Consider the following 57,671-nt stretch of genomic DNA (forward strand, 5'->3'; position numbering starts at 1 on the left):
CCCCGGGGCGCGCGACCCTGCCGACGACGTGCACGACCACCGGGGCGACGGCCTCCAGCGGGGGCACCTCCACCGCGGCGAGCGCGGTCGGCTGCCGCTCGCCGTCCGGTGCCCCCGCCTGCCCTGCGCCCGCCTCCGCACCGGTGGCCGAGAGGGCGGTGGCAGAGGTGCCCCTCGGGCCCGGCTGCGCAGCGGGCCACGTGACGCCGGCCCGGGCTCCCACGAGGACGGCCGCCACCGCGGTGAGCAGCACCGCTCCCAGGGCGGCGGAGCGGCGCGGCAGCAGCCGCACCGACGCCGGCAGCCGGTCCGCGACCCGCAGGAGCAGCTCCTCCTGCAGCGGCGGCGGCCCCGCCCGGTGGCGCGCCCGCCCCGCCTCGCCCGGCGGCCCCTGCAGCCGGGGCGGGGCCGGTCGCGCAGGATCCGGCGCATCCGGCCCTCCTGCCGCCTCGCGACGCAGGGCCGCGGCGCGCAGCTGGCGCCGGGCCATCGCCCGCGGGTCCTCCGGCCACCGCGCCGGGGCACCGGCCGCGGACGGCCGTGCCGCGGCGAGGCGACTGCGCGCGTCGGGATCTGCGGGAGGGGCCACGCCAGGACGCTAGGAGCGCCCGCGGCCCGGCCGGCCGCCGGCGGGTCGCCTGTGGACGGACAGCCCCCGGACCGCGCCTGTGGACCCCGTCCGGTGTCCCGCAGGTCACCGGACGGGGCGAGCGGCACGGTCGCCCGGGTGGAACGGGCGCCGTGCCGGACGGTCAGGCGGGGACGATGTTGACCAGCTTCGGCGCCCGCACGACGACCGTGCGCAGGCTGCGGCCCGCGAGCGCGGCCTGCACCCGCTCGCTCGCCAGCGCCAGCTCCCGCAGCTCGTCCTCGCCGATCCCCGGCGGCACCTCAAGGCGGTCGCGGACCTTGCCCTGCACCTGCACCACGCAGGTGACGGTGTCCTCCACCAGCAGGGCCGGGTCCACCGCCGGCCAGCCCGCCCGGGCCACGCACGGCTCGTGCCCGAGCTGGGCCCACATGTCCTCCGCCGTGTACGGCGCGTACAGGCCCAGCAGGATCGCGACCGCCTCCACGGCCTCGCGCACCGCCGGGTCCGCGGGTCCGACCCCGGGGTCGTCGATGGCCTTGCGGGTGGCGTTGACCAGCTCCATCGTCCGGGCCACGGCGACGTTGAAGCGGAAGGACTCCACGAGCTGCTGCGCATCGTGCAGGGTGCGGTGGGTCACCGCCCGCAGGGGAGCGCTGCCCGTGGCCGGGTCGCTGCCCGGCTGGGAGGTGACGTCCCGGGCCAGCCGCCAGGCCCGCGCCAGGAACTTCGCCGACCCGGCCGGGGAGACGTCCGCCCAGTCGATGTCGTCCTCCGGCGGGCCGGCGAACGCCATCGTCAGGCGGATGGCGTCCACGCCGTGCTCGTCGAGCTGCTCGGACAGGCGCACCAGGTTCCCGCGCGACTTGCTCATCGCCGAGCCGCCCATCAGCACCATGCCCTGGTTGAGCAGGCGCGAGAACGGCTCCGTGAAGCTCACCATGCCCAGGTCGAACAGCACCTTGGTGAAGAAGCGGCTGTAGAGCAGGTGCAGGATCGCGTGGGTCACCCCACCGACGTACTGCCCCACCGGCATCCAGCGCTCGACCTCGGCCTGGTCGAACGGCACGTCGTCGCGGTCCGGGGAGCAGAAGCGCAGGAAGTACCAGGAGGAGTCGACGAACGTGTCCATCGTGTCGGTGTCGCGCCTCGCCGCGCCGCCGCAGGACGGGCAGTCGACGTTCACCCAGTCCTCGGCCCCGCCCAGCGGCGAGGAGCCCTTCGGCTTGAGGTCGAGCCCCTCGGCCGGGGGCAGCTCCACCGGCAGCTGCTCGTCCGGGACCCGCACCTCACCGCAGGCGTCGCAGTGCACGATGGGGATCGGGGCGCCCCAGTAGCGCTGGCGGGAGATGAGCCAGTCGCGCAGCCGGTAGTTCGTGGTCGCCGCGCCGGTGCCCTCCTCGGCCAGGCGCTCGGTCATCGCGGCGATCGCCTCCGCCTTGCGCAGGCCGGTGAGGGGGCCGGAGTTCACCAGCACCCCGTCACCCGCGGTCGCCACACCGGACTCCGCCGGATCGGGCAGCGGCTCCCCGTCCTCACCGCGCACGTCGACCACGACCCGCACCGGCAGGTCGTGGGCGCGAGCGAAGTCCAGGTCGCGCTGGTCGTGGGCGGGAACGGCCATGATCGCGCCATGGCCGTAGTCGGCGAGGACGTAGTCCGCCGCCCACACCGGCATCGGCTCGCCGGTGGCGGGGTTGACGGCGTAGCGGTGCAGGAACACGCCCGTCTTGGGGCGGTCGGTGGCGAGGCGGTCGATGTCGCTGGCCGCGCGGACCTGCTCGACGTAGGCGCCGAACTCCTGCCGCACCTGCTCCGGTGCGTCGGCGGCCAGTTCCGCGGCGAGGTCGGAGTCGGCGGCCACCACGAAGAACGTCGCGCCGTAGAGGGTGTCCGGGCGCGTGGTGTAGACGGTCACGGGCTCGTCGCGGCCCTCGATGCGGAAGCGCACGTCGGCGCCGGTGGAGCGCCCGATCCAGTTGCGCTGCATGGACAGGACCTTGTCCGGCCAGGAGCCCTCCAGCTGCGACATGTCGTCGAGCAGCCGGTCGGCGTAGTCGGTGATGCGCAGGTACCACTGCGTCAGCTTCTTCTTCGTGACGGGGGTGTCGCAGCGCTCGCACAGCCCCTGCACGACCTGCTCGTTGGCCAGCACGGTCTGGTCGTTCGGGCACCAGTTCACGAGGCTGGGGCGGCGGTAGGCCAGGCCCTTCTCGTGCATGCGCAGGAACAGCCACTGGTTCCAGCGGTAGTACTGCGGGTCGCAGGTGACCAGCACGCGGTCCCAGTCGAAGGAGCAGGCGTAGCGGCGCATCGAGGCGCGCTGCTGGGCGATGTTGTCGTAGGTCCAGCCGCGCGGGTCCAGGCCGCGCTTGATGGCGGCGTTCTCCGCGGGCAGGCCGAAGGCGTCCCAGCCGATGGGGTGCAGCACGTCGTAGCCGCGCTGCACCCAGTAGCGCGCCACGACGTCGCCGAGGGCGTAGGCCTCGGCGTGACCCATGTGCAGGTCCCCCGAGGGGTACGGGAACATGTCGAGCACGTACTTCTTCGGCCGCTCGTCGCCGGCCGCGCCGCTGCGGAAGGGCGCGAGGGAGTCCCAGACGGGGAGCCAGCGCTCCTGCATGGCGTGGGCGTCGTAGCGCCCCGCCTCCTCCGGAGCCGGCGTGCCGGCGGTGCCGTCGTGCGTCTGCGTCATCTCGTCCTCCCGCGCTGCGGACCGGCTCCGAGCCGGCCCGGTCGTCGAGCGGCGTTCCGCCCCCGGACATGAAGAAACCCCTCGCACGTGGAGGGGTCGCCGCGCCGACGTGGTGGTCAGCGCGGCCCGGGAAGCAGGAGGGTCCGCCGCATCGCGTCAGCTTAGCCGACGTGCTGCGGCGGACCCCGGTCGCGCCGTCCACCCGCGCCCGCCCACCTCCCGGCGCCCGTGCGGGGAGGTGGGCGGGGCTGCGGTCAGTGCGGCTCGATGTCCGCGCGGCGACGGCCCCAGCCGGCCTGCGGGGCGCTGGTGCGCAGCGCCCGGCGCTGCTGCAGCGCCTTCTCCGCCCGGGCGAGGAGGTCGTCGACGTCGCCCTCGTCCCAGGGCGCGAGCACCGCGGCGCCGACGTCGACGGTCTGGCGCTCGGCGATCGCCGTCACGAGCCCACCGGCGGCGCGCTCGGCGTGCCGCTGCTCCGCCAGCCCGGCCCGCATGCGCCGCTCCAGCTCCTGGGCGTGCAGGCCGGTGCCGGGGCCCACCACCAGGAAGCGGCCGGTCTCGTCGGCGCCGACCACGTCGGAGGAGCGGGTGGCGTTGCGCAGGGCCGCGGCGGCCGCGGCGCGCAGGGCCGCCGTGCGCTCGACGCGCTCCGCGACGCCCTGGGCGCCTCCGGGTCCGCCCAGCACGACCGCGGGGGTGACCTCCACGACGCAGCAGTGCACCGCCCCGCCGCTGCGGCGGGCCGACTCCAGCACGTGGCGCGCCACGAGCAGCACGCCCTGGCGGTTGAGCAGGCCGGTGTCCTCGTCGAGGACGGTGGCGTCGCGGGCGGACTCCAGCGCCGCCGCCAGGTCCGCGGCGCACTGCTGCGCGGCCAGGCGCGAGCGCCGGGCGGCGTGCAGCGCCGAGGCCAGCACGGCCACGACGACGCCGAGCACGACCAGCACGAGCGTCTCGACCACCACCGAGCTGTTGAGGGCCGCCACGGCGACCAGGATCGCGCTGCCCCCGAGGGGGGCGACCAGGAGCAGGGAGGGTCGCCGCGACGCCCGGGCGCGACCTGTCACGGCCAGGGGCTCCGCGGTGCCAGGGCGCTCGTCCTGCGGGTCTCGAGGGGTCTCCACCGACCGAGGATCGGGACGTCGGGGCGCTCGCTTGATGCGGCGAGAGGGTGATGTGCGCGTCCAGACACCCGGAGGGCGCAACGGCGAAGGGCGGCCCACCGGAGTGGACCGCCCTTCTGGGGTGGAGCTGAGGGGACTCGAACCCCTGACCCCCTCCATGCCATGGAGGTGCGCTACCAGCTGCGCCACAGCCCCTTGCCGTCGTCCCCGACCGTTCACCGGCCGCTTTCGACGTGGTCGAGCATAGACCACGCGACGTGTGCGGGGCGAACCGCCCCGTCCCCGGCGCGCCCGGTCAGCCCTCGACGCCCTCCCCCGCACCGGGCGGGCCGACGTTGTACTCGGCCAGCGTCCAGCCCTCCCCGCGGCGGGTGAGCACCGCCCAGTGGGCGTTGGCGAAGCCCGAGAAGACCGTCCACGAGTCCAGGGGCAGGCCCAGCAGCCGCAGGAGCGCGCCCTTGAGGGCGGCCCCGTGCGCGGCGACCACGAGGAGGCCCCCGTCGGGCGCCTCCTCGGCGTGCCGGCGGATCGCCTCGGCGGCACGGGCGGCCATCTCGCTGCGCCGCTCCCCACCGCCGATGCGCACGTCGTCGCCGCGGCGCCACGCGATCAGGTCGTCGGGCCAGCGCGCGGAGATCTCCTCGTGCGTCAGTCCCTGCCACTCCCCGGCGTGGACCTCGCGCAGGGCGGGGTCCAGGGTCAGCGGCAGGGCCACGCGCTCGGTGAGGGCGCGGGCGGTGTCGGCGGCGCGGCGCAGGTCCGAGGCCACCACCGCGCTGGGGCGCAGCAGCGCCAGCTCGGCGGCGGAGGCCGCCACCTGCCGGCGCCCGACCGCGTCGAGGTCGACGTCGAGCTGGCCCTGGAAGCGCCGCTCGGCGTTGAAGGAGGTGCGCCCGTGCCGCCAGAGGACGAGCGTGGCTGCGCCCACCGGGATCAGGCGTCGCTGGTGACGCCGTCGGCCACCGGCTCGATGCTCGGCAGCTCGATCGGCGGGCAGTCCTTCCAGAGGCGCTCCAGGGAGTAGTACTCCCGCTCCTCCGAGTGCTGGACGTGGATCACCACGTCGATGAAGTCGAGGAGGACCCACCGGCCCTCGCGCTCGCCCTCCCGGCGCACGGGCTTGGCGCCCAGGCCCAGGAGGCGCTCCTCGACGGCGTCGGCGATGGTGCGGACCTGCCGCTCGTTCGGGGCGGAGGCCAGCAGGAAGGCGTCGGTGATGTACAGCTGCTCCGACACGTCGAGGGCGATGACGTCGGTGGCGAGCTTGTCGGCGGCCGCGGCGGCGGCCTGCACGACCAGCTCGAGGGCACGCTCGGATGCGGGCACGGAACTCCTCGGCACACGGCCCCGCGGGGCCGGACGGTCAGACACGATCGTCGACCAGTCTCCCACGTCCCCGGGGCGGTGGGCCGACCGCGACCGCCGGGGCCGGCTCAGGCGCCGCGCGGGTGGCGCGGGCTGTCGTAGAGGCCGTGCTTGGTGATGTGCTGGACGACCCCGTCGGGCACCAGGTACCAGACGGGCAGCCCCTCCTGGACCCGGCGGCGGCAGTCCGTGGAGGAGATCGCCAGCGCGGGGACCTCCAGCAGGCTCACGCCCTCGGCGGGGAGGCCGTGGTCGCTGAGGGCGTGGCCGGGACGCGTCACGCCGACGAAGTGGGCGAGGTCCCACAGCTGCTCGGCGTCCTTCCACGACAGGATCTGCGCCAGCGCGTCCGCGCCGGTGATGAAGAACAGCTCCGCGTCCGGACGTTCCGCCGCGAGCTCCCGGAGGGTGTCGATCGTGTACGTCGGCCCGGGACGGTCGATGTCGAGGCGGCTCACCGTGAACTGCGGGTTCGAGGCGGTCGCGATGACGGTCATCAGGTAGCGGTGCTCCGCGGGCGCGATGTCCTCGCGCCCCTTCTGCCACGGCCTGCCGGTGGGCACGAAGACGACCTCGTCGAGGTCGTAGCGCGCCGCCACCTCGCTCGCGGCGACGAGGTGGCCGTGGTGGATCGGGTCGAAGGTCCCGCCCATCACCCCCAGGCGCAGCGGGGGCGGGGGTGCGACGACCCCGACGACCCCGACGACCCCAGGGCCGTGGGTCAGTGCCGGGCTCCCATGTTGCGGAAGGCGAAGGTGATCAGCAGCAGGGCCATCAGGATGCAGAGCGCGATGACGCCGTACGCCAGCGCGGGCAGCGCCTCCTGGTGACCGGCGGCCGCGTTGATCGTGCTCGCCCCGTTCTCCTCCGCGTGGAACACGAGCGCCTGGATCGACATGCTGGAACCCCTCGGGTGTGCTTCTCCACCTGCAGCAGACCGCTCCCGGACGGGTGCGGCGACCATCCAGTCTGGCACGCCCCGCCCCGTGGGCACGGACTGGTCCCCCGGGGACCGCGCCGGCGCGCCGCAGCACCGCCGCGCGCTCGCGGACGGCCCCGGGGCTGCTCACCAGGCGGCGATGTTCCCCACCGGCGAGACCGGGACGGGCAGGCGCTCCCGGCGCCGGGCGGCGTGCGTCGCGGGCGCGGCCTGGGAGGCGCGGTGCTCGATGGTGCCCCGGTCGAGGACCTCCAGCCCCACCGGACGCCAGCCCGGCAGGCCCGTGCTCGGCCGGTGCTCCCCCCAGAGGCGCAGCGCCAGCGCCGCGGCGTCGTCGAGCGTCTCCGCCTCGTCCCAGTAGCGCAGCTCCGCCCGGTCGGCGCAGTAGCGGATCGCGGAGATGAAGGGCCGCTCGAGCAGCAGCCGGTCCAGCGCCGCCCGCAGCTCGGACGGCTCCACCGGGTCCCCGGCGACCGTGAGGGTCACCGACCACAGCTGCATGTCGGTCATAGCGGTACCACCTGCGCCACCCGTTCGTCGGTCGCCGTTCTCGCCCCCACGTCTCACGTCCCGCATCCCCGCGCTCAGCGCGGCGCCGCTCCTCCACCGGGGAGGAGCACCAGGTGGTCGCGATGCACGACCTCCCGCTCGTAGCCCGGGCCCCACTCCCCCGCCAGGTCGCGGGTCGTGCGCCCGAGCATCGCCGGCAGCTCCTCCGACGAGTAGTTCACCAGTCCGCGGGCGAGCGCGTGACCGTTTCCGTCCACGAGGTCGACGGGATCACCCGCCCGGAAGTCGCCGTGGACGGCGGTCAGGCCCGCGGGCAGCAGGGACGAGCGCCGATCCAGCACCGCCCGCACCGCGCCCTCGTCCAGCTGCAGGCGCCCGGCCGGTGCCGCGGCGTGAGCCAGCCAGAGCATGCGGGAGCTGCGCCGGCGGCCCCGGCTGCCCGGCGGCACCGGGAACCAGGTGCCGACGTCCGAGCCGGCCAGGGCCTCCGCGGCGAGGGCGGCGGAGGTCACGAGCGTCGGCACGCCCGCCGAGACCGCGATGTGCGCGGCCTGGACCTTGGTGGTCATGCCGCCCGTGCCGACACCGCTGCCCGTGCTGCCGATGCGCACCCCGTCCAGGTCGTCGGGGCCGAGGACCTGCGGGATGCGCCGGGCCCCGGGCCGCTGCGGCGGGGCGTCGTAGAGGGCGTCGACGTCGGAGAGCAGCACGAGGGCGTCCGCCCGGACGAGGTGCGCCACCAGGGCGGCGAGGCGGTCGTTGTCCCCGAAGCGGATCTCGTGGGTGGCGACGGTGTCGTTCTCGTTGACCACCGGCACGACCCCCAGCGCGAGCAGCCGGTCCAGGGTGCGCTGCGCGTTGCCGTAGTGGCTGCGTCGCACCACGTCGTCGGCGGTCAGCAGAACCTGTCCCACGGTCAGCCCCGCGGCCGCGAAGGCCGCGGTGTAGCGGGCGAGCAGCAGCCCCTGCCCGACGCTGGCCGCCGCCTGCTGGCTGGCGAGGTCGCGGGGCCGGCGCTCGAGCCCGAGCGGGGCCAGGCCGGCCGCGATGGCACCGGAGGAGACGAGCACGACCTCACGGCCGGCGGTGCGGCGCTCGGCGAGGACGGCCACCAGGGCCTCCAGCCGGGGGTCGTCGATGCCGCCCTGAGCCGTGGTCAGCGAGGAGGACCCGATCTTCACGACGACCCGGGCGGCGGTGCGGAGGTGCTCCCTGCCCGAGGCGCCGGGCCGGTGGGCGGGCTCGTTCACGGCGCCGGGTCCGCGGCCTCGTCGCCCTCGCGGCCGGCGCCCGCCCCCTCCTCGTCGTCGCCGGGGGTGGCCCAGTGCCCGGCGCGCCGCTCCGCGTCCAGCTCGGCGCGGGCGGCCGCCTTCGACGCCCGGCGCTCGCGCTCGTGCTCGCGCTTGGTCGCACGGGTGGGGCGCAACTGGTCCTCCAGCCGCAGGTCGCTGCCGCGCTGGCCGAGCACCTCGGCGCCGGAGACGAGGGTGGGCTCCCAGTCGAAGACGACCGCGTCGGGGCCGCCGCCGATGACGACCTCGGCGCCGGCGACCGCCCCGGCCTGGAACAGGGCGTCCTCCACACCGGCGCGCGCGAGGCGGTCCGCGAGGTAACCGACGGCCTCGTCGTTGGAGAAGTCCGTCTGGCGGACCCAGCGCTCCGGCTTGCCGCCGCGGACGACGAAGCGCTCGCCGTCCTCGGTCTCCTGGCGGGTGACGGTGAAGCCCTCGTCGTCCACCGCCTTCGGGCGCAGCACGACGCGCGTGGGCTCGGCGGCGGGGGCTGCGGCGCGTGCCTCGGCGACGAGCCCGGCCATCGCGAAGGTGAGCTCGCGCAGACCCGCGTGGGACACCGCGGAGACGAGGAAGACGGGCGCGCCGGTGGCCTCCAGCTCCGGCCGCACGATGTCGGCCATGTCCCGGGCGTCGGGCACGTCGGCCTTGTTGATGACGATGAGCCGGGGCCGGTCCACGAGGGGGACGGCGTCCTCGCCGACGCTGTAGGCCGCCAGTTCGGCCTCGATGACGCGCAGGTCGCTCACCGGGTCCCGCTCGCTCTCCAGCGCCGCGCCGTCGAGGACGTGCACGAGGACGGAGCAACGCTCGACGTGGCGGAGGAACTCCAGGCCGAGGCCGCGACCGCGGCTGGCGCCGGGGATGAGGCCGGGGACGTCGGCGACGGTGAAGCGGACGTCGCCGGCCTCCACGACCCCGAGGTTCGGCACGAGCGTGGTGAAGGGGTAGTCCGCGATCTTGGGGCGGGCCGCGGAGATGGCCGCGATGAGACTGGACTTGCCGGCGCTGGGGTAGCCCACGAGGGCGACGTCGGCGACGGTCTTGAGCTCCAGGACGACGTCGCCCTGCTCACCCGGCTCGCCGAGCAGCGCGAAGCCGGGGGCCTTGCGCCGCGGGGACGCCAGGGCCGCGTTGCCGAGGCCGCCGCGCCCGCCCTCCGCCACGACGAAGCGGGTGCCCACGCCGATCATGTCGGCGAGGACCTCCCCGTCGGTGCTGAGCACGACGGTGCCGTCGGGGACGGGGACCACGAGGTCGGCGCCGTCCGCGCCGTTGCGGTGGCTGCCCATGCCGAAGCGACCGCTGCCGGCCCGCCGGTGAGGACGGTGGTGGTGGTCGAGCAGCGTGGTCGTCTGCGGGTCCACCTCGAGGATGACGCTGCCGCCGCGACCGCCGTTGCCGCCGTCCGGGCCGCCGAGGGGCTTGAACTTCTCGCGGTGGACGGAGGCGCAGCCGTTGCCCCCGTCACCGCCGGCGACGTGCAGGACGACGCGGTCGACGAAGGACGTCATGGGTAACTCCCGAGGCAGGGACGCCCTCGCCGCGGTGGGCGGCTGGGTCGCCGGGTGTGCTGTGCGCGCGGACCGCGCGCCGAGTGCTGGTCGTGCGGGACCGTCGGGGCCCCGTGGACGACGAAGGGGCGGGCCGGTGGTCCGGCCCGCCCCTCCCCGTCATGCGACGGACGTCATGCAGAGGTGGTGCTCACTCGCCCGCGGAGACGATGTTGACGACCTTGCGGCCGCGACGGGTGCCGAACTGCACCGCGCCGGCCACGAGGGCGAACAGGGTGTCGTCGCCGCCGCGTCCCACACCCGCACCGGGGTGGAAGTGGGTGCCGCGCTGGCGGACCAGGATCTCGCCGGCGTTCACCTCCTGACCGCCGAAGCGCTTCACGCCCAGGCGCTGAGCGTTGGAGTCACGACCGTTGCGCGAGGAGCTCGCGCCCTTCTTGTGTGCCATGAGTCTGTCGTCACTCCCCGATGCCGGTGACCTTGATGCGGGTCAGCTTCTGGCGGTGGCCCTGCCGCTTGCGGTAGCCGGTCTTGTTCTTGTACTTGAGGATGGTGATCTTGGGGCCCTTGGCCTCTTCGACCACCTCGGCGCGGACCTTGACGCTGGCCAGGGCCCCGGCGTCGCTGGTCACCGTGGTGCCGTCGACGAGGAGCAGGGGCTGCAGCTCGAGGGTCGCGCCCTTCTCACCGGACACGCGGTCGATGATCAGCATGTCGCCGACCGAGACCTTCTCCTGCCGGCCACCGGCGCGGACGATCGCGTACACAACGAACCCGTTTCTCTCGACGAACCATCTGGTGGTGCTGAGCTCATCTGGTCCAGCCCGCCGACACCAGCAGGGCGGAAGGGCGCGATGTGGACGCGCCAGGGGACAACATTACGGAGGCGGGAGAGGCCGGGTCAAACCGGCCCCTCCCACCACCGGGTCAGTGCACCGGCGGCCGGGGCACGGGGCGCGTGTCGGCGCCCGCGGCGACCGGCACCGCATCCGCCGTGCGCGCCGCCGAGCCCGCGGAACCGCCCCGTCCGCGCCGGCCCGTGGAACCGCTCGTGCCGCCGGCGGCCGGTGCCCCCGCGGCAGGAGGCGTCGACGACCCCGAGCGCTTCTCCACGGGCTCGTCGTGCAGGACCACGCCCCGCCCCGCGCACGCCTCGCAGGTCTCGCTGAAGGCCTCCAGCAGCCCCTGACCGGCCCGCTTGCGGGTCATCTGCACCAGGCCCAGGGAGGTGACCTCCGCCACCTGGTGCTTGGTCCGGTCGCGCCCCAGGCACTCGGTGAGCCTGCGCAGGACGAGGTCCCGGTTCGTCTCGAGCACCATGTCGATGAAGTCGATGACGATGATGCCGCCGACGTCGCGCAGGCGGAGCTGCCGGACGACCTCCTCGGCCGCCTCGAGGTTGTTGCGGGTGACGGTCTCCTCGAGGTTGCCGCCCGAACCGGTGAACTTCCCCGTGTTGACGTCGATGACCGTCATGGCCTCGGTGCGGTCGATGACGAGAGAGCCGCCCGAGGGCAGGTAGACCTTGCGGTCGAGCGCCTTGGCGAGCTGCTCGTCGATGCGGTGGGCGGCGAAGACGTCCTCCTCCTCCTCCCAGACGCGCACGCGGGGCAGCAGGTCCGGGGCGACGGACTGCACGTACTCGCGAACGGTCTGCGAGGCCTGGTCGCCGGAGACGATGAGGGAGCTGAAGTCCTCGTTGAAGACGTCGCGCACGACGCGCACGGTGAGGTCGGGCTCCCCGTGCAGCAGGGCGGGCGCGCTGCCGGAGCTCTTCGCCTGGATCTGCTCCCACCGGGCCTGCAGGCGCTCGACGTCGCCCGCCAGCTCCTCCTCGCTGATGCCCTCCGCCGCGGTGCGCACGATGACGCCGGCCCCCTCGGGCACGACCTTCTTCAGCACCTTCTTCAGGCGGGCGCGCTCGGTGTCGGGCAGCTTGCGGCTGATGCCGGTCATGGAACCGCGCGGGACGTACACGAGGTAGCGCCCGGGGAGGGAGATCTGGCTGGTGAGCCGCGCCCCCTTGTGCCCGACCGGGTCCTTGGTGACCTGCACGAGCACGCTGTCGCCGGACTTCAGCGCCACCTCGATGCGCTTGGGCTGGCCCTCCAGCCCGGCGGCGTCCCAGTTGACCTCACCGGCGTAGAGCACGGCGTTGCGGCCCTTGCCGACGTCGACGAACGCCGCCTCCATGCTGGGGAGGACGTTCTGCACGCGGCCGAGGTAGACGTTGCCGACCATGCTCGTCTGCGTCTGACGGGCGACGTAGTGCTCCACGAGCAGCCCGTCCTCGAGCACGCCGATCTGGGTGCGCCCCTCGCGCTCGCGCACGACCATGACCCGCTCGACGCTCTCACGCCGGGCGAGGAACTCCGCCTCGGTCAGGATGGTCCGGCGACGGCCGGCCTCCCGGCCCTCACGGCGGCGCTGCTTCTTCGCCTCCAGGCGGGTGGAGCCCTTGAGCGCAGTGATCTCGTCCTCGCCGGTGCGGGCGGCGCGGCGGGGCTCCCGCACCCTGACGACGGTGTTCGGGGGGTCGTCCGGGCTCGGCTCGTCACCGGCGTCGCCGCCGCCACGGCGACGGCGACGGCGGCGACGGCGGCTGGAGCCGCCCTCCGCACCCGCGTCGGAGGAGTCGTCGGCAGACTCCTCCTCGGCGTCGTCACCGCTGTCGTCGGTGTCCTCCGCGGTCTCCTCGGCCTCGCCGGCGGAATCGTCGCGGCCGCGACCGCGGCGACGGCGCCGGGAGCTGCGGGACCCGCTCTCGCGCGCCTCCTCCTCGGGGGCCTCCTCGGACTCGTCGTCGGCGAGGGCCTCGTCCGCACGCACGTCGTCGGCGAGGGCGTCGTCGGTGACGGCCTCCTCGCCGCCGTCGTCACCGCTCTCGTCGGTGTCGTTCTCGCGCAGGCGGCTGCGGCGGCCGCGCCCGCCGCGGCGACGGCGACGGCGGGGCGCGTCCTCGCTGTCGTCGACGTCCACCTCGTCGAGCTCGGTGGCGTCGAGGTCGAGGGCCTCGTCCTCGGCCTCGTCGGGCTCCTCCGCCACGGCGACCGAGGGCGGGCCCGCGGGGGACGAGGCCCGGCGGCTGCGCCGGGGAGCGCGCTCGGGCTCGGGGGCCTGGAAGAAGAGAGCGGTGGCGCGGGCGGCCGGGGGGAGCCCGGCCAGCGGGTCCTCCTCCTCGACGGGCTCGGAGTCCTCCTGCGCGTCGCCGGAAGCGGGCGGCTGCCCGCTCGTGCGCGAGGAGGCGGCCAGCGCGGCGAGCTCCTCGACGAGTTCCACGGCCGCCTCGGGCTGCACCGCCGCGGGGGCGTCTGCGGGGGTCGCCACCTCGGCCGCAGCCTCGGGCTCGGACGCCACCTCCGGCTCGGCGGGGGTGGCGACCTCGGCAGGCGTCACCGCCTCGGCCGACGACTGCTCCGGGCCCGCGTCGGGTGCTGCGCCGGTGTCCCCGGCGGGGGCGTCCTCGGCCGGCGCGGGGGCGGCGGTCTTGCGGGTGGCCCGCCGGGCGCGCGTGCGCGTGCGCGGCGCCTTCTCCGCGGGCTGGGGCTCCTCGGCCGCCTGCTCCGGTGCGCCCACCTCGGGCGACGCGGGCGCCTCGGCGACGGGTTCCGCCTCGGCGGTGGGCTGCGCCGCGGCGGGGGCGGGCGCCGGCTCCTCGACCGCGGCGGGCGCGCTCTCGGGCTGCTCCTCGGCGGGCGCGGGCGCGGAGGTCTTCTTGGTGGCCCGGCGGGAGCGGCGCCTGGGGGCAGGGGCCTCCCCTGCGTCCGAGGCGTCCCCTGCGTCCGGAGCCTGCGCCGCCTCCGGGGAGGCTGCCGCCTCGGGGACGGCCGCGCTCTCGGGCTGCTGGGCCGCCGCGACGGGGGACGGTGCGCTCTCGGGTCGCTCCCCGGCCGTCACGGTCGCGGGGTCGGCAGCGGTGCTGCTCGTGCCGTCGGCGCCCGTCGGGCCCGTGCCGTCGGTCTCGCCGACCGGCGGTCCGGCGGGCCGGCTGGCGGCGCGGCGGCGCCGGGGGCGGGTGGGGGCGGCGTCGTCCCCCGCACCGCCCTGCAGCGCCTCGGTCCGATCCTCGCCCTGGGTCCCGCTCTGAGGGTCCTGCTGCATGTCGTCGGGTTCTCCCGTCACCGCACCCGGGCGACGCCACCGGGAGCCGTCGCCGGGCGTGGCGCGCTCGGTCCTGTCGTCGGATGGGATGTCCCGCACCCGACGGAAGCCTCTGTCTGCACCGCGCGAGCTCGCGTCAGCGCCGCGTCGCCCTGCAGTGCCGAGGACGCCTCAGTGGTCGACCGCCCCACTCCCGCGCAGCCGCACGGCGTCGCGCGCGCCGGCCGGACCCCGTGAAAGGTGTCGGCGGCGCGCGACCGGCGCCCTGCGCAGCACGGCGGTCACGTCCTCGGACCGTCCGCCCGGTGTGGTGCTACGGACAGCCACCGGCAGTCTCTCACAGGGCACTGAGCCCACGCCTGCCGTCGACGCGGGCAGCGGAAAGCGCCTGGCGTCGCCGCTCCGCAGCGCGGTAGCGTTCCGGCGACCCTCCGGAGCGGCCGAGGGGCCCGGCTCCCCGACGCCGCGACAGCCCCCCGGCAGCGGGTGCGGGCGCTTCCGCCGGAATCGATGGGAGAACCATGCGCGGCACGTGCAGGACACCGGCGCACGCAGCAGGAGCGGGCACGCGGCACGGCGGCCCGGTGCGGCGCGGACGCGGCGACCTCGACCCTGCGGCCGCTGCGCGCTCCCGCCCGGCCGGCACGCGCGGGATCACGGTGACCATCTCCGTCCCCGACGACGTCCCGGCCACCGCCTCCGACCTCCTGGCCGTGGCGGACCTCGTCACCGAGGCGGCCGCGGAGCTGCTGCCAGGATCCTCCACGTCGATGGTCGTGCGCGCGGCGCGCGACGTCCGGGACGCCGACACCTAGCCGGGCCGGGCGGCCCGCCGCCCGGCGTGAGCCCGGACGAGTCAGGGCCCCCCACCGGCGGTGGGGGGCCCTGACTCGTCCGGGGCTCACCGGGCCGGCGGGTGCACCGGTCGCGGTGCACCCGCCGGGGGGATCAGCGGGTGGGCGCGCTGCCGCGCTCGGGGCCGGTGACGATCGGGACGCGCACCGCGTTGCCCCACTCGGTCCAGGAGCCGTCGTAGTTGCGGACCTTCTCGAGACCCAGCAGGTAGGTCAGCACGAACCACGTGTGGCTGGAGCGCTCACCGATGCGGCAGTAGGTCACGACGTCGGTGTCGGCCTGCAGGCCGGCCTCGCCGAAGTAGATGCCCTCCAGCTCCGCGCGCGGCTTGAAGGTGCCGTCCTCGGCGGCCGCCCGCGCCCACGGCACGCTCGCGGCACCGGGGATGTGCCCGCCGCGCAGGGTGCCCTCCTGGGGGTAGTCGGGCATGTGGGTGCGCTCGCCGGTGTACTCCTGCGGGGAGCGCACGTCGATGAGGGCGCCGCCGAGGTGGGCGAGCACGTCCTCCTTGAAGGCGCGGATCGCGGAGTCGTCGCGCTCGACGACGGGGTACTCGGTGCGCTCGCGCTCGGGGACCTCGCGGGTGTACTCGCGACCCTCGGCCTCCCACTTGGTGCGGCCGCCGTCGAGCAGGCGCACGTCGGCGTGCCCGAAGAGGGTGAACACCCACAGCGCGTAGGCGGCCCACCAGTTGTTCTTGTCGCCGTAGAAGACGACGGTGTCACCGCGGCTGATCCCCTTGCGGGAGAGCAGCTCCGCGAACCCCTCGGCGTCGAGGTAGTCGCGGGTGACGGTGTCGTTGAGCTCGGTGTGCCAGTCGACCTTGACCGAGCCGGGGATGTGGCCGGTGTCGTAGAGCAGGACGTCCTCGTCGCTCTCGACGACGACGAGACCGGGGGTGCCCAGGCGCTCCGCCAGCCACTCCGTGCTCACGAGGCGCTCGGGGTGCGCGTACTCGGCGAACTTCGGCTGGGTGGTGTCCGCCGGCTGGGCGCTGGTGCGGTCGTCGGTCTGCGTCATGCGTCTCTCCTCGTGGGCTGGTGCGGTGAACAACTGGTTCGGGTGGGACGGTCCGGGGCGCGCCGGGGCGGGGTTTCCGCACGCAGCGCCGCACCGGCCCGGGCGGGTGCCACCGGGCGCCCGCGCCCCGTCGGGGGCGGGAGCGCCCGCAGGCGCGGCCCGGTGGTTCGGGAACGCGGCGGGAACGTCAGCGAGGACAGGCGGTGGTGACGCTGCGGCACAGGTCGATGTGCCGACGGCGCCGGTGGCGCAGGCGCCGGCACTCCGCGGAGAGCCCCGTCATCAATTCCCTCCATCGTCCCTGGCAGGAGCACCCGCACCCGAATCGGGGGGTTGCTGCGGCGTCGTCGAGCCAGGACTCTCGGCCGCTCTTGATGGTTGTCGGGGCAAAGGTAGGCGGTGGAGGGCCGGTGCTGTCAACTCCACCGCCGGCCCGGCACCGGTGCGGCCCTCAGCCGCGCCGGCGCCCGACGATCTGCCAGGACCGCGCGGTGCGCAGGTACGGCTCGCGGTCGCAGGCTGCGAGCTCCAGCCGCTCGAGGTCGGCGTAGAAACCCGGCTCGGCCTTGCGGCGGTCGTCGTCCACGAGGTCCGTGAAGCAGCGGATGCCGAAGCGGAAGTCGACGCTGCAGCGGGCCTCGACCAGCGCGGCCTCCGCCAGTTCGGGCGAGACGCGCTGCACCTCCCGGTCGAGGACGGGGTCGTGCGCGGCGGAGGCGTCCAGCAGGTGCAGCGCACCGGGCAGGTCGTGGCGGCGCACCACGGCGGCCATCACGTCGCCCGCCGGGTTGGAGGCGAGCAGGGAGACGCAGCCGCCGGGACGCACCGACGACACGAGCGTGGCGATGTCCGCGCGCACCCGCGCCTCCCCGCCCGGCCGGTGCTGCAGGACGTCGTGGCAGAGGACGAGGTCGAAGGATCCCGATCCACCGGCCCGGAAACCCGTCAGGGCGGCCAGCGCGGTGAGGTCCTCCAGGTCGGCGTCGACGGTGCGGACGCGGTCGGCGACGCCGGCCGCGGCGGCGTTGGCCCGGGCGCGCTCCAGCAGGACCGGGGAGGTGTCGAGGACGGTCACGCGGCAACCGCGGCGCGCCAGCGCGATGGCGTCCGTCCCGTCGCCGCCACCGGCGTCGAGGACCCGCAGCGGGCGCCCGGAGACGGTGCGGCAGACCCGCTCCAGCGTGTGGTCGACGATGCGGTACCGCAGCCGGCCCCAGGGGGCGCCCTGCCAGCCGGACCAGCCCGCGATGTCCTCGACGAGGGCCGTGGGCAGGACCTCCCCGTCCCCCGGGACACCGCCCGCGCGCTCTGCCGGCACACCGCCTCCCTCCACCGCTGACGCAACCGAGGTCGATCGTAGGCGCGCCGGGCGCGACGCACGTGGCGGCGCGGACGGCGGCGACGTCGCCGCGGCGCGCGGAACCGCCCGCCCGGAGCATCAAGGTCGGGCGGCAGGTGCCGATCCTCTGGGGCAGTGGACCGCGCGAGGAGCGGTCCACGACGAGAGGAGTTCCCCGAGGTGAGCGCACTCACGACCATGCTGCGGCACCAGCTCGCACCGCCCACGCTCGCCGACGTCCACACCGCGGTGCGGCAGGTCGGCGGTGACGGGGCCGAGGCCCTGTGGCAGCAGCTGTGCGCCGGCGCGGGGATCGACCCCGCCGCCTCCCACGTTCCGCTCGACCGGGTCGCGGCGCTGCTCGCAGCGCTCCGCACCACCCCCGGCGTCGTGGGGGTCGTCGGGCACTCGATGTCGGTGCGCCTGAACACCTACCGCACGCTGACCAAGCTGGAGGAGAACGACCGATGAGCGAGGCACCCCGGCCCGTCGACCCCGTGCAGGACGTGGAGCGGCTGACGGAGATCGGCCGGTTCGACCTGTTCTCCGACGAGGCGCGCGCGAGGCTCGACGGGTTCGCCCGCCGCGCCGCCGAGCGCCTCGGCCTCCCGATCGGCCTCGTCAACATCGTGCTCTACGACGCGCAGCACATGGCGGGCAGCCACGGCCTCACCGGCTGGCTGGCCGAGACCCGCGGCACGCCTGTGGAGTGGTCGTTCTGCGCCACCTCCGTGCGCACCGGCGAGGAGTACGTCGTGCCCGACGCGCAGCTCGACGAGGCCCAGTGCGACAACCCGCTGGTGACGATCGACGGCATCCGCAGCTACGCAGGGGTTCCGCTGATCACCTCCGCCGGGCACGTGCTCGGCTCGTGCTGCGTCCTCGGCACCGAGGTGCACGAGTTCACCGCCACCGAGGTCGCGGAGCTGCGGGCGATGGCCGCCGAGGTCGTGGCGGAGATCGAGTCCCTGCGCCTGCCGCAGGTCGTCGCCTCCTGAGCCGCCCCGTCCTCCGTCGAAGGGCCCACCCGGTCTGACCGGGCGGGCCCTTCGACGTCGGCGGGGCCGCTGGCGGTCCCTGCTCGCCAGGCGCGGCGGACGTCAGCCGCGCGGGCCCGAGGGCACCCGCGCGAGGTCGTGCGCGGGCAGCGCCTTGCCGAACGCGACGACCGGACTCGTCCCGGGACCGGGCAGGAGCTCCTGCCCCCGGGCGTAGCCGAGGGTGAGGTACAGCGCCTGGGCCGCGTGCTGGTGGACGCCGGTCGTCAGGTGGACCCGCTCGTACCCGGCGGTGGCGGCGCGCTGCTCAAGCTCCGCGAGGACCCGCCGCGCGAGGCCGCGCCGCCGGTGCGAGGGGGCGGTCCAGACGCGCTTGAGCTCCGCCACCGCGACGCCGGCGGGGCCGGGCCCGTCGAAGCGGCGGTAGGCGCCGCCGGCCACCGGCTCACCCCGGTCCAGGAGCAGCAGCAGGCAGCCCGTCGGTGCCTCGAAGTCGCTGGGCGGGTGCTCCGTGAGCTCGCGGCTGACGGCCTCGGCGGGGTGCCCGAGGACGTCGCGGTACTCGTGTGCCAGGCCCTCCAGCAGCGGCCGCACCAGCGGATCGCCGAGCCCGGCGGTGCGGACCTCGAGGGGGGCCGGGCCGGGCCCGCGGTCCCACCCCCGGCGCTCACCCTGGCTCCGGCGGGCTCCCGGCAGCCGGGAGGCGGTCACATCGCAGACGGCAGCCACGGACGGCACCACGGTCGTTCCCTCCATCGTTCCCGGCGGTAGCACCCGCGCCCGCGCTGCGGGGGGTTGCTGCGGCGTCGTCGAGCCAGGTCTCTCGGCCGCTCTGGATGGTTGCACCGTCAAGTTACGTGCCGGTCAGCCCCGTGTCGAGCCCGGGACGGCGCCGAGCGGGACCGGGCACGGCCGTGCCCGGTCCCGCAGCGGGAGGGGCGGGCCCTCACCAGTCCGAGGCGACCGGCACGGGGGCCGGGCCGCGGGAGCCGCCCCACTCAGCCGCCAGCATGCGGAACGTGGCGCAGGCCGCGTCCAGCTCCGCGCGCAGCGCCTGCGGGACGTCCGCCGGCTCCGGCAGCCTCCCCGCCCGTCCGGCCGCTTCCATCTCGGCGCACAGGGCAGCCAGGGCCTCCGCCCCCAGGTTCGCCGAGGCGCCCTTGAGGGCGTGGGCGCGCTTGGCCACCAACTGGGCGTCGCCCCCGGCCAGCGCCTCGGCCAGGCCCGCCACCGCCTCCGGCGCACGCTCGGCGAACGAGGTGAGCAGCTGCGAGAACAGGGCGCGGTCCTCGGGGGTGCCCACCCCGCCGAGCTCCTCGACGCGGGCCCGCACGGTCACCTCCAGCGGCACCTGCACACCGGGAGCCGCGGCCTCCGGCTCGACCGCAGGCCCGGGTCCCGTCGCGGCCCCGGTCGCGGCCTCGAGCGCCATCTCCGACCGGGCCGGTGCCACCTCCAGCCCGTCGAGCAGGATCTCCAGGTCGCGGGCGCGCACGGGCTTGCTGAGGTAGTCGTCCATGCCGGCGCCCGTGCAGGCGGCGCGGTCCTCCATCAGGACGCTGGCCGTCACGGCGACGATGCGCGGCTGACGGGTGGCGGCGACCTCGGCCCGGATGCGGCGGGTGGCCTCCAGCCCGTCCATCACGGGCATGTGCAGGTCCATCAGGACGACGTCGTAGTCCTTGCGACGGGTGGCCTCCACGGCCTCGCGGCCGTTGTCGACGGTGTCGACCCGGTGGCCCAGCTTCGCCAGCATGAGCTGCGCGACCTTCTGGTTGACCAGGTTGTCCTCGGCGAGGAGGACCTGCAGCTCCCGGCGACCGCGCCGCGACGCGCTCTCCTCGGCGCGGGCGTCCGCCGCCCGCTGCGGCGAGGACGCGTCCTGTGCCGCCGCGGTCAGCGTCAGCGCCTGGACGCGCTCCCGCAGCACCGTCCCGCGGGTGGGCTTGGTGAGCACGGCGTCGAAGAGCGGCGGACGGTTCGGGTCGGCGCGCCAGTGCACGCTCGTCAGCAGGACGAGCGGCAGGTCGCGGCCGGCGGGCAGCTCCCGCAGCGCGGAGGCGAGCTGCTCGCCGTTGGTCCCGGGCATGTGCATGTCGAGGACCGCGATGTCGAACTGCCGTCCCCCGGCGATGAGCGCCAGCGCCTCGGCGGCCGAGCTCACGTCGGTGCAGGACATGCCCCAGCCCTGCATCTGCAGGCTCAGGACCCGGCGGTTCGTGGCGTTGTCGTCGACGATGAGGGCGGTGCGCCCGGTCAGCGCCGCGGACTCGTGCTGCTGCTGCGGGCCGCGCGTGTCCGGCGCCTCCGGCAGCACCACCGCGAAGGTGAACGTGGAACCCACGCCGACGAGGGTGTCGACCTCCAGGTCCCCGCCCATCGCGGTGGCCAGCCTGCGGCTGATGACCAGGCCGAGGCCGGTGCCGCCGTAGTGGCGCGTGGTGGAGGAGTCCACCTGGCTGAAGGAGCGGAACAGGCGGTCCATCCGGTCGGCGGGGATCCCGATGCCGGTGTCGCGCACGGCGACGCGCAGGCGCACCGGGCCCTGCGCGGCCTCGCTGAGCCGCTCCCCCGTCACCGTGAGCGCCACCTCCCCGCGCTCGGTGAACTTCACCGCGTTGCTGAGGAGGTTGACGAGGATCTGCCGCACCCGGGCTGCGTCCCCGCGCAGCATCGCCGGGGTGGACTCGTCGATGTGGCCGATGAGCTCCAGGCCCTTCGCGCTGGCCGCGTGGCTGACGAGGGCGAGGGCGCTCTCGACGCAGGTCTGGACGGCGAACGGCTCGGCGTCGAGCTCGAGCTCGCCGGCCTCGATCTTGGAGAAGTCGAGGACGTCGTTGATGATGCCGAGCAGGGCGTCGCCGGAGTCCCGCACCGTCTCCGCCAGCTCGCGCTGGTCGCGGTCCAGCTCCGTCTCGAGCAGCAGATCGGTCATGCCGATCACGGCGTTCATGGGCGTGCGGATCTCGTGGCTCATCGTCGCCAGGAACGCCGACTTCGCCGACGCCGCCGCCAGCGCCTCGTCGCGCGCCTGGGTGAGGACCGCGACCGAGGCGTTGACCGCCGTGGCCATCCGGGTCAGCTCCTCCGGACCGGAGACCTCGGCGGGCTCCGTGAGCTCGCCGGCCGCCAGCCGCTGCGCCGCGGCGGTGACCCGCCGGACGGGAAGGGTGACGGTGCGGGTGACCCACCAGGCCCCGAGGCCGGCGAGGAGGATCCCGGCGGCCATGCCGCCCAGGATGACGGCGCGGGTGGTGTCCGCGCTGGCGGCGGAGGACCCCTGGCGGGCGGCCAGCTCGCCCCGCTCGGTCTGCTCCAGCTCCTCCAGGTGCGCGTCGATCTCCTGCATGAGCGTGCGGCCGCGGTCGGTGGCGACGACCTGCTGCGCCGCCTCGAAGCCCTGGTCGCGGCGCAGCTCGATGGTCTCCTCGAGCTCGTCGAGCAGGCCGTGGACCATGTCGCGCAGCTCCGCGTGGTACTCCACGTAGCCGGGGTGGTCGTCGGTCATCCACTGCAGGACGGCCAGGTTGCCGTCGATCTGGCCGACGGCCTCCCGGTACGAGTCGAGGTAGTACTCCCGCCCGGTGATGAGGTAGCCGCGCTGGCCGCGCTGGGCGTCGCCGACGAGGGCTTCGAGGGCGTCGATGCGGTCGATGACCTGGTAGGTGCGGTCGACCCGGTCGCGCTCGGCGAGCAGGGCACCGATGCGCAGGTAGGCGCTGCTGCCGACGACGAGGACCGCGCTGATGGCCAGCACGAAGCCGAACGTCAGCAGCCGCGCCACGGTCCAGCGCAAGCGGCGCCCCGGCATCACCAGCTGCCTGCGGCGCTGGCCTGGACGTTGAGGCCGCGGTCGATGGCTGCGCAGAGGGCGCTGAGCACGACCGGCTTGGTCAGGTAGGTGGCGCCGAGCGCCTGGCCGGCGGCGATGTCCTCCGGCTGCACGCGGCCGGACAGGAAGACCACCGGAACCCGCTCGAAGGAGTGGTGCCGGCGCAGCTGCTCGAGCAGCTCCAGGCCGGTCAGTCCGGGCATCGACACGTCGGAGACCAGCACCTCCGGCGCGCCGCGATCGGCGACGATCGCGAGGGCCTCCTCGCCGGAGCCCGCTCCCACCACGCGGTGGCCCGCGGCCCGCAGCCGCACCTCCAGCAGGGTTCGGATGTCCTGGTCGTCCTCCACCACGAGCACTCTGGCCACGGTCGTGTCCTCTCCTCCGGTCGGCCCCGAGCGGCCCGCCCCCGCCCGATGGCGGAGGAGCGAGCCTCACGAACGGGGCATCGGCAGCAGCAGCGGACGGCTTGAGCCCGGATGCGCGCCCCCGGAAGGGTGGCGACGGCACGGAGGGTGACGAGGAGACGGGAGCGCTCGCCCGCTCGGTGAGCGGGGGAGCGCGAGGGGACGGTGGATCAGCCGAGCTCGGGGAACCAGAGCGCGATCTCGCGGGCGGCGGACTCCGGGGAGTCGGAGCCGTGCACGAGGTTCTGCTGGACGGCGACGCCCCAGTCCCGCCCGAGGTCGCCGCGGATCGTGCCCGGTGCGGCGGTGGTCGGGTCGGTCGCGCCGGCGAGGCTGCGGAACCCCTCGATGGCCCGGTGCCCCTCCACCACGGCGGCGACGACGGGCCCGGAGGACATGAACTCCACCAGCGGCTCGTAGAACGGCTTCCCCTCGTGCTCGGCGTAGTGCCCGGCGAGCAGCTCCCGGTCGGCGGTGCGCAGCTGCAGCGCGACGAGGGAGTAGCCCTTCGCCTCGATGCGGCGCAGCACCTCCCCCACGAGGTTGCGGCGGACGCCGTCGGGCTTGACGAGGACGAGGGTGCGCTGGGCAGTCGTGTCGGCCACGGCGCCACCCTAGCCGCCGGATGATCCCCGGCAGGAACCCCGCCCGGGCGGGAGATGGCGGATCGGGCGTGGCAGGTGCAGCATGTCCGCCACCACAACGATGATCACTTCCGAGCACCACGGCGGTCCGGCGGCGGTCGGGCGAGGGGGCGGCATGGCGTCGACGGATTCGGACCTGGAGCAGCGGACCACCACGAAGGTGGTGCTCATCTCGGTGGTGGCGGCGATCGGGGGCTTCCTCTTCGGCTTCGACACCGCCGTCATCAACGGCGCGGTCGTCGCCATGACGGCCGAGTTCCGGCTCAGCCCGCTGCTCAGCGGCTTCACGGTCTCCAGCGCCCTGCTCGGCGCGGCGGCGGGTGCCTGGTTCGCCGGCGGCCTCGCCGACCGGTTCGGCCGCAAGGCGGTCATGGTGATCGGTGGCGGGCTGTTCCTCGCCAGCGCCTTCGGCTCCGGCCTCGCGTTCGGGGTGTGGGACCTCATCCTCTGGCGCGTCGTCGGGGGCGTCGGCGTCGGCATCGCCTCCGTCATCGCGCCCACCTACATCGCGGAGGTCGCCCCCGCCCACATCCGGGGGCGGCTCGCCTCCCTGCAGCAGCTGATGATCACCATCGGCATCTTCGTCGCCCTGCTCTCGGACGCCTTCATCGCCGACACGGCGGGCGGGGCGGCGGAGGAGACCTGGCTGGGCCTGACGGCCTGGCGCTGGATGTTCCTCGCCGAGGCGGTGCCGGCCGCGGTCTGGGCGCTGCTGGCCCTCACCGTTCCCGAGTCCCCGCGCCACCTGGTCGCCAAGGGTGAGACCCGCCGCGCCGGCGAGGTGCTGCGCGACGTGCTCGGCGCCCGGAGCGTGGAGGCCGTCCAGCAGAAGGTGCGCCAGATCGCCCACAGCCTGGAGCGCGAGGACGACCCGAGCCTGAAGGACCTGCGCGGTCCCCGGTTCGGCCTGCTGCCCGTCGTCTGGGTCGGCATCGTGCTCTCCGTCCTCCAGCAGGCCGTCGGCATCAACGTGATCTTCTACTACTCCAACAGCCTGTGGCGCTCCGTCGGCTTCGACGAGTCGCAGGCGTTCACCACGTCCGTCTTCACCGCGGTCACGAACGTCGTCGTCACGTTCATCGCCATCGCGACGGTCGACAGGATCGGCCGCAAGCCGCTGCTGCTGGCGGGCTCGGTCGGCATGGTGGCGTCCCTGACGACGATGGCGGTGGCGTTCTCCCAGGCCACGGGGCCCGTGGACGACCCGTCCCTGCCGGCGCCGTGGGGCATGGTCGCCGTCGTCGCCGCGAACGTCTACGTCGTCGCGTTCGGGGCGACCTGGGGCCCGGTCGTCTGGGTCCTGCTCGGCGAGATGTTCCCCAACCGCATCCGTGCCGCGGCCCTCGCGGTGGCCGCCGCCGCGCAGTGGCTGGCGAACTTCACCGTCTCCACGACGTTCCCGACGCTGGCCGGCATCGGGCTGCCGCTGGCGTACGGGCTCTACGCGGCCTTCGCGGCCGCCTCGGTCCTCTTCGTCTGGAAGGCGGTGCGGGAGACCAAGGGCCGCGAGCTGGAGGACATGGGGACGTAGGTCCCCGCCCGCCGCGGCGAGCGGGAGCCCCGCGGCGGCGGTCCGCTGCGGGGCTCCCGGCGCACGTCAGGAGCCCTCCAGCTTCCGGGCCACCTCCGCCCGCTCCCGCTCGATGCGCGTGCCGATGACCAGCGCCGCCACCCACAGCAGCACGAACATCCCGCCGGCGAAGAACATCTCCGGCACCCAGAAGCCCCCGGCCAGCACCGCGACCTGCAGCAGCGACCCCAGGACGTAGCCCGCCCGCGAGCGCAGCAGCCCCGCGCAGAGCAGGCACGCCAGCGCCAGCGCACCGCCCGTCACCAGCGCGGTCTGCATCCCGACCGGCGACAGCCGCATCGCCACCAGCGCCGCGAAGGCGACGACGAGGGCCTCCGAGACCAGGGTCGTCGACGCCATCATCCGCTTGGGGTCCTTCACGACCCACCCCCCGTCCGCACCGCACCGACCACCCGCACCGCCGGGCTCACCGCCCGACCCGCAGCAGGGTGCGGACGTCCCCGGCCAGCACCACCGACCCGGTCACCACCACGCCACCACCGACGTCGCCGTCCGCCTCGGCCAGGCCCAGGGCCATGTCGATGGCCTGGTCGGCGCGCTCGGCGACGTGGACCCGGTCCTCCCCGAAGACGTCCTCGGCGATCTCCGCCAGATCCGCCGGCTCCAGCGACCGGGGGGCGGAGGAGCGGGTCACCACCACCTCGGCGAACACCGGCTCCAAGGCGGCGAGGATGCCCTCGGCGTCCTTGTCGGCGGCGACCGCCACGACGCCGACGAGCCGGTTGAAGGTGAAGGCCTCCGCCAGCGCCTCCGCCAGCACCTTCGCCCCGCCGGGGTTGTGCGCGGCGTCGAGCACGACGGCCGGCGCCCGGCGCACGACCTCCATGCGCCCGGGCGAGTCCACGTCCGCGAACGCCCCCTCCACCACGGCCGCCCCGAGCGTGGAGCCCGGTTCGGCGAGCAGCGCCTCCGCCGCGCTGAGCGCGACGGCGGCGTTGTGCGCCTGGTGCACGCCGTGCAGCGGCAGGAGGACGTCGGCGTAGACCCCGCCGCGCGTCCGCAGCGACACCAGCTGCCCGCCCACGGCCAGCTGCCGGTCCACGACGCCCAGGTCGACGCCCTCGCGGACGACGGAGCAGCGCTCGGACACGACGCGCCGCATCAGCACCTCGTCGGCCTCGGGCTCCTGCGCGGCGAGGACCACCGTCGCACCGTGCTTGATGATCCCCGCCTTGTTCTCCGCGATCTCGGCGATGGTCGAACCCAGCCACGCCTCGTGGTCCACGGACACGGGCGTCACGACGCACACGTCGGGCTGCACGACGTTCGTGGTGTCCCACGTCCCGCCGAGGCCCACCTCCACGACCGCCACGTCCACCGGGGCGTCCGCGAACGCCCAGAACGCCATCAGGGTGAGGACCTCGAAGAAGCTCAGCCGCGGATCCCCCGCAGCGGCGGCCCGCTCGTCGAGGATGCGGACCACGGGCTCCACGTCCTCGAAGACGGCGACGAAGCGCTCGCGGCTGAGCGGCTCCCCGTCGATGGCGATGCGCTCGGTGATCTCCGACAGGTGCGGGCTGGTGAAGCGCCCGGTGCGCAGGTCGTGCTCGCGCACCAGCCGCTCCACCATCCGCGACGTCGACGTCTTGCCGTTGGTGCCCGTGATGTGGACGACCCGGTACGCCAGCTGCGGGTCGCCCAGCAGGTGGCAGGCTTCCCGCACCCGCTCCAGGGTGGGGTGGATGCGGTGCTCGGGGTTGCGGGACAGGATCTCCCGCACGACCTCCGCGTAGCGGCTCCCGGGGTGGCGCCCGGTGCCCGACTGCTCGCTCATCGCGGGCCTTCCGCGCGCTCGACGGCGATCCGCACCTGGTGCCCCTCCACCGCGGCGGTCAGCGTGGTCCGCTCGGTGGGCAGCGCCTCCGCGGAGCCGGCCGAGCCGAACTGCTGCGCGAGCGTCTCGGAGACGACGAGGTTCTGGTGCGTCACGAGCGCCTCCCACACCGGCCCGTCGGCCGCGACGGTGAGCCGGATCCGGTCCGAGACGTGCAGGCCCGCGTCCCGGCGCGCCTGCTGCACGAGGCGGATGACGTCGCGGGCCAGGCCCTCCGCGGCCAGTTCGGGGGTGACCGCCGTGTCCAGCACCACGAACCCGCCGGACTCCAGCGGCGCGGTGCGGCGCTCCCCCGCACCGCCGCCCTCCACGACCAGGCCGACCTCGTACTCCCCCGGCTGCAGGGCGATCCCCCCGGCCACCACGCCCTCGGCGGTGCGCTGCCAGTCCCCGGCCTTCGCCGCGCGGATCGCCGTCTGCACCTCCTTGCCGATGCGGGGGCCGGCGGCGCGGGCGTTGACCGTGAGGCGCTCCACCACGCCGAACTCCGCGCCGCGGTCGGGGGTGCCCAGCGCGACCTCGCGGACGTTGACCTCCTGGGCGATGAGCTGCGCGAACGGCCGCAGCAGCTCCGGGTCGTCCAGGACCTGCACCTGGGTCAGGGGCAGCCGCACCCGCAGGTTCTCCGCCTTGCGCACCGACAGCACCGCCGAGCACACCGCCCGCGCCCGGTCCATCGCCGCGACGAGGTCGGGGTCGGCGGGCAGGTCGGCGGCGTCGGGCCACTCCGTCAGGTGCACCGAGCGCCCGCCCGTCAGGCCGCGCCACACCTCCTCGCCGATCAGGGGCAGCAACGGCGCCAGCATCCGCGTCAGCGTCTCCAGCACCGTGTGCAGCGTGTCCAGCGCGTCGCGGGCGGCGTCGGACTCGCCGTCCCAGAACCGCTCCCGGGAACGGCGCACGTACCAGTTCGTCAGCACGTCCAGGAATTCCCGGGAGCTCGCGCACGCACCGGAGACGTCGTACTCGTCGAGCTGCGCGGTGACCGCGGCGACGGTGTCGTGCAGCTTCGCCAGGACGTAGCGGTCCAGCACGTCCTGCGACGACGTCCGCCAGCGGGGGCGGTGGCTGGAGAGCCCGGAGTAGGTGGAGAAGAAGTACCACGTGCTCCACAACGGCATGATCACCTGCCGCACGGCGTCGCGGATGCCCTGCTCCGTGACGACGAGGTTCCCACCGCGCAGCACCGGGGACGCCATCAGGAACCAGCGCATGGCGTCGGAGCCGTCGCGGTCCAGCACCTCGGAGACGTCGGGGTAGTTGCGCAGCGACTTGCTCATCTTGCGGCCGTCGTCGCCGAGCAGGATGCCGTGCGAGACGCAGGTGCGGAACGCGGGCCGGTCGAACAGCGCGGTGGCCAGCACGTGCAGCGTGTAGAACCAGCCGCGCGTCTGCCCGATGTACTCGACGATGAAGTCGCCCGGGTAGTGGCTCTCGAACCAGTCGGTGTTCTCGAACGGGTAGTGCACCTGCGCGAAGGGCATCGCGCCGGACTCGAACCAGCAGTCGAGCACCTCCGGGACCCGGCGCATCGTCGAGCGCCCCGTCGGGTCGTCGGGGTTCGGCCGGGTGAGGGCGTCGACGTGGGGCCGGTGCAGGTCAGCCGGGCGCACGCCGAAGTCGCGCTCCAGCTCGTCGAGGGAGCCGTAGACGTCGACCCGGGGGTGCTGCGGGTCGTCCGAGACCCACACCGGGATCGGGCTGCCCCAGTAGCGGTTCCGGCTGATCGACCAGTCCCGCGCCCCCTCCAGCCACTTGCCGAAGGACCCGTCCTTGACGTGGCCGGGAACCCAGGTGATCTCCTGGTTCAGCTCGACCATGCGGTCGCGGATCTTCGTGACCTCCACGAACCAGCTGGAGACCGCCCGGTAGATCAGGGCGTTGCCGCAGCGCCAGCAGTGCGGGTACGGGTGGTCGTAGGTCTCCTGGCGCACCAGCAGGGTGCCGGGGGTGACCGAGCCGCCGTGCCGCTTGAGGTCGGCGATGATCTGCTTGTTGGCCTCGAACACCTGCGTGCCGGCGTAGTCGGGCACCTGGGAGGTGAACTCCCCGCGCGAGTCGACGGGCACGACGGCGGCGATGCCCGCCGCGTCGGTGACGGCCTTGTCCTCCTCACCGAAGGCGGGGGCGATGTGCACGGCGCCGGTGCCGTCCTCGGTGGTGACGTAGTCGGCGGGCAGCACCTGGTGGGCGTGGTCGTGGCCGGCGAAGTAGGAGAACGGCGGCACGTAGCGGGAGCCGAGCAGTTCCTCGCCGCGCAGGCGCTGCACGACGCGCACGCCCTCGGCCGTCCCGTCCTCGGACAGCTCCCGGGCGTAGGCGGCGACGCGGTCGGCGGCCAGCACGAGGCGCCGGGTGCCGTCCTGCCCGTCGGCCGCGGGCCGCTCGACCACGGCGTACTCGATCTGCGGGCCGACGGCGACGGCGAGGTTGCTCGGCAGCGTCCACGGCGTCGTCGTCCAGACGAGGATCAGCGCACCGGCCGCCGGGCCGCTGGTCAGCTCGAAGCCCACCGTGACCGCGGGGTCCTGCCGCTGCCGGTAGACGTCGTCCATGCGCGTCTCGGTGTTCGACAGGGGCGTCTCGCAGCGCCAGCAGTACGCCAGCACCCGGAAGCCCTCGTAGATGAGGCCCTTGTCGTGGAGCGTCTTGAACGCCCACATCACCGACTCCATGTAGTCGGTGTCGAGGGTCTTGTAGTCGTTCTCGAAGTCCACCCAGCGCGCCTGGCGGGTCACGTAGGACTCCCAGTCGGCGGTGTAGCGCAGCACGGACGCGCGGCAGGCCTCGTTGAACCTGTCGATGCCCATCTGCTCGATCTCGGACTTGTGGGTGATGCCGAGCTGGCGCTCCGCCTCCACCTCGGCGGGCAGGCCGTGGCAGTCCCAGCCGAAGCGGCGGTCGACGCGCTGGCCGCGCATCGTCCGGTAGCGGGGCACGACGTCCTTGACGTAGCCGGTGAGCAGGTGCCCGTAGTGGGGCAGGCCGTTGGCGAAGGGCGGGCCGTCGTAGAAGACGAACTCCTCGGGGCCGCGCGGGTGCCGTTCGAGGCTCGCCTCGAAGGTCCCGTCCGCCGCCCAGGAGTCCAGCACCCGCTGCTCGATCTCCGGGAAGCGCGGGCTGGACGGCACCTGGGCGCGGCCCGCTACGGGGCCGTTCGCCGGGGCCTCGTCCGTCGCCTCGGTCATCGGGTCGTTCGTCGGGTCGTTCGCGGACACGGGTCTCCTCCAGCCGAGTGCGTCACCACCCGCGAGGACGACGGGTGCCGGTCTCGGCCCCCACCGCGGTACCACCCCGCTTGCCGCCGCACCGGCACCGGGAGGTGCGCGCCGCGACGACCGCTCGTCGTCCGGCTGTCACGGGCCGGACCCGTCCGGGTCTACTGGGGCGCCCCCCGGGGGTGCGCCCGTTCTTCCGGAGGCTCGCCGGTGATGGCCGGGTCGACGCCTGTGCCCCGAGTCTAACCGGCGGGTGCGCCGAGGTGGTCCCGCCTGCGGCGGACGGGACACCGCACCGTCGCATCCGTCGAGGGGACGGGACCACGGAGGCGGACCACGGAGGCGGACCACGGAGGCGGACCACGGAGGCGGACCACGGAGGCGGACCACGGAGGCGGGGAGCGGTCAGTGCTGCCCGGGCGGGCCGTTGGGGTCGCGGTGGCGCTTGGCGAGGACGGCCGCTCCCCCGCCGAGCAGGGCGGCGATCCCGCCGACCACGAGGAGCGGCGCACCGCCCGGGCCGTCCTCCGGCTCCGCACCCCTCGGGCCCCCGTCCGCCTCCTGTCCGGCAGTGGCCTGCGGCTCGGCGGTGGCCTCCGGCTCGGCGGTGGGAGTGGCCTCCGCCGGGGCGGTGGCCCCCTCGACGCCGAAGGAGAACGAGCCCTCGATCGGGTGTCCGTCGCCGGAGACGACGCGCCACTGCACGGCGTAGGTGCCCGGCGCCAGGCCGGCGGGCAGGGCTGCGGTGACGCGGTCGCCCTCCACGACCGGCTCGGGCTCGGCGACGGTCGCGCCCGCCTGGTCCTGCACGCGGACCCGCGGCGACAGCGCCAGGACGTCGTCGCTGAAGGCGAGCTCGACCCGGGCGGGGGCCGCGGGCAGGCGCGCGCCGTCGGCGGGGTCGCTGCTCAGGAGCCGGTCGTGGGCGGCGGCGGGGGCGGCGGCGAGGACGACGGCGAGCAGGCCGCCGGCGCCGGCGAGGAGCAGGGAGGGCACCCGGGGAGCCATGCAGGAGGACACGGCGCCCGAGCCTAGGCGGGGCCCGGCCGGCACCTCGCGGCACGTCCGGCGCAAAGAACCCGGACCTGCAGTACCGGATACTTCTGTTCCGGCGTAACCTGGCGTCACCGCACCGCTCCGGTGCGGCGGGCGCAGCGAGCCCGACCTCGAGGAGGAGGACCAGTGGCCGAGACAGCCAGCCGCCGCACGACCCGGAACGTGGTGTTCGTCGACGGTGTCCGCACGCCGTTCGGGAAGGCCCGCCCCGACGGCTACTACGCCGAGACCCGCGCCGACGACCTGGTCGTGCACTGCCTGCGGGAGCTGCTGCGCCGCAACCCCGGCCTGGCGCCCGAGCGCGTCGACGACGTCGCCATCGCGGCCGCCACCCAGAGCGGCGACCAGGGCCTCCTGCTCGGCCGCAGCGCCGCGCTGCTCGCGGGCCTGCCCGCCACCGTCCCCGGCTACTCCATCGACCGCTGGTGCGCCGGCGCCATGACCGCCGTGACGACCGCGGCCGGCAGCATCGCCTTCGGTGCAGCCGACGTCGCCCTCGCCGGCGGCGTGGAGCACATGGGCCACCACCCCATCGGCTCGGGCACCGACCCGAACCCGCGCTTCCTGATGGAGCGCATCGTCGCCCCCGACGCGCTGAACATGGGCATCACCGCGGAGAACCTGCACGACCGCTACCCGGCCCTCACCAAGGAGCGCGCCGACGCGTGGGCGGTGAACAGCCAGCTGCGCTTCGCCAAGGCCCAGGCCGACGGCACCATCGGCCGCGACCTCGTCCCGGTGGCGACGCGCAGCACGCAGCACGGCTACGGTGTCGCCACGGTCGACGAGCTCGCCCGCCCGAACACCACGACGGAGGGGCTGGCGAAGCTCAAGACGCCCTTCCGTCCGCACGGGCGCGTCACCGCGGGCAACGCCTCCCCGCTCACCGACGGGGCGACGGCCTGCATCGTCGCCGCGGAGGAAACGGCTGCCGAGCTGGGGCTGCCCGCCTCGATGCGCCTGGTCAGCTACGCCTTCGCGGGCGTGGAGCCGGAGGTCATGGGCTTCGGCCCGGTGCCCTCCACGGAGAAGGCGCTGCGCCTTGCCGGTCTCGGCATCGACGACATCGGCCTCATCGAGATCAACGAGGCGTTCGCCGTGCAGGTGCTCTCCTTCCTCGACCACTACGGCATCGCCGACGACGACCCCCGGGTCAACCCCTACGGCGGCGCCATCGCGATCGGCCACCCGCTGGCCTCCTCCGGCGTCCGCCTGATGATCCAGCTCTCCCGCGCGTTCGAGCAGCGCCCCGAGGTCCGCTACGGCATCACCACCATGTGCGTGGGCCTCGGCATGGGCGGCACCGTCGTCTGGGAGAACCTGCACCACGCCGACGCGACGAAGGGCGCCTCGGCGCAGCCCGCCACCTCCAGCGACGCCGACGGGAGCCGCGCGTGAGCACCTCCACCACCCCCCAGCCCAGCACCCGCGAGTCCGCGACCCGCGACTCGCTGACCCCGGTGCAGCCTCCGTCCACCACCACGGGCACCGGTCGCGAGGCCGAGGGCCGGCCCGCGAAGCAGGACCTGACGACCCGGGCCCTGCTGCGGGTCGTGGACCTGCCCGGTGGCCCGGGGCGCCTCGCGCTGATCACCCTGGACAACGGCGACCCGCGCCGCCCGACGCCGCTCTCGCCGGCCGCCATGGAGAGCCTGTCCGCCGCCCTCGACGAGGCGGAGCGCGCCGGTGTCGTCGCCGTGGCCCTCACCGGCAAGCCCGGCTTCTTCTGCGCCGGGGCCGACCTCAAGCGCATCGGGGAGCTGCGCGAGCGCTCCGACGCCCTGGCCACCGCGACGCAGGGGCACGAGGTGTTCCGCCGCCTCGGCGAGATGTCCGTGCCGACGTTCGCCTACGTCAACGGCCTCGCCCTCGGCGGCGGCCTGGAGCTGGCGCTGCACTGCACCTACCGCACCGTCTCGACCTCGGCCGCGGCGCTCGGGCTGCCGGAGTGCTACCTCGGCCTCGTCCCCGGCTGGGGCGGCACCTTCCTGCTGCCCCACCTCATCGGCCCCGACGCCGCCGTCGACGTCATGATCGGCAACGCCCTCGCGAACAACCGCACCCTGCGCGGGGCGCAGGCCGCACAGGTGGGCATCGCGGACGTGGCCTTCGAGCCGGCGGACTTCCTGGAGCAGTCGCTGCGCTGGACGTCGCAGGTGCTGCGCGGGGAGGTGACGGTGGAGCGCGGGAGCGCCGACCGCAGCGACGCCGCCTGGGAGGCCGCGCTGGCCAAGGGCCGCGCCCTCGCCGACGCCCGCGTCCACGGCGCGGCACCCGCCCCCTACCGGGCGCTCGACCTCATCGCCCTGGCCCGCACCGCCGACCGGGACACCGCCTTCGCCGCCGAGGACGAGGCGCTGGGCGACCTCATCATGAGCGACGAGGCCCGGGCCTCCATCTACGCCTTCCACCTCGTGCAGCGCTTCGCCAAGTCCGCCGACGGGGCCCCGCCGAAGGAACTGGCCCGCAAGGTCACCAAGGTCGGCGTCGTGGGGGCGGGGCTGATGGCCAGCCAGCTCGCCCTGCTCTTCCTGCACCGGCTGAAGGTGCCCGTCGTCCTCACCGACCTCGACGACGCCCGCGTGCAGAAGGGCCTCGGGTTCGTCCGCGCCGGCATCGACGAGCTGCACGCCAAGGGCAGGCTCAGCGCCGACGGCCGCAACCGCCTGAACGCGCTGGTGTCCGGCTCCACGGACAAGGCCGCGATGGCCGACGCCGACTTCGTCATCGAGGCGGTGTTCGAGGACCTCGAGGTCAAGCGCACCATGCTGCGGGAGCTGGAGCCGCTGCTGCGCGAGGACTGCGTGATCGCCACGAACACCTCCTCCCTGTCGGTGACGGCGATGTCGGAGGTGCTGACGCGCCCGGAGCGCATGGTGGGCTTCCACTTCTTCAACCCCGTCGCGGTGCTGCCGCTGGTGGAGGTCGCCCGCACGCCCGCCACGGACGACGCGACCCTGGCGACAGCGTTCGCGGTGGGCAGGGAGCTGAAGAAGACCTGCGTGCTGGTGCGCGACGCCCCGGCCTTCGTGGTCAACCGTGTGAGCACCCGCCTGTTCTGCGAGGTCATGCGGGCGATCGACGAGGGCATGCCCCTGCTGGACGCCGAGCACGCCCTGGACCCCCTGGGCCTGCCGATGTCCCCGCTGCGGCTGGCCGCCCTCGTCGGCCCGGCCGTCATGCTGCACGTCGCCGAGAGCCTGCACGAGGCGTTCCCGGACCGCTTCGCCGTCTCCCCCAACCTGCAGCGCTGGGTGGACGCCGGCAGCCCGGACCTCGTCACCCGCAAGGGAGCGGTCGAGCTGACGCCGCAGGCCGAGGGCGTGTTCGTCCAGGGCCGGAGCGCGGTGAGCCGGGAGGAGCTGCTGCAGCGGGTGCAGGACGCGCTCGCCGACGAGGTCGGCCTGGTGCTGGACGAGGGTGTCGCCGCGTCCCCGCAGGAGGTCGACGTGTGCCTGATCCTGGGCACGGGGCACCCGCTCTTCCTCGGGGGGATCACCCCGTACCTGGACCGCACGGGCGCCTCGGAGCGGGTGCGCGGGCGCAGGTTCCTGCCGCCGGGCGTCGCCAGCGCCGGCTGAGCCGCCGCCGCCGGACCGACCGGCACGAGGGCCGCTCCCCGATCGGGGAGCGGCCCTCGCCGCTCTGCTGACCGGATACCGCTCGCTGCGGGCCGTCGGCTGCACAGATTGACCAGCACGACGCCCTGCGTTCACCTGGTGGTCTCCGAAAACCGCCGGGAGGGCGCATGATGTCCTCGCCCACGGGTCAGAACCTCCTCCAGGAGCATCGATGACGAGCACCCGCAGAACCCGGACCGTCGCAGCCGCCGCCACCACGCTGGCGATGACCGCGCTCACCGCAGCCGCCACCCTCACCCCCGCCGACGCGGCGGGCCCGAGGGGCCCCAAGCCGGTCGAGGTGCAACTCCTCGCCCTCAACGACTTCCACGGCGCCCTCGAGGAGCCCGGCGGGTCGGGCGGCCGCATCCAGACCGGCGTCGACGCCGACGGCAAGGCGGTCACGGTCAACGCCGGTGGCGCCGAGTTCCTCGCCACGCAGCTGACCCAGCTCGCGGCCGAGCAGAAGAAGAACAACACGATCACGGTGGCCGCGGGCGACCTCATCGGCGGCTCCCCGCTGCTGTCGGCCGCCTTCCACGACGAGCCGACCATCGAGTCCCTCAGCCTCGCCGGTCTCGACTACGCCGCCGTGGGCAACCACGAGTTCGACGAGGGCGCCGCCGAGCTGCTGCGCATCCAGAACGGCGGCTGCCACCCCGTCGACGGCTGCGCCGACGGCACGCCGTACGAGGGTGCGGACTTCCAGTACCTGTCCGCCAACGCCTTCGTGACGGAGACCGGCGAGCCGCTCCTGGCCCCCTACGCCATCCACAAGGTGCAGGGCGTGAAGATCGGCTTCATCGGCATGACGCTGGAGGGCACGAAGGACATCGTCAGCCAGGAGGGCGTCGCCGGCCTGGACTTCGCCGACGAGGCCGAGACCGCCAACCGCTACGTCCGCGAGCTGCAGAGCCAGGGCGTCGAGGCGATCGTCGTCCTGCTCCACGAGGGCGGCGCGCAGAGCGGCGCCATGAAGTGGGACATCAACGGCTGCAACAACTTCGGCGGGCCCATCGTCGACATCGTCCAGCGCATGGACGACGCGGTCGACGTGGTCGTCACCGGCCACACGCACCAGGCGTACAACTGCCGCATCGACGACACGCTCGTCACCAGCGCCGCCTCGAACGGCCGCCTCGTCACCGACATCGACCTGCGCATCGACCGCCGCAGCGGCGACGTCCTGCCCGGGGCGGAGGCGAAGAACATGATCGTCACCCGTGACGTCGCCCGGGACGCCAGCCAGACCGCTCTCATCGAGCGCTACACCCAGGCCCTGGGGCCGATCCGCGACCGGCGGGTCGGCGAGGCGGCGGAGGAGATCCTCCGCGCGCAGGAGGTCCTGCTCGGCAACGTCGGTGGCGAGTCCGCCCTCGGCAACCTCATCGCCGACGCCCAGCTCGCGGGCAGCGACGACGAGGCCGGCGCGGTCGCGGCCTTCATGAACCCCGGCGGCGTGCGGGCCGACCTGCTCGCCGGCGAGGTGACCTACGAGGAGGCGTTCACGGTGCAGCCGTTCGCCAACAACCTCGTCACCCTCGACCTCACGGGCGCGCAGCTGAACTGCCTCCTGGAGCAGCAGTTCCAGGTCGGCAAGGTGCTCGCCCCCTCGGCCTCCGTCTCCTACCTGGTGGACCCCGCGGGCACCACCGCCGCAGCGGGCGCCGACCCCTGCACCGGCAGCCGGGTCGTCGACTCCAGCGTCACCATCGGCGGGAGCACCGTCGAGGCCGGCGCGACCTACCGGGTCACCGTGAACAGCTTCCTCGCCGGCGGCGGGGACGGCTTCTCGGTCCTGACCGGCGGCACGAACGCCGTCACCGGCCCGATCGACCTCGACGCGTTCATCGCCTACCTCGGCGCGAACTCGCCGGTGAGCGCGCCCGAGCTGGACCGGATCGGCCTCGTCCAGCCGTGAGACCAGCCGTGACGCGCTGATCCGCGGACGACGGAGGCGGTGGTCCCCCCAGGGGGGCCACCGCCTCCGTCGTGCGTGCGGCTGCGGCCGGGCGGACGCGTGCCGCCGGCCCGTCAGGCGAAGGCGCTGATGCCGGTGAGCTGCTTGCCGATGATGAGCGTCTGGATGCTCTCGGTGCCCTCGTAGGTGTGCAGGGCCTCGATGTCGGCCATGTGCCGCATGACGCGGTGCTCCAGCAGGATGCCGTTGCCGCCCATGAGGTCGCGGGCCGTGGCCAGCACCTGCCGGGCCTTGCGGGTGGCGTTCATCTTCGCCAGGGACGCCATCGTGTCCGTCAACCGGCCCTGCTCGGCGAGGCGGGAGGTGCGCAGGCAGAACAGCTGCATCGCGGTCACCTCGGCGAGCATCTGCACGAGCTTCTCCTGCACCAGCTGGAACGAGGCGATCGGCTTGCCGAACTGCTGCCGCTGGAGGGCGTAGGACAGTGCGCACTCGTAGGCGGCGGTGGCGTGGCCGAGCGCGGACCAGGCGATGCCCGCCCGGGTGGCGGACAGCACCCGCGCGGTGTCCTTGAAGGTGCGCCCCCCGGGCAGCTTGTTCTCGGCGGGGACGCGGCAGTCCGTCAGCCGGATGTCGGCGTTCCAGACGGCGCGCAGGGATCCCTTGCCCTCGATGACGTCGGCCTCGTAGCCGGGGGTGCCCTTCTCGACGAGGAAGCCCTGGACCTGCCCGTCCTCCCCGCGCGCCCAGACGACGCACACGTCGCAGATCGTGCCGTTGCCGATCCAGCGCTTCGCGCCGTTCAGGACGTAGGAGTCCCCGTCGCGGCGGGCGGTGGTCTCCAGCGCCACGGAGTCCGAGCCGTGGTCGGGCTCGGTGAGGGCGAACGCGCCGATCGCCTCCAGCCGCGCCATCGCGGGCAACCAGCGCTCCTTCTGCTCGTCGGAGCCGCAGAAGGCGATGGAGCGCATGGCGAGCCCTGCCTGCACGCCGTGGAAGGTGGCGAAGCTGCCGTCGCCGCGGTTGAGCTCCATCGTGATGAGGCCTGCCGCGGTGACGCTCATCTCGGGGATGCCGGGGCCGACGAGCGCGTCGCCGACGACGCCGAGCTGCGCGTACTTCGGCACGAGGTCGTAGGGGAACTCGGCCCGCTCCCAGTAGCCCCCCGCGACCGGGATGAGCTCCGCGTCGACCCAGCGGCGCATGGTGGTCCAGAGGTCCCGCTCCGCGTCGGTGAGGTCCTCCGCCAGGCCGTAGTAGTCGACTCCGAGCCCGCTGTCGGCGTCACGCACGTGCGTCCTCCTCCTGCGCGGCTCCCACCGCGCTGCTCGGAAGCGGCGGCGAGATGCGCCGCTTCAGGATCTTGCCGGTCGCCCCTTTGGGCATCTCGTCGACGAGCCAGAGGTGCCGGGGGTACTTGTAGGCGGCGACCTGCCCCTTCACGTGGGCCCGCAGGTCCTCCGCGGTGGTGGACGCGCCGGGCTTGAGGACGACGGCAGCGCCGACCTCCTCCCCCAGCAGCGCGTCCGGCACGGCCACGACCGCTGCCTCCGCCACGGCCGGGTGCTCGTAGAGCACCTCCTCCACCTCGCGCGGGTAGACGTTGTAGCCGCCGCGGTTGATCATGTCCTTCTTGCGGTCGACGATGGAGTAGAAGCCCTCCTCGTCGCGGGTGGCGAGGTCGCCCGTGGCGAACCAGCCGTCGGCGTCGACGGCCGCGGCGGTGGCCTCGGGGTTGCGCCAGTAGCCGCGCATGACGTTCTCGCCGCGGATGACGATCTCGCCGACCTCACCGGGACCGGCGGGCGTGCCGTCGGCGGCGCGCAGGTCCATCTCGCAGCCGCGGACGGGCCTTCCGATCGAGCCGGCCTTGCGCTCGGCGTCGGGGTGGTTGAACGAGGCGACCGGGGAGGTCTCGCTCAGCCCGTACCCCTCCAGGACCGTGCAGCCGAACGCGTTCTCGAACCCGTGCAGCACCTCCACGGGCAGCGAGGCGCCGCCGGAGATGCAGCGGCGCAGGCTGGAGACGTCGGAGGTGCCGGCCGAGGGGCAGTTCAGCAGCGCCCCGTACATGGTGGGCACCCCGGCGAAGAGGGTGACGCGGTCGCGCTCGACGACGGCGAGGGCGTCCTCCGGGGTGAAGCGGGCCAGCAGCGACATCTGCGCCCCGGCCAGCGTGCAGGTGTTCATCACGCACGTCTGTCCGAAGGCGTGGAACAGCGGCAGCGCGCCGAGGACCACGTCGTCCGGGGTCAGCTCCACCAGGGTCGTGCAGGTGGTGCGGGCGTTGCCGACCAGGTTGGCGTGGGTCAGCTCGGCGCCCTTGGGGGCGCCTGTGGTGCCCGAGGTGTAGAGGATGACGGCGGTGTCGTCGCCGTCGACCTCGGCGACGCGGTGGTCGGGCTCCACCCCGGCGAGCAGCTGCGCCATCGTGTCGGGCGCGACGGCGATGCACTCGGCGTCCGTGTCGCGGGCGCCCTCCTCGGCGGCCGCGGCGACGGCGTGCCAGGCGAAGAGGGCGACCGCACCGGAGTCGCGCAGGTGGTGCGCCACCTCGCGCGGCTGCAGCAGGGGGTTCATCGGGACGACGACCCCGCCGGCGCGCAGGACGCCGTAGTAGAGGACGGGGAAGGCGGGGACGTTGGGCAGCATGACGCCGACGCGGTCGCCCGGCTCCACCCCGCGGGCGCGCAGCAGCGCGGCGGCGCGGGCGGTGGCGTCGTCGAGGGCGGCGTGGCTGAGGACGTGGTCGTCGAGGCGGACGGCCGGGCGGTCGCCGAAGCGCTCGGCGTTGGCGTGGACGGCGTGGGCGAAGCTCGCGAAACCCGGCACGGGGACCTCCTGCAGGCGACGGCGGCTACAGCAGCACGAAGTCTCACACATGTCCGGCACCGGGCGTACCTGGAACTTGCAGTACCGGACACCTGGCCGGCGAGCCGCCTGCGCCGTCCGGGTGAAGCCGCCGCGGAACCGGCCGCCAGGTGGCCCGCGAGTCCTCACTCTGGGTCCACACCGCACCACGGGAGCGGGGAGCCCCCCCGTCCCGAAACCGACCGACTCCGCGCGGCGCCGTCTCCCCCGCGGCCACGCGCGGCCCGTGCCACCGTTCCCCCGGTGGCCCTCGCCCCGCCCTCCCCTCCCCAGGGAGGGCGGGGCGACGCGCGTCCGGGCGGGTGATGCTCCCCGCGACCCGGCACCGCGGGCGCCGCCGCCGTCCACGCTGGGTCCATGCCGCTCCGGACCGGCGAGGAGCCCGCTCCCGCCCGCACCGCCCGCCCGGTGCCCCCGTACGACTTCTACGCCGGAGCCGTGACCCCGGCGGCCGTCGTCCCGGTCCCCGGGCAGGAGCGCCGGGCCCCGGGCGGACCGGCGCGCAGGCCGCTCGCCGTCGCCCTCGCCCTCGCCGTGGCGGTCGTCGTAGCGGTCGTCGCCTGCGGCGCCTGGTGGGCGGTGGGGCAGCGTCCGGCCCCGGCCGCCGCGAAGCGCCCGGTGGTGCTGCCCGAGGTCGTGGCGGGGTTCGCGCCCCCTGCGCCGGAGGAGGACTTCGGGCGGCAGGAGGACTGGATCCGCATGCAGGCGGACCTGCGGCGCGGGGAGGCCTTCGCCGGGCGCGCCTACTGGGCCCCGGGCCCTCACCGCCTCCCGCGGCTCAACGTGGCCGCCGGGCGAACCGGCGCAGCGGACTTCGCCGACCGCATCCTGGCCGCCGGGGCCGAACTGCGATTCGGCGAGGTCACGTGCACGCGGCGGATCCACTTCCCCGCCGTCGGGGACCACCCGGCGGCCACGCACGTCTCCGACACCATGGTCCTCTGCTGGCGCAGCACCGACGACCTCACCGTCACCGTGCTCGGCCTGGGCTCCCAGGACGGCGTCGACGCCCTCGCGGCGCAGGCCGTCGAGGAGGTCTGGGCCGCCGTGCGCTGACCCGGACCCCGGGGACGGGCGGGTCGCGGCCGGCGCCGGCACCCGCCTGGGATGATGGCGCCATGCCAGACGCCCAGCCGCAGACCGCCCCGCCGCAGACCGCGCAGTCGCCCGCCACCGCCGCCGCCGGCGTCGCTGTCCCGGACAAGCCGACGGTCGACGGCCTCGAGGAGCGCTGGGCGCCGCGCTGGGAGGACCAGGGGACCTACCGCTTCGACCGCAGCGCCGAGCGCGGCGACGTCTACTCCATCGACACCCCGCCGCCCACCGTCTCCGGCTCCCTGCACGTCGGCCACGTGTTCAGCTACACCCACACCGACGTGGTGGCCCGCTACCGGCGCATGCGGGGCAAGGTCGTCTTCTACCCGATGGGCTGGGACGACAACGGCCTGCCCACCGAGCGCCGGGTGCAGAACTACTTCGGCGTGCGCTGCGACCCCTCGCTGCCCTACGACCCGCAGTTCCAGCCGCCGGCCAGCGCACCCAAGAGCGACCGTGACTACGCGCAGGTCTCCCGCCGCAACTTCGTCGAGCTGTGCGAGCGGCTGACCGGCGAGGACGAGCGCGTCTTCGAGGCGCTGTGGCGGCGCCTGGGGCTGTCGGTGGACTGGTCGCACACCTACTCCACCATCGGCCCGGACAGCCGCGCCACCGCCCAGCGCGCGTTCCTGCGCAACCTCGCCCGCGGGGAGGCCTACGCCGCCGAGGCACCGACCCTGTGGGACACCACCTTCCGCACTGCCGTCGCGCAGGCGGAGCTGGAGGACCGCGAGCGCCCCGGCGCCTACCACCGCGTCGCGTTCGCCCGCGCCGGCGGTGGCGAGCCCGTGTTCATCGAGACGACCCGCCCCGAGCTGATCCCGGCCGTGGTCGCGCTGGTGGCGCACCCCGACGACGAGCGCTACCAGCCGCTGTTCGGCAGCTCGGTGGTCTCCCCCCTCTTCGGCGTCGAGGTGCCCGTGGTCGCCCACCGCCTCGCCGACCCGGAGAAGGGCTCCGGCATCGCGATGATCTGCACCTTCGGCGACGTCACCGACGTCACCTGGTGGCGGGAGCTGCAGCTGCCGACGCGCGCCGTCATCGGCTGGGACGGCCGGCTGCAGCGCGAGGTGCCGGAGTGGATCGCCGGTGGCCCCGGCGAGGCCCTGTGGGAGCAGCTCGCGGGCACCACCGTGCACACCGCCAAGGAGCGCATCGTCGCCGCCCTGGGCGAGTCCGGCGACCTCGTCGGGGAGCCGAAGTCCATCACGCACCCCGTGAAGTTCTACGAGAAGGGCGACAAGCCCCTCGAGATCATCACCACCCGCCAGTGGTACCTGCGCAACGGTGGCCGCGACGCCGACCTGCGCGAGGCGCTGCTCGCACGCGGCAAGGAGCTCGACTGGCACCCCGACCACATGCGCCACCGCTACGAGCACTGGGTCACGGGCCTCAACGGCGACTGGCTCGTCTCGCGCCAGCGGTTCTTCGGCGTGCCCTTCCCCGTCTGGTACCCGCTGGACGCCGACGGCAACCCGGTGCACGACTCCCCGATCGTGCCCGAGGAGTCGGCGCTGCCCGTCGACCCCGCCTCGGAGCCCGCCCCCGGCTACTCCGAGGACCAGCGCGGCGTGCCGGGCGGGTTCACCGGTGACCCCGACGTCATGGACACGTGGGCGACCTCCTCCCTGACCCCGCAGATCGCCGGCGGCTGGGAGCGCGACGAGGACCTCTTCGCCAGGGTGTTCCCCATGGACCTGCGCCCGCAGGGGCAGGACATCATCCGCACCTGGCTGTTCTCCACGGTGGTCCGCGCGCACCTGGAGCACGGGCAGGTGCCGTGGGCGCACACCGCGATCTCGGGGTGGATCCTCGACCCGGACCGCAAGAAGATGAGCAAGTCCAAGGGCAACGTCGTCACCCCGATGGCGCTGCTGGAGGAGTTCGGCTCCGACGCCGTGCGCTACTGGGCGGCGACCGCCCGCCTCGGCACCGACGCGACCTTCGACACCGGCCAGATGAAGATCGGCCGGCGGCTGGCGATGAAGCTCCTCAACGCCTCGAAGTTCGTCCTCGGCCTCGGGGCCTCCCGCGACGACGCCGACGCCTCGAAGGTCACCGACCCCCTCGACGTCAGCCTCCTCGCCAACCTGGCCGCGGTCGTGCGCACAGCCACCGACGCGTTCGAGCGCTACGACCACGCCCAGGCGCTGGACCGCACGGAGCAGTTCTTCTGGACGTTCTGCGACGACTGGGTGGAGCTCGTCAAGGACCGCGCCTACGGGGCCCGCGGCGAGGAGGCGGCAGCCTCGGCCCGCACCACCGCGGCGATCGCCCTGCGGACGCTGCTGCGGCTGCTCGCCCCCTTCCTGCCCTTCGCGGCGGAGGAGGTCTGGTCGTGGTGGCAGGAGGGCTCGGTGCACCGGGCGAGCTGGCCCACCACCGAGGAGCTCGGCCACGCCGCGGACGCCGCGGAGCTGCTCCCGGTGCTCGCGGGCGCGGGCGCCGCGCTGTCGACGCTGCGCAAGGTCAAGAGCGAGGCGAAGGTCTCCCAGCGCACCGAGCTCGCCACGGCGACGATCACCGGCCCGTCCGACCTGGTCGCCGCCGCGCGCAGGGCGGAGGCCGACATCGCCGCCGCCGGGCGGGTGCGCCACCTGCAGTGGGCCGAGGACGCCGACGCCACCGAGGCGGTCCTGCGGGCCGAGGCGGAGTTCGCCACCACCGAGGAGTGAACCGCCCCGGAGGAACGGCGGAGGGCCGCCCGGAGCAGGTGCTCCGGGCGGCCCTCCGCCGTTCGTGACGGCTCAGCCGTGCGCGCGGTGGCGCGCTCAGCGCTCGATCTCGCCGCGGATGAACGCCTCCAGCTGAGCGCGTCCCTCCTCGTCGGCGCGCTGCTCCGGCGGGGACTTCATGAAGTACGCCGAGGCGGACAGCAGGGGGCCGCCCACGCCGCGGTCGAGGCCGATCTTCGCCGCGCGGATGGCGTCGATGATCACGCCCGCGGAGTTCGGGGAGTCCCAGACCTCGAGCTTGTACTCGATGTTCAGCGGGACCCCGCCGAAGGCCTCGCCCTCCAGGCGCACGTAGGCCCACTTGCGGTCGTCGAGCCACTGGACGTAGTCGCTGGGGCCGATGTGCACGTTGCGCTCGCCGAGGTCGGCCTGCACGTTGCTCGTGACGGCCTGCGTCTTCGAGATCTTCTTGGACTCCAGCCGGTCGCGCTCCAGCATGTTCTTGAAGTCCATGTTGCCGCCGACGTTGAGCTGGTACGTGCGCTTCAGCTCGATGCCGCGGTCCTCCAGCAGCTTGGCCAGCACCCGGTGGGTGATGGTCGCACCGACCTGGGACTTGATGTCGTCGCCGACGATGGGCAGGCCCGCGTCGGCGAACTTCTGCGCCCACTCGGGGGTGCCGGCGATGAAGACGGGCAGGGCGTTGACGAAGGCCACGCCCGCGTCGATCGCGCACTGGGCGTAGTAGCGCGCCGCGTCCTCGGAGCCGACGGGCAGGTAGCAGACGAGCACGTCGGCGCGCGCCTCGCGCAGCGCGGCGACCACGTCCACGGGCTCGGCGGGCGACTCGGTGATGGTCTCGCGGTAGTAGCGGCCGAGACCGTCGAGGGTGGGGCCGCGCAGGACGGTCACGCCCGTGGAGGGCACGTCGCAGATCTTGATGGTGTTGTTCTCGCTCGCGCCGATGGCGTCGGCGAGGTCGGTGCCCACCTTCTTGTCGTCCACGTCGAACGCCGCCACGAACTCGACGTCGCCGACGTGGTAGTCGCCGAACTGCACGTGCATCAGGCCGGGGACGGTGCTCGCCGGGTCGGCGTCGCGGTAGTACTGGACTCCCTGGACGAGCGAGGCGGCGCAGTTGCCCACCCCGACGATCGCCACGCGCACTGCTGGCATCGAGTTCTCCTGTCGCTGTCGTTCGGTCGTGTCGTGCGGTCGGTCGTGTCGTGCGGTCGTGCTGGTCCTGCAGGGGCGGGTCACTGCTGTCCCCGGCGCCCCTCGGCATTGATCAGCCCTTCGATCCAGTCCACCTCGCGGCGGGCGGTCTCCAGGCCGTGGCGCTGGTACTCGTACGTGTAGGTGTCGAGCTGCTCGCGGGCCCGCTCGATGGAGCGGGTCAGCTCCTCCACGCGCTCCTGGAGGCGGGCCTTGCGGCCCTCGAGGATGCGCAGCCTGGTGCGGGGGTCGGTGCGGGTGAAGAGGGCGAAGTGGACGCTGAAGGCGTCGTCGTCCCAGGCCGCCGGGCCCGCCTGCTTCAGCAGTTCCCGCAACCGCTCCCGGCCGCTCTCCGTGATCTCGTAGACGACCCGCTCCCGCCGGCGGGTCGCACGGTCGGGATCGGCCGCCGCGCTCAGCTCACGGACCCAGCCCTCGGCCTGCAGGGTGCGCAGGCAGGGGTAGAGGGTGCCGTAGGACAGCGCCCGGAAGATCCCGAGCTGGACGTCGAGCCTGCGCCGCACCTCGTAGCCGTGCAGGGGGCCCTCCGAGAGGAGCCCGAGGACCGCGAGCTGCAGCGAGTCGGCCCGGCGGCGCACCACGGTGGCCCCCCGTTCCGCGCTCCTGGTCCGCCCGGGAGCGCTCTTCCGTCCTGATGCATCGCTTCGATGCATCGGCTGACCGTACCCGGTCGCGCCCACCGGAGCCAGCAGCCCCCCGGCGCGCCGCGACGAACCCCCGACGGTGACGCCCCGGCCCCGCAGCGCCCGGTACGGTCGGGACATGTCGACCCCGGCCGACCGGCTCGAGCGTGAACTGGCAGTGCTGCTCCGCAGGTCGCGGGCGATCTCACGGGACGTGGCGCGGACGGTCCACCCCGACCTCGAGCCGGAGGCGTACAGCCTGCTCATCCGCCTCGACGACGTCGGATCGGCCAGGCCCTCCGACCTCGCCGCCTTCTTCGGCATCGGCAAGCCCACCCTCAGCCGCCAGGTGCAACTGCTGGAGCGGCTCGGGCTCGTCACCCGCACCGACGACCCCTCCGACCGGCGCGCGGTCGTGCTGGCGCTGTCCGAGACCGGGCGCGCGCAGGTGCACTCCGCCCGCGAGGCCCGGCGCCGCCAGCTCCGCGAGATCATCGCCGACTGGGACGAGGCGGACGTCGAGCAGTTCGCGACGTTCCTGCACCGCCTGACCAGCGCCGTCTGACCGGCCGCGCCCGGGCAGTCCCTCCCCCGCACGCACGAGCGCCGCCGCTCCCCTCCCGGGGTGCGGCGGCGCTCGTGCGTGCGGGGACCGGCCTCAGGCCGACTTGTCCCGGCGTTCCCGGGCCTTGCGCGGCGGGGCGTCGCGCGGCACCAGGGTCGGGTTGACGTTCCTCAGGACCACCTCGCGGGTGACCACGACGCGGGCGATGTCGTCGCGCGAGGGCACGTCGAACATCACGGGGAGCAGGACCTCCTCGAGGATGGCCCGCAGGCCCCGGGCGCCGGTGCCCCGCAGGATGCCCTGCTCCGCGACCGCCTCCAGCGCGTCCTCGGTGAACTCCAGCTCGACGCCGTCCAGCTCGAACATGCGCTGGTACTGCTTCACGAGGGCGTTGCGCGGCTCGGTGAGGATGCGCACGAGCGCCTCGCGGTCCAGCGGCTCGACCGACGTGATGACGGGCAGGCGGCCGATGAACTCGGGGATGAGGCCGAACTTCATCAGGTCCTCCGGCATGACGTCGGAGAACGTGGGCGCCTCGTCCGAGCCCGTCCGCAGCTGGGCGCCGAAGCCGAGGCCGCGCTTGCCCGCGCGGGACTCGATCATCTTGTCCAGGCCGGCGAAGGCCCCGCCGACGATGAACAGGACGTTGGTCGTGTCGATCTGGATGAACTCCTGGTGCGGGTGCTTGCGCCCGCCCTGCGGCGGCACGCTCGCGGTGGTGCCCTCCAGGATCTTCAGCAGCGCCTGCTGCACCCCCTCGCCCGAGACGTCGCGCGTGATCGACGGGTTCTCGGACTTGCGGGCGATCTTGTCGACCTCGTCGATGTAGATGATGCCCGTCTCCGCCTTCTTGACGTCGTAGTCGGCGGCCTGGATGAGCTTCAGCAGGATGTTCTCGACGTCCTCGCCGACGTAGCCGGCCTCTGTCAGGGCCGTGGCGTCGGCGATCGCGAACGGGACGTTCAGCATCCGCGCCAGGGTCTGCGCCAGGTAGGTCTTGCCGCAGCCGGTGGGCCCGATGAGGAGGATGTTCGACTTCGCGATCTCGACGGGCTCCTCGCGGCTCTTCGCGGGCTCACCGACCTGGATGCGCTTGTAGTGGTTGTAGACCGCGACGGCCAGCGACCTCTTGGCAGCGGTCTGCCCGATGACGTACTGGTCGAGGAACTCGAAGATCTCGCGGGGCTTCGGCAGCTCCACGAGACCGAGGTCGTTGGCCTCGGCCAACTCCTCCTCGATGATCTCGTTGCAGAGATCGATGCACTCGTCGCAGATGTAGACGCCGGGCCCGGCGATGAGCTTCTTGACCTGCTTCTGGCTCTTGCCGCAGAACGAGCACTTCAGCAGATCGCCACCGTCTCCGATGCGTGCCACCGACGGAGTCCTTTCCTCGGTCTTCCTCGAGAGCGAGCCCCACGAGGTGGGCGAGCCCTCCTGCGCGCAGTGTCACACGACCACCACAGCGCCTCCACGGTACCCGGCGCGGAAGCGTCCACACCCCGGATGGCCCCCTCTGGAGGCACCTGGGTGGGCACTTCCGCGCCGGACCCCGCCATCAGCTACGGACGGTCACTTCAGAGGCGCGGGCTGTGACGCCTTGCGGCTCGCGAGGACCTCGTCGATCAAGCCGTAGTCGACCGCCTCGGCGGCCGTGAGGAACTTGTCGCGCTCGATGTCGGTGCGCACCTGGTCCACCGTGCGCTTCGAGTGCGCGGCGAGGGTCTCCTCCAGCCAGGAGCGCATCCGCAGGATCTCCTTGGCCTGGATCTCCAGGTCGCTGGCCTGGCCGTAGTCGCCACCCGCCATCGCCGGCTGGTGGATCAGGATGCGCGAGTTCGGCAGCGCGAACCGCTTGCCCGGCGCACCCGCGGACAGCAGCACCGCCGCCGCCGACGCCGCCTGCCCCATGCAGTACGTCTGGATGTCGGGACGGATGTACTGCATCGTGTCGTAGATCGCCGTCAGGGCCGTGAAGGAGCCGCCCGGCGAGTTGATGTACATGATGATGTCGCGCTCGGTGTCCTGGGACTCCAGCACGATCAGCTGGGCGATGACGTCGTCCGCCGAGGCGTCGTCCACCTGCACGCCGAGGAAGATGATCCGGTCCTCGAAGAGCTTGGTGTACGGGTCGCTGCGCTTCATCCCGTAGGACGTGCGCTCCTCGAACTGCGGGAGCACGTAGCGGGCGGAGGGCGGGTACATCGGGCCGTTCGACGTCATGGCGCGGATCTCCTGCGGCTGGGGGACGGCGGGGACGAGGCGGGAAGGATCAGGCACCCGTGCCGCCCCCTCCGGAGACCTCGCTGGAGCGGCCCACCACGTGGTCGATGAGCCCGTACTGGCGGGCCTCCTCGGGGCTGAACCAGCGGTCGCGGTCGGAGTCGCGCGAGATGTTCTCCACCGGCTGCCCGGTGTGCAGGGCGATGAGCTCGGCGAGCTGGTTCTTGGTGTAGATGATCTGCTCGGCGAGGATCTTGATGTCGCTGGCCGTGCCGCCCAGGCCACCGAGCGGCTGGTGCATCATGATCCGCGAGTGCGGCAGCGCCGAGCGCTTGCCCTTGGCCCCCGCGCACAGCAGGAACTGGCCCATCGAGGCCGCCAGGCCCGTGGCGATCGTCGCCACGTCCGGCTTGATGAACTGCATGGTGTCGTAGATCGCCATGCCCGCCGTCACCGAGCCGCCCGGCGAGTTGATGTAGAGGTAGATGTCCTTCTCGGGGTCCTCCGCCGCCAGCAGCAGCAGCTGCGCGCAGATGGCGTTGGCCATCTCGTCGCGGACCTCCGAGGCCAGGAAGACGATGCGCTGCTGGAGCAGCCGCTGGTAGACGTTGTCGTCGAGCCCCGTGGGGGCCGCCGGCGTGCGTGCATAGGCAGGCGCCGCCAGTCCTGGCGTGATGATCCCGTCGCTCACGATCTCTCCCGGCCCTTCCTGCAGATCGAGACTGCCCCGAGTCCTCGGGGCCGGCGGAGGGCTCCGCCGATCTGTCTCGACCCTAACGGTCCGCGTGCGGGGGGCACTCCGGGAGCCCGATCTTTTCGCTGTGGGCGCACCCGGGGCGGCAGTGCCCCGGGTGCACCCGCAGCGGCGACCTCAGGCCTTCTCGGCGTCGCCCTCGCTCGCAGCGGCGGTCTCGTCGCCGATCACGGCGTCCCCGGGGAACGGGTCGACCGTCTGGCCCTCGGGGCTGTCGGCCGCGGGCGCCTCGTCCTGGGTGCCCTCGTCCTGGGTGCCCTCGTCCTGGGTGCCCTCGTCCTGGGTGCCCTCGTCCTCGCCGGCCACACCCTCCTCGTCGTCCTCGTCGGCGCCGCCGACGAGCTCCTCGAGGTTGATCAGGTTGCCGGAGGCGTCCTTGACGGTGGCCTTCTCCATGGCGACGGCCAGCGCCTTGCGGCGGGCGACCTCGCCGATCATCGCCGGCACCTGCCCGGCGCCGTCCATGGCACGGGCGAACTCGTTCGGGTCCATCCCGTACTGCTGCGCCTGCCCGAGCAGGTACTCCACGAGCTCGGCCTGCTCCACGCGCACCTGCTCGCGCTCGGCGAGGGCGTCCAGGAGGAGCTGGCCGCGCAGCGCGACGCGCGCCTGCTCCGTCACCTCGACGCGGTGCTCGGCGTCCTCCAGGCGCTGCTCCTGCTCCAGGTGGCGGTGCACCTCCCCCTCCACGAGGGAGTCGGGCACGGGCACCTCGGTGACCTCCAGGAGGCGGGCGAGGACGCGGTCGCGGGCCTGCAGGCCCTGGGCGAACTTCTTCTGCTGCTCGACCTGCTTGGTCAGGTCGGCACGCAGCTCCTCGAGGGTGTCGAACTCGCTCGCGAGCTGGGCGAAGTCGTCGTCCGCCTCCGGCAGCACGCGCTCCTTCACCGACTGCAGGACGACCGTGATGTCGGCCTCCTGGCCGGCGCGCTCGCCACCCGCCAGCGGGGCCTTGAAGGTGCGGGTCTCCTCGGCGGAGGCGCCGATCAGGGCCTCGTCGAGACCGGGCAGCATGTTGCCGGCGCCGATCTGGTACGAGATGCCCTTGGCGCTCTCGATCTCCTCGCCGTCGATCTCGGCCCGCAGGTCGATGGAGACGAAGTCGCCGTCCTGGGCGGCGCGGTCCACGCCGGAGAGCGTGCCGAAGCGCTCGCGCAGGGAGGTCAGGCGCGCCTCGACGTCCTCGTCGGACAGCTCCAGGTCGTCGACGGAGACCTCGAGGTCCTCCAGCACGGGCAGCTCGAGGGTGGGCCGGACGTCGACCTCCACCGTGAACTTCAGGTCGCCGCCCTTGACCGGGTCCGGCACCTCCTCGACCCCGACGGTGGGCTGGCCGAGCGGGCGCAGCTCCGACTCCTCCACCGCGCGCTGGTAGAACTTCGGCAGCGCGTCGTTGACGGCCTCCTGCAGCACCGCCGCGCGGCCGTAGCGCTGGTCGATGACCCGGGGGGGCACCTTGCCCTTGCGGAAGCCGGGCACCTGGATCTGACCCGCGATGGTCTTGTAGGCGGCGTCGAGGCTCGGCTTCAGCTCGTCGTAGCCGACCTCAACGGTCAGCTTCACCCGGGTCGGGTTGAGGGTCTCGAGGTCGCTCTTCACAGCGTGGGTCTCCTGGTATCCCCGCCCGGCGGCGGAGGTCGGCTTCGGACGGCTGGTGCTCGGGCGTCTGGAAGCCGCGAAGCCCCAGCGCACCGCAGCATGCTAGCCGTCGACGAGCGCCGCGCAGAGACCCCCGGGCAGCGCGGGCCGGCCGACGTCGGGGTACCCGGATTCGAACCGGGGGCCTTCCGCTCCCAAAGCGGACGCGCTACCAAGCTGCGCCATACCCCGGTGCCCCGCTCCGGGGCGCCACCGCAAGGCTAGCGCCGCGGACCGGATAGGCTGTCCACGGCTGCACGGACCGCACAGCGTCCGCCGCCGCGGCCCGGCGACGTCCGGGGGCCGCGGGGTGGCGTGAGCCAGTGCCGGCAGTCGCGCGGGTGTAGCTCAATGGTAGAGCTCCAGTCTTCCAAACTGGTGGTGCGGGTTCGATTCCCGTCACCCGCTCCACAGCGCACCGTCGGCCTGCGGCGGGCGTCGCGCCCGCCCGGCACCGGGCTCTGACAAGCTCAGCCCGTGCCTGACTGCCGCTCCCCGTACCGCCTCGTGGTCGCGCCCGACAAGTTCAAGGGCTCCCTCACCGCCGTGCAGGTGGCCGAGCGCGTGGCCGCCGGCTTCGAGGCCGGCTTCACCCGCGCCCTGGCTCCCGGCACGGCCGTGGACCTCGCCGTCGAGCGCGTCCCGGTGGCCGACGGCGGGGAGGGCACCGTCGCCGCCGCGCTCGCCGCCGGCTGGCGCCCGCTCACCGCCACCGTCGCGGGGCCGACCGGGGAACCCGTGCGGGCCACCTGCGCCCGCTCGGGCGACGCCGCGATCGTCGAGCTGGCCGAGGCGTCCGGACTGGACCTGCTGCCCGGTGGGGTGCTGGCACCGCTTGCGGCCGGCACCCGCGGCACCGGGGAGCTGCTCCTCGCCGCCCTGGACGACGGCGCCCGCGAGGTCGTCCTCGCCGTCGGCGGCAGCGCCTCCACCGACGGCGGCGCCGGGCTGCTCGCCGCCTGCGGTGCGCGGCTGCTCGACGAGCGCGGGGAGGAGCTGCCCGACGGCGGGGGCGCGCTCGCCGCGCTGGAGCGCGTCGACCTCGCGGGCCTCGACCCCCGCCTGGCCTCGGTGCGCACCGTGCTGGCCGCCGACGTCGACAACCCGCTGCTCGGCCCGCGCGGGGCGGCCGCGGTCTTCGGGCCGCAGAAGGGCGCCTCGCCCGAGGACGTCGCGCTGCTGGAGACGGGCCTCGCCCGCTTCGCCGCCGCCCTGAGCGCCGCCGGTGCCCCCGACGCCCGCGCCCTGCCCGGCGCCGGCGCGGCCGGCGGCACCGGGCTGGTGGCCCTCGGGGTGCTGCGCGGCCGGCGGCGGCCCGGCATCGACGTCGTCCTGGAGCTGACGCGGTTCGCGGAGCGCGCCGCGGGCGCCGACCTCGTCGTCACCGGGGAGGGCAGCTTCGACGAGCAGTCGCTCGGCGGGAAGACCCCCGTGGGCGTCGCGCTCGCCGCCGCCCGGCTGGGCGTCCCCGTGGTGGCGATGAGCGGCCGGCGTGCGCTGGAGGAGCGGCAGTGGCGCGCGGCCGGGTTCGCCGGCGCGCACGCCCTCACCGACCTGGAGCCGGAACCCGCCCGGTGCATCGCCGAGGCCGGCCCGCTGCTGGAGCGCCTCGCGGCCGGTCTCGGCGAGCGCACGGCGCGCGAGCTGACCTCGCGGCCGTGCCCGCAGGGGTGAGCGGGCGCGTCAGCGCACCGGGCTGAGCGCGCCCGTCAGCGCGGCTGGCAGCCGGGGCACCAGTTGAGGTGGCGGGTGGCCATCAGCTCGTGCGCGACCGCCTCGCCGCACGCCCGGCACGGCTCCCCGGTGCGGCGGAAGACGTAGAAGCGCTCGCCCCGCCCCGGCACAGCGCGGGCGAGCTCGCGGTCCTGCGGCCGCGTCGTCTCGATGCGGCCCTCCTCGTAGCTGGTGCGCATCAGCAGGACGAGGTCCTCCCAGATGCGGCCCCACTCCTCGCGGGTCAGGTCCCGGCCCGGACGGTGGGGCGAGACGCCCACCCGGAAGAGCACCTCCGCCCGGTAGATCGCCCCGACGCCGGAGACGACGTCCTGCTGCATCAGCAGGACCCCGACGCTGGTGCGGGAGCGGCTGATGCGGGCCCAGGCGAGGTCGGGGTCGGCGTCCGCCCGCAACGGGTCGGGCCCCAGCCGCTCGTGGACCCGCCGCGCCCCCGCCTCGTCGAGCACCTCGCAGGCCGTCGGACCGCGCAGCTCCGCCCACCCCCCGGGGCCCTGCAGGCGCACCCGCACGGCCCCACGGGGTTGCGGAGGCGTGCCCTCGCCCGTGGTCCAGGACCCGTACAGGCCCAGGTGCACGTGCAGCCACCGCTCCTGTGCGAAGCGCAGCAGCAGGTGCTTGCCGTGGGCGTCGGCCTCCTCCAGGACCCGGGAGTCGAGGAGGGCGGCGCCCGCCTCGAACCGGCCCTGCGGACTGTCCACGCGGACGGCGCGCCCGGCGAACCGGGCACGCATCTCGTCGGCGTTGCGGTGGACGACGTTCCCCTCAGGCACCGCTCGCCTCAGGCACCGCTCACCTCAGGCCCGCGCCTCACCGGGCAGCGGGGGCAGCTCGCCGCTCGCCTCGAAGTCGCTGATCATGGCGATGCGGCGGATGTGGCGCGGGTCGTCCGAGAACGGGGTGGAGACGAAGGCCTCCGCGATCTGCGCGGCGGTGGCGGCGTCGTGCATCCGCGCGCCGATGCCCACGACCTGCGCGTCGTTGTGCTCGCGCGCGAGCTTCGCCGTCTCCACCGACCAGGCCAGGGCGGCGCGGATCCCCGGCACGGCGTTGGCGGCGATCTGCTCGCCGTTGCCGGAGCCGCCGATGACGATCCCGAGGCTGCCGGGCTCGTCTGCCACGGCCTTCGCGGCCCGCAGGCAGAACGGGGGGTAGTCGTCGACCGCGTCGTACTCGAGGGCCCCGTGGTCGACCACGTCGTGGCCGAGGGAGCGCAGGTGCTCCACGAGGTGCTGCTTGAGCTCGAAGCCCGCGTGGTCGGTGCCGATGTGAACGCGCATGACCACAGCTTCCCAGGCCGCTCCCGGCGACGCCCGGAGGGGATGCCCCTCCGGGCGTCGGGCGCCCCCGGGCCGGGGCGGCGCCGCGGGCCGGCGGAGGGGTGCCCGCGGCCCACGGCGGCCAGCCGGCTCAGTCGAAGACGGGGCCCTGGGTCCGGGTGCGCTTCAGCTCGAAGAAGCCCGGGGTGCCCGCGACGAGCACGCAGCCGTCCCACAGGCGGCCCGCGGCCTCGCCCTTCGGCGCGGGCGTCACGACGGGGCCGAAGAACGCGACGCCGCCGAACGCCACGACCGGCGTGCCGACGTCCTCGCCGACCTTGCCGATGCCCTCCGCGTGCGAGGCGCGCAGCTGCTCGTCGTAGGTGTCGGCGTGCGCGTGGCGGGCCAGCTCCGCCGGCAGGCCGACCTCCTCCAGCGCGGCGGCGACGACGCGGTCGAAGTCGTCGTCCCCGCCGGGGTGGATGCGGGTGCCCATCGCGGTGTAGAGCGGCAGCACCACGTCGTCGCCGTGCTCGGCGCGCGCGGCGGTGACCACGCGCACGGGGCCCCAGCCCTTGTCCATGAGGGTGCGGTACTCCTCGGGCAGGTCCCTGCCCTCGTTGAGCACCGAGAGGCTCATGACGTGCCAGCGCACGTCGATGTCGCGCACCCGCTCGACCTCCAGCATCCAGCGGGAGGTCATCCAGGCCCAGGGGCACAGGGGGTCGAACCAGAAGTCCGCGACCTGCCGGCCACCGGCTCCGCTCGTCTGCGGCTCACTCGTCATGGGTCCATCCTGCGCCGTGCCGCCGCGGCGCACTCCCCCGGCCCCGCGAGGCGCCCCGGCCCCGCGGAGATCAGCGTGGGAGCATGGGCGGACCCACAGGAAGGAAGCAACGGTGCCCGGTGAGAACCTGACGCGCTCGGAGGCCCGGGAGCGCGCGGCCCTCGTCTCCGTCGAGAGCTACGACATCGACCTCGACCTCACGACCGGCCCGGAGACGTTCCGCTCGCGCACGACCGTCCGCTTCCGCAGTCGCCCCGGCGCCTCCACCTTCATCGACCTCCTCAGCGCCGCGGTGCACGAGGTGCGCCTCAACGGCCGCGCCCTGGACCCGGCCGCGGTCTCCGACGGCACCCGCATCGCCCTCGACGACCTCGCCGAGGACAACGAGCTGCTCGTGGTCGCCGACTGCCGGTACATGAACACGGGCGAGGGCCTGCACCGCTTCGTCGACCCGGTCGACGACGAGGTCTACCTCTACTCGCAGTTCGAGGTCGCCGACTCCCGCCGCGTCTACGCGGTGTTCGAGCAGCCGGACCTGAAGGCGACGTTCGCCTTCGCGGTCACGGCGCCCGCGCACTGGACCGTCGTCTCCAACAGCGCGACGCCGAAGGCCGAGCCCCTCGAGGCCGGGCGCTCGCGCTGGACCTTCGAGCCGACGCCGCGGCTGTCGTCCTACGTGACGGCCGTCATCGCGGGCCCGTACCACGCGGTGCGCTCGGAGCTGACCAGCTCCGACGGGCGCACCATCCCCCTGTCGGTCATGTGCCGGCGCTCCCTCGCGCAGCACCTCGACGCCGAGGAGATCTTCGACGTCACCCGCCGGGGCTTCGAGTTCTTCGAACGCATCTTCGAGCTGCCCTACCCCTTCGGCACCTACGACCAGATCTTCGTGCCGGAGTTCAACGCGGGCGCCATGGAGAACGCGGGCGCCGTGACGTTCGTGGAGTCCTACGTCTTCCGCTCCAAGGTCAGCGAGGCCCTCGTCGAGCGGCGGGCCATCACGGTCCTGCACGAGCTGGCACACATGTGGTTCGGCGACCTGGTGACGATGCGCTGGTGGAACGACCTGTGGCTCAACGAGTCCTTCGCCGAGTTCGCCAGCACCCTCGCCGCGGCCGAGGCGACCCGCTGGAGCGGCGCCTGGACCACCTTCAACAGCCTGGAGAAGTCCTGGGCGCTGCGGCAGGACCAGCTGCCCACGACCCACCCGATCGTCGCGGAGATCAACGACCTCGAGGACGTCGAGGTCAACTTCGACGGCATCACCTACGCCAAGGGCGCGTCGGTCCTCAAGCAGCTCGTCGCCTACGTCGGCCGTGAGGAGTTCCTGGCCGGGGTGCGGGCGTACTTCCGGCGCCACGCCTGGGGCAACACCGAGCTGGCCGACCTGCTCACCGAGCTGGAGGCCACCTCCGGGCGGGACCTGAAGGGCTGGGCCGCGGAGTGGCTGGAGACGGCCGGCGTCGCGACGCTGCGCCCGGAGGTGGAGGTGGACGCCGACGGGGTCATCACCTCCGCGCGGGTCCTGCAGCAGGCCACCGCCGAGCACCCGCACCTGCGCACGCACCGGATGGCCGTCGGCTGCTACGACCTCGTCGACGGGCAGCTGCGCCGCACCCAGCGCGTCGAGCTGGACGTCTCCGGTGAGAGCACGGAGCTGAGCGAGCTCGTGGGGCGCCGCCGCCCGGACCTGCTGCTCGTCAACGACGAGGACCTCGCCTACGCGAAGATCCGCCTCGACGAGCACTCCCTCGCCACGGCCGTGCGCCACCTCGACGACTTCGCCGACCCGCTGGCCCGCTCCCTCGTCGCAGCGGCGGCCTGGGACATGACCCGCGACGGGGAGCTGCCCGCCCGCGCCTACGTGGAGATCCTCACCGCGCTGCTGGCCGGCGACGGCGCCCGCGGCGACTCCACGGTGCTGATGGTCCTGCTGCGCCAGCTCGCCACGACCGTGCAGCTGTTCACCACCCCGGAGCACCAGGAGGAGCTGGCCGCCCGCACCGCCACGACCCTGCTGGAGGTGCTGCGCGGCGCCCCGCCGGGCAGCGACGTCCAGCTGCAGCTCGCGCGGGCGTTCGCCTCCGCCGCGCGCAGCGAGGAGCACCTCGCCGTGCTGCGCGGGCTGCTGGACGGCTCCGAGGAGCTGTCGGGCCTGGTGGTGGACACCGACATGCGCTGGGACCTGCTGACGGGCCTGGCCGCCGGCGGCGCGGCCGGCGAGGCGGAGATCGAGGCCGAACTGGCCCGCGACCGCACCGCCACCGGGCAGCGGGCGGCCACCGCGGCCCGCGCCTCCCGTCCGACGCGGGAGGCGAAGGACGAGGCGTGGCGGGAGGTCGTCGAGCGTGGCCAGCTGCCCAACGCGCTGCAGGCCGCGGTGATCACCGGCTTCGGGCGGGTGCACGACCCCGAGCTGCTGCGCCCCTACGTGGAGCCGTACTTCGCGGCCCTGCGGCGGGTGTGGGCGGAGCGCACCAACGAGATGGCCCAGCAGATCGTCACGGGCATGTACCCGGCGCGGCTGGTGGAGCAGGAGCTGCTGGAGCGCACCGACGCGTGGCTGGAGGCCGAGACCGACGCCCCGCCCGCGCTGCGGCGCCTCGTGCTGGAGAACCGCGACGCCGTGGCCCGTTCGCTGCGGGCGCGCGAACGCGACCGGCTGGGCTGACGCAGCCGCCCGCGCGGCGGGGCGCGTCGGGCCGGCAGGGCGGTCGGCTCAGCGCGCCCGGAGGGCGGTGGCGGCCAGTTCGACGTCCTCCTCGTCGTTCCACCAGTGGAACGCCAGCCGGACCCGGCCCCCGCGCAGCGACGTCCGCAGCCCCGCGGCGGCGAGCGCCGCACGTGCCGCCTCGGAGGCCGGGACGCTCACGACGGCGGACCCGGCGGGCGGGGAGCCCAGGGCCTGCAGCAGCGCGTCGGCGAGACGCACGTCGTGGGCGTGCACCGCCTCGACGCCGAGCGCGAGGGCGGTCTCCAGCGCGGGGACGGCCCCTGCCCAGGCGGCCCAGGCGGGCGCGACGTCGAAGCGGCGCGCGTCGGGGCGCAGCCGCGGCGGCCAGCCGTAGAAGGGGTCGCTGCCCTCGGCTGCGGCCCGGGCGGCGGCGGCCGAGGGCCGCAGCTCGGCGAGTGCGCGTTCGCCGAAGGTGGTGAGGCAGGCGCCCCGCGGTGCGGGCACCCACTTGTAGAGGGACGTCACGGTCACGTCGGCGGTATCGGCGCGCAGCGGTAGCCAGCCCACGGCCTGGGTGGTGTCCAGCAGCACGCGGGCACCGGCCTCCGCGGCCGCTGCCCGCAGCCGGGCGAGGTCCAGCACGCGACCGTCCGCGGACTGCACGGCGCTGACCGCCACCCAGTCGTGGCGGCCTGCGGCGAGGACCTCCGGCAGGTGCGCCAGGGGCGCGGTCTCCACCCGGACGCCGCGGTGCGCGTGCGCGGCGAAGGGCCAGGTGAGGGAGGTGTAGTCGCCCTCGGCGCAGAGGACCCGGCCGCCGTCGGGGACGCAGGCGGCGACCACGCCCACCGCGACGGAGGCCTGCGACCCGGCCGCCACCCGGTCCGGGGTCGTCGCCAGCAGCCGGGCGAACAGCCCCCGGGCGCGCTCGACGAGGGCCACGGCCTCCTCCGGGCCGAGCCGCCCGCCGGCCCAGGCCGCCAGGGCGTTCTGGACCGCGGCCAGCACCGCCTGCGAGGGCAGGCCGGTGCTGGCGGTGGCCAGGTAGCCGCGGCGCGCGGCCACCGTGGAGGCG

At 74.4% G+C, this 57,671-nt stretch carries 47 protein-coding genes, 3 tRNA genes and 2 riboswitches (2 of these 52 cut by a window edge); of the genes, 13 read left to right on the top strand and 37 right to left on the bottom strand.

All coding sequences use genetic code 11. The features are described 5' to 3' along the window. From CLV92_RS12220 to CLV92_RS12280, 14 genes are all read right to left on the bottom strand, one after another. Nucleotides 1-589 carry the 5' portion of a ComEA family DNA-binding protein gene (locus CLV92_RS12220; protein ID WP_211291085.1) on the bottom strand. It extends 404 nt beyond the left edge of the window, so 589 of the gene's 993 nt are visible here — the first part of the coding sequence; it begins with the start codon at nt 587-589; its stop codon lies beyond the left edge, outside the window. Between the two features lie 163 nt (nt 590-752). Beyond that, entirely contained in the window at nt 753-3,284 is a 2,532-nt protein-coding gene (gene leuS / locus CLV92_RS12225) for a leucine--tRNA ligase (RefSeq protein ID WP_104433115.1), read from the bottom strand. Nucleotides 3,285-3,538: 254 nt separating this feature from the next. Then, entirely contained in the window at nt 3,539-4,408 is an 870-nt protein-coding gene (locus CLV92_RS12230) for a diguanylate cyclase (protein ID WP_146099512.1), read from the bottom strand. Between the two features lie 122 nt (nt 4,409-4,530). Further along, nucleotides 4,531-4,603, bottom strand: a tRNA-Ala gene (locus CLV92_RS12235). Nucleotides 4,604-4,703: 100 nt separating this feature from the next. Further along, nucleotides 4,704-5,336: a histidine phosphatase family protein gene (locus CLV92_RS12240; protein WP_211291086.1), complete on the bottom strand. Its 633-nt coding sequence runs from the start codon at nt 5,334-5,336 to the stop codon at nt 4,704-4,706. A 5-nt stretch (nt 5,337-5,341) separates the two neighbouring features. Continuing rightward, on the bottom strand, nt 5,342-5,734 hold the full coding sequence (gene rsfS / locus CLV92_RS12245) for a ribosome silencing factor (RefSeq protein ID WP_104433117.1): 393 nt from the start codon (nt 5,732-5,734) through the stop codon (nt 5,342-5,344). 107 nt (nt 5,735-5,841) lie between these two features. Beyond that, nucleotides 5,842-6,441: a nicotinate-nucleotide adenylyltransferase gene (nadD, locus tag CLV92_RS12250; RefSeq protein WP_425433576.1), complete on the bottom strand. Its 600-nt coding sequence runs from the start codon at nt 6,439-6,441 to the stop codon at nt 5,842-5,844. A 53-nt stretch (nt 6,442-6,494) separates the two neighbouring features. Beyond that, on the bottom strand, nt 6,495-6,671 hold the full coding sequence (locus tag CLV92_RS21775) for a hypothetical protein (protein WP_170112753.1): 177 nt from the start codon (nt 6,669-6,671) through the stop codon (nt 6,495-6,497). A gap of 168 nt (nt 6,672-6,839) precedes the next feature. Continuing rightward, on the bottom strand, nt 6,840-7,223 hold the full coding sequence (locus tag CLV92_RS12255; RefSeq protein ID WP_211291087.1) for a hypothetical protein: 384 nt from the start codon (nt 7,221-7,223) through the stop codon (nt 6,840-6,842). Nucleotides 7,224-7,297: 74 nt separating this feature from the next. Then, a complete protein-coding gene (gene proB, locus CLV92_RS12260; protein WP_104433119.1) occupies nt 7,298-8,473 on the bottom strand; it encodes a glutamate 5-kinase in 1,176 nt (391 codons plus the stop codon). Next, nucleotides 8,470-10,029 (bottom strand): GTPase ObgE, encoded by a 1,560-nt coding sequence (gene obgE, locus CLV92_RS12265; protein WP_104433120.1) that lies wholly within the window; start codon nt 10,027-10,029, stop codon nt 8,470-8,472. The genes proB and obgE overlap by 4 nt, the downstream gene beginning before the upstream one ends. Before the next feature lie 190 nt (nt 10,030-10,219). Further along, the gene (gene rpmA / locus CLV92_RS12270) at nt 10,220-10,477 is read right to left on the bottom strand and encodes a 50S ribosomal protein L27 (protein WP_104433121.1); all 258 of its coding nucleotides are present in this window, start codon (nt 10,475-10,477) and stop codon (nt 10,220-10,222) included. A 10-nt stretch (nt 10,478-10,487) separates the two neighbouring features. Continuing rightward, entirely contained in the window at nt 10,488-10,796 is a 309-nt protein-coding gene (gene rplU, locus CLV92_RS12275) for a 50S ribosomal protein L21 (RefSeq protein ID WP_104433122.1), read from the bottom strand. Between the two features lie 160 nt (nt 10,797-10,956). Next, nucleotides 10,957-14,130: an Rne/Rng family ribonuclease gene (locus CLV92_RS12280; protein ID WP_104433123.1), complete on the bottom strand. Its 3,174-nt coding sequence runs from the start codon at nt 14,128-14,130 to the stop codon at nt 10,957-10,959. Nucleotides 14,131-14,789: 659 nt separating this feature from the next. Between CLV92_RS12280 and CLV92_RS21445 the strand changes: the two genes are divergently transcribed. Beyond that, on the top strand, nt 14,790-14,945 hold the full coding sequence (locus CLV92_RS21445; RefSeq protein WP_158257223.1) for a hypothetical protein: 156 nt from the start codon (nt 14,790-14,792) through the stop codon (nt 14,943-14,945). A 133-nt stretch (nt 14,946-15,078) separates the two neighbouring features. Here the strand turns inward: CLV92_RS21445 and CLV92_RS12290 are convergent, their stop codons facing one another. Continuing rightward, complete coding sequence (locus CLV92_RS12290; RefSeq protein WP_104433125.1) at nt 15,079-16,005, bottom strand: sulfurtransferase; 927 nt, start codon at nt 16,003-16,005, stop codon at nt 15,079-15,081. Nucleotides 16,006-16,294: 289 nt separating this feature from the next. After that, nucleotides 16,295-16,386: riboswitch (SAM riboswitch) on the bottom strand. 70 nt (nt 16,387-16,456) lie between these two features. Then, nucleotides 16,457-17,323 (bottom strand): class I SAM-dependent methyltransferase, encoded by an 867-nt coding sequence (locus CLV92_RS12295; RefSeq protein WP_158257224.1) that lies wholly within the window; start codon nt 17,321-17,323, stop codon nt 16,457-16,459. A 201-nt stretch (nt 17,324-17,524) separates the two neighbouring features. Here CLV92_RS12295 and CLV92_RS12300 point away from each other — a divergent pair, with 201 nt between their 5' ends. Beyond that, nucleotides 17,525-17,815, top strand: a complete 291-nt coding sequence (locus CLV92_RS12300) for a hypothetical protein (RefSeq protein WP_104433127.1) — start codon at nt 17,525-17,527, stop codon at nt 17,813-17,815. Further along, nucleotides 17,812-18,342: a GAF domain-containing protein gene (locus tag CLV92_RS12305; RefSeq protein WP_104433128.1), complete on the top strand. Its 531-nt coding sequence runs from the start codon at nt 17,812-17,814 to the stop codon at nt 18,340-18,342. Before CLV92_RS12300 ends, CLV92_RS12305 begins: the two co-directional genes overlap by 4 nt. Nucleotides 18,343-18,444: 102 nt before the next feature. Here CLV92_RS12305 and CLV92_RS12310 read toward each other — a convergent pair whose 3' ends face one another. From CLV92_RS12310 to ndk, 4 genes are all read right to left on the bottom strand, one after another. Next, nucleotides 18,445-19,098: a GNAT family N-acetyltransferase gene (locus tag CLV92_RS12310; protein ID WP_104433129.1), complete on the bottom strand. Its 654-nt coding sequence runs from the start codon at nt 19,096-19,098 to the stop codon at nt 18,445-18,447. Then, nucleotides 19,092-19,185, bottom strand: a riboswitch (SAM riboswitch). Its footprint overlaps the gene before it by 7 nt. A 103-nt stretch (nt 19,186-19,288) precedes the next feature. Next, the gene (locus CLV92_RS12315; RefSeq protein ID WP_104433130.1) at nt 19,289-22,153 is read right to left on the bottom strand and encodes a hybrid sensor histidine kinase/response regulator; all 2,865 of its coding nucleotides are present in this window, start codon (nt 22,151-22,153) and stop codon (nt 19,289-19,291) included. Next, nucleotides 22,153-22,542 carry a response regulator gene (locus CLV92_RS12320; protein ID WP_104433131.1) on the bottom strand — a complete coding sequence of 130 codons (390 nt, stop codon included), beginning with the start codon at nt 22,540-22,542 and terminating at the stop codon, nt 22,153-22,155. Before CLV92_RS12320 ends, CLV92_RS12315 begins: the two co-directional genes overlap by 1 nt. Nucleotides 22,543-22,751: 209 nt before the next feature. Continuing rightward, nucleotides 22,752-23,186 carry a nucleoside-diphosphate kinase gene (gene ndk, locus CLV92_RS12325; RefSeq protein ID WP_104433132.1) on the bottom strand — a complete coding sequence of 145 codons (435 nt, stop codon included), beginning with the start codon at nt 23,184-23,186 and terminating at the stop codon, nt 22,752-22,754. A gap of 154 nt (nt 23,187-23,340) precedes the next feature. On the opposite strand from ndk, the gene CLV92_RS12330 reads away from it, so the two are divergent. Further along, nucleotides 23,341-24,756: a sugar porter family MFS transporter gene (locus CLV92_RS12330; protein ID WP_104433230.1), complete on the top strand. Its 1,416-nt coding sequence runs from the start codon at nt 23,341-23,343 to the stop codon at nt 24,754-24,756. A 66-nt stretch (nt 24,757-24,822) separates the two neighbouring features. On the opposite strand, the gene CLV92_RS12335 is transcribed toward CLV92_RS12330, so the two are convergent. The 4 genes from CLV92_RS12335 to CLV92_RS12350 all read right to left on the bottom strand — a co-directional run bounded on the left by CLV92_RS12335 (nt 24,823) and on the right by CLV92_RS12350 (nt 30,888). Continuing rightward, entirely contained in the window at nt 24,823-25,176 is a 354-nt protein-coding gene (locus tag CLV92_RS12335) for a DUF4233 domain-containing protein (RefSeq protein WP_104433133.1), read from the bottom strand. 46 nt (nt 25,177-25,222) lie between these two features. Continuing rightward, nucleotides 25,223-26,590 (bottom strand): bifunctional folylpolyglutamate synthase/dihydrofolate synthase, encoded by a 1,368-nt coding sequence (locus CLV92_RS12340; RefSeq protein ID WP_104433134.1) that lies wholly within the window; start codon nt 26,588-26,590, stop codon nt 25,223-25,225. Next, nucleotides 26,587-29,838 (bottom strand): isoleucine--tRNA ligase, encoded by a 3,252-nt coding sequence (ileS, locus tag CLV92_RS12345; RefSeq protein WP_104433231.1) that lies wholly within the window; start codon nt 29,836-29,838, stop codon nt 26,587-26,589. Before ileS ends, CLV92_RS12340 begins: the two co-directional genes overlap by 4 nt. 435 nt (nt 29,839-30,273) lie before the next feature. After that, entirely contained in the window at nt 30,274-30,888 is a 615-nt protein-coding gene (locus tag CLV92_RS12350; protein ID WP_104433135.1) for a copper resistance CopC family protein, read from the bottom strand. 162 nt (nt 30,889-31,050) lie between these two features. Here CLV92_RS12350 and CLV92_RS12355 point away from each other — a divergent pair, with 162 nt between their 5' ends. The 3 genes from CLV92_RS12355 (at nt 31,051) to CLV92_RS12365 (ending at nt 36,465) form a co-directional block, all read left to right on the top strand. Further along, a complete protein-coding gene (locus CLV92_RS12355) occupies nt 31,051-32,322 on the top strand; it encodes a thiolase family protein (RefSeq protein WP_104433136.1) in 1,272 nt (423 codons plus the stop codon). Between the two features lie 62 nt (nt 32,323-32,384). After that, nucleotides 32,385-34,505 carry a 3-hydroxyacyl-CoA dehydrogenase NAD-binding domain-containing protein gene (locus CLV92_RS12360; RefSeq protein WP_425433577.1) on the top strand — a complete coding sequence of 707 codons (2,121 nt, stop codon included), beginning with the start codon at nt 32,385-32,387 and terminating at the stop codon, nt 34,503-34,505. Between the two features lie 211 nt (nt 34,506-34,716). After that, nucleotides 34,717-36,465, top strand: coding sequence for a bifunctional metallophosphatase/5'-nucleotidase (locus CLV92_RS12365; protein ID WP_104433137.1), 1,749 nt, complete (start codon nt 34,717-34,719; stop codon nt 36,463-36,465). A 113-nt stretch (nt 36,466-36,578) separates the two neighbouring features. On the opposite strand, the gene CLV92_RS12370 is transcribed toward CLV92_RS12365, so the two are convergent. Together CLV92_RS12370 and CLV92_RS12375 are read right to left on the bottom strand one after the other, a co-directional pair. Further along, on the bottom strand, nt 36,579-37,757 hold the full coding sequence (locus tag CLV92_RS12370; RefSeq protein WP_245886759.1) for an acyl-CoA dehydrogenase family protein: 1,179 nt from the start codon (nt 37,755-37,757) through the stop codon (nt 36,579-36,581). Continuing rightward, entirely contained in the window at nt 37,750-39,297 is a 1,548-nt protein-coding gene (locus CLV92_RS12375; RefSeq protein ID WP_245886760.1) for a long-chain-fatty-acid--CoA ligase, read from the bottom strand. The genes CLV92_RS12370 and CLV92_RS12375 overlap by 8 nt, the downstream gene beginning before the upstream one ends. Nucleotides 39,298-39,693: 396 nt before the next feature. Here CLV92_RS12375 and CLV92_RS12380 point away from each other — a divergent pair, with 396 nt between their 5' ends. Further along, a complete protein-coding gene (locus tag CLV92_RS12380) occupies nt 39,694-40,392 on the top strand; it encodes a hypothetical protein (protein WP_104433138.1) in 699 nt (232 codons plus the stop codon). A gap of 62 nt (nt 40,393-40,454) precedes the next feature. Further along, on the top strand, nt 40,455-43,106 hold the full coding sequence (gene valS, locus CLV92_RS12385) for a valine--tRNA ligase (protein ID WP_104433139.1): 2,652 nt from the start codon (nt 40,455-40,457) through the stop codon (nt 43,104-43,106). Nucleotides 43,107-43,202: 96 nt separating this feature from the next. On the opposite strand, the gene CLV92_RS12390 is transcribed toward valS, so the two are convergent. Together CLV92_RS12390 and CLV92_RS12395 are read right to left on the bottom strand one after the other, a co-directional pair. Then, the gene (locus CLV92_RS12390; RefSeq protein ID WP_104433140.1) at nt 43,203-44,282 is read right to left on the bottom strand and encodes an inositol-3-phosphate synthase; all 1,080 of its coding nucleotides are present in this window, start codon (nt 44,280-44,282) and stop codon (nt 43,203-43,205) included. Nucleotides 44,283-44,362: 80 nt separating this feature from the next. Then, nucleotides 44,363-44,923 (bottom strand): PadR family transcriptional regulator, encoded by a 561-nt coding sequence (locus tag CLV92_RS12395; protein ID WP_104433141.1) that lies wholly within the window; start codon nt 44,921-44,923, stop codon nt 44,363-44,365. A 181-nt stretch (nt 44,924-45,104) separates the two neighbouring features. On the opposite strand from CLV92_RS12395, the gene CLV92_RS12400 reads away from it, so the two are divergent. After that, nucleotides 45,105-45,530: a MarR family winged helix-turn-helix transcriptional regulator gene (locus CLV92_RS12400; protein WP_104433142.1), complete on the top strand. Its 426-nt coding sequence runs from the start codon at nt 45,105-45,107 to the stop codon at nt 45,528-45,530. Between the two features lie 93 nt (nt 45,531-45,623). Here the strand turns inward: CLV92_RS12400 and clpX are convergent, their stop codons facing one another. The 5 genes from clpX to CLV92_RS12425 all read right to left on the bottom strand — a co-directional run bounded on the left by clpX (nt 45,624) and on the right by CLV92_RS12425 (nt 50,334). Next, nucleotides 45,624-46,904, bottom strand: coding sequence for an ATP-dependent Clp protease ATP-binding subunit ClpX (gene clpX, locus CLV92_RS12405; protein WP_104433143.1), 1,281 nt, complete (start codon nt 46,902-46,904; stop codon nt 45,624-45,626). Nucleotides 46,905-47,099: 195 nt separating this feature from the next. Continuing rightward, on the bottom strand, nt 47,100-47,750 hold the full coding sequence (locus tag CLV92_RS12410) for an ATP-dependent Clp protease proteolytic subunit (RefSeq protein ID WP_104433144.1): 651 nt from the start codon (nt 47,748-47,750) through the stop codon (nt 47,100-47,102). A 49-nt stretch (nt 47,751-47,799) separates the two neighbouring features. Continuing rightward, on the bottom strand, nt 47,800-48,414 hold the full coding sequence (locus CLV92_RS12415) for an ATP-dependent Clp protease proteolytic subunit (protein ID WP_245886772.1): 615 nt from the start codon (nt 48,412-48,414) through the stop codon (nt 47,800-47,802). Between the two features lie 207 nt (nt 48,415-48,621). Next, on the bottom strand, nt 48,622-50,103 hold the full coding sequence (gene tig, locus CLV92_RS12420) for a trigger factor (RefSeq protein ID WP_104433146.1): 1,482 nt from the start codon (nt 50,101-50,103) through the stop codon (nt 48,622-48,624). A gap of 157 nt (nt 50,104-50,260) precedes the next feature. Beyond that, a tRNA-Pro gene (locus CLV92_RS12425) sits at nt 50,261-50,334 on the bottom strand. 145 nt (nt 50,335-50,479) lie between these two features. On the opposite strand from CLV92_RS12425, the gene CLV92_RS12430 reads away from it, so the two are divergent. Both CLV92_RS12430 and CLV92_RS12435 read left to right on the top strand, forming a co-directional pair. Next, a tRNA-Gly gene (locus CLV92_RS12430) sits at nt 50,480-50,553 on the top strand. Nucleotides 50,554-50,619: 66 nt separating this feature from the next. After that, complete coding sequence (locus CLV92_RS12435; protein WP_104433147.1) at nt 50,620-51,816, top strand: glycerate kinase; 1,197 nt, start codon at nt 50,620-50,622, stop codon at nt 51,814-51,816. 35 nt (nt 51,817-51,851) lie between these two features. Here the strand turns inward: CLV92_RS12435 and CLV92_RS12440 are convergent, their stop codons facing one another. The 3 genes from CLV92_RS12440 to CLV92_RS12450 form a co-directional block, all read right to left on the bottom strand. Beyond that, nucleotides 51,852-52,649, bottom strand: coding sequence for an Fpg/Nei family DNA glycosylase (locus CLV92_RS12440; RefSeq protein WP_104433148.1), 798 nt, complete (start codon nt 52,647-52,649; stop codon nt 51,852-51,854). 24 nt (nt 52,650-52,673) lie between these two features. After that, nucleotides 52,674-53,156 (bottom strand): ribose-5-phosphate isomerase, encoded by a 483-nt coding sequence (locus tag CLV92_RS12445; RefSeq protein ID WP_104433235.1) that lies wholly within the window; start codon nt 53,154-53,156, stop codon nt 52,674-52,676. Nucleotides 53,157-53,286: 130 nt separating this feature from the next. After that, on the bottom strand, nt 53,287-53,922 hold the full coding sequence (locus CLV92_RS12450) for a mycothiol-dependent nitroreductase Rv2466c family protein (RefSeq protein WP_104433149.1): 636 nt from the start codon (nt 53,920-53,922) through the stop codon (nt 53,287-53,289). Nucleotides 53,923-54,034: 112 nt separating this feature from the next. On the opposite strand from CLV92_RS12450, the gene pepN reads away from it, so the two are divergent. Then, nucleotides 54,035-56,593: an aminopeptidase N gene (gene pepN / locus CLV92_RS12455; protein WP_104433150.1), complete on the top strand. Its 2,559-nt coding sequence runs from the start codon at nt 54,035-54,037 to the stop codon at nt 56,591-56,593. A gap of 48 nt (nt 56,594-56,641) precedes the next feature. Here the strand turns inward: pepN and CLV92_RS12460 are convergent, their stop codons facing one another. Then, nucleotides 56,642-57,671, bottom strand: the 3' portion of a protein-coding gene (locus CLV92_RS12460) for an aminotransferase class V-fold PLP-dependent enzyme (protein WP_211291090.1). 38 nt of this gene lie beyond the right edge of the window; the window shows 1,030 of its 1,068 coding nt (coding positions 39-1,068); the start codon falls outside the window, past its right edge; it ends in the stop codon at nt 56,642-56,644.

The sequence above is a fragment of the Kineococcus xinjiangensis genome (assembly GCF_002934625.1).
Taxonomy (GTDB): domain Bacteria; phylum Actinomycetota; class Actinomycetes; order Actinomycetales; family Kineococcaceae; genus Kineococcus_A; species Kineococcus_A xinjiangensis.

What these genes read in the sequence shown, in the direction of transcription:
- leuS (WP_104433115.1), bottom strand. Translation starts at nt 3,284, where the DNA reads ATGACGCAGACGCACGACGGCACCGCCGGCACGCCGGCTCCGGAGGAG.
- CLV92_RS21775 (WP_170112753.1), bottom strand. Translation starts at nt 6,671, where the DNA reads ATGTCGATCCAGGCGCTCGTGTTCCACGCGGAGGAGAACGGGGCGAGC.
- CLV92_RS12255 (WP_211291087.1), bottom strand. Translation starts at nt 7,223, where the DNA reads ATGACCGACATGCAGCTGTGGTCGGTGACCCTCACGGTCGCCGGGGAC.
- obgE (WP_104433120.1), bottom strand. Translation starts at nt 10,029, where the DNA reads ATGACGTCCTTCGTCGACCGCGTCGTCCTGCACGTCGCCGGCGGTGAC.
- rpmA (WP_104433121.1), bottom strand. Translation starts at nt 10,477, where the DNA reads ATGGCACACAAGAAGGGCGCGAGCTCCTCGCGCAACGGTCGTGACTCC.
- CLV92_RS12280 (WP_104433123.1), bottom strand. Translation starts at nt 14,130, where the DNA reads ATGCAGCAGGACCCTCAGAGCGGGACCCAGGGCGAGGATCGGACCGAG.
- CLV92_RS12290 (WP_104433125.1), bottom strand. Translation starts at nt 16,005, where the DNA reads ATGACGCAGACCGACGACCGCACCAGCGCCCAGCCGGCGGACACCACC.
- CLV92_RS12305 (WP_104433128.1), top strand. Translation starts at nt 17,812, where the DNA reads ATGAGCGAGGCACCCCGGCCCGTCGACCCCGTGCAGGACGTGGAGCGG.
- CLV92_RS12310 (WP_104433129.1), bottom strand. Translation starts at nt 19,098, where the DNA reads ATGGAGGGAACGACCGTGGTGCCGTCCGTGGCTGCCGTCTGCGATGTG.
- CLV92_RS12315 (WP_104433130.1), bottom strand. Translation starts at nt 22,153, where the DNA reads ATGCCGGGGCGCCGCTTGCGCTGGACCGTGGCGCGGCTGCTGACGTTC.
- CLV92_RS12330 (WP_104433230.1), top strand. Translation starts at nt 23,341, where the DNA reads ATGGCGTCGACGGATTCGGACCTGGAGCAGCGGACCACCACGAAGGTG.
- CLV92_RS12340 (WP_104433134.1), bottom strand. Translation starts at nt 26,590, where the DNA reads ATGAGCGAGCAGTCGGGCACCGGGCGCCACCCCGGGAGCCGCTACGCG.
- ileS (WP_104433231.1), bottom strand. Translation starts at nt 29,838, where the DNA reads ATGACCGAGGCGACGGACGAGGCCCCGGCGAACGGCCCCGTAGCGGGC.
- CLV92_RS12365 (WP_104433137.1), top strand. Translation starts at nt 34,717, where the DNA reads ATGACGAGCACCCGCAGAACCCGGACCGTCGCAGCCGCCGCCACCACG.
- CLV92_RS12380 (WP_104433138.1), top strand. Translation starts at nt 39,694, where the DNA reads ATGCCGCTCCGGACCGGCGAGGAGCCCGCTCCCGCCCGCACCGCCCGC.
- valS (WP_104433139.1), top strand. Translation starts at nt 40,455, where the DNA reads ATGCCAGACGCCCAGCCGCAGACCGCCCCGCCGCAGACCGCGCAGTCG.
- CLV92_RS12390 (WP_104433140.1), bottom strand. Translation starts at nt 44,282, where the DNA reads ATGCCAGCAGTGCGCGTGGCGATCGTCGGGGTGGGCAACTGCGCCGCC.
- CLV92_RS12400 (WP_104433142.1), top strand. Translation starts at nt 45,105, where the DNA reads ATGTCGACCCCGGCCGACCGGCTCGAGCGTGAACTGGCAGTGCTGCTC.
- CLV92_RS12410 (WP_104433144.1), bottom strand. Translation starts at nt 47,750, where the DNA reads ATGACGTCGAACGGCCCGATGTACCCGCCCTCCGCCCGCTACGTGCTC.
- CLV92_RS12445 (WP_104433235.1), bottom strand. Translation starts at nt 53,156, where the DNA reads ATGCGCGTTCACATCGGCACCGACCACGCGGGCTTCGAGCTCAAGCAG.
- CLV92_RS12450 (WP_104433149.1), bottom strand. Translation starts at nt 53,922, where the DNA reads ATGACGAGTGAGCCGCAGACGAGCGGAGCCGGTGGCCGGCAGGTCGCG.